The 56,937-nt window shown below is 72.4% G+C and carries 51 protein-coding genes, 1 tRNA gene and 2 pseudogenes (1 of these 54 only partly in view); 19 read left to right on the forward strand and 35 right to left on the reverse strand.

The window, feature by feature from the left end:
• The 4 genes from C5507_RS11260 to C5507_RS11275 form a co-directional block, all read left to right on the forward strand.
• Nucleotides 1-1,233: CopD family protein (locus C5507_RS11260; protein WP_104528622.1), on the forward strand; the 1,233-nt coding region annotated here is incomplete at its 5' end.
• Nucleotides 1,234-1,275: 42 nt separating this feature from the next.
• Nucleotides 1,276-2,007, forward strand: a complete 732-nt coding sequence (locus tag C5507_RS11265; protein WP_104528623.1) for a YcnI family protein — start codon at nucleotides 1,276-1,278, stop codon at nucleotides 2,005-2,007.
• Nucleotides 2,004-2,672: an SCO family protein gene (locus C5507_RS11270; RefSeq protein WP_104528624.1), complete on the forward strand. Its 669-nt coding sequence runs from the start codon at nucleotides 2,004-2,006 to the stop codon at nucleotides 2,670-2,672. Before C5507_RS11265 ends, C5507_RS11270 begins: the two co-directional genes overlap by 4 nt.
• Nucleotides 2,669-3,745, forward strand: coding sequence for a hypothetical protein (locus C5507_RS11275; RefSeq protein ID WP_104528625.1), 1,077 nt, complete (start codon nucleotides 2,669-2,671; stop codon nucleotides 3,743-3,745). The genes C5507_RS11270 and C5507_RS11275 overlap by 4 nt, the downstream gene beginning before the upstream one ends.
• Before the next feature lie 21 nt (nucleotides 3,746-3,766).
• Here C5507_RS11275 and C5507_RS11280 read toward each other — a convergent pair whose 3' ends face one another.
• From C5507_RS11280 to C5507_RS11295, 4 genes are read right to left on the reverse strand one after another with little or no spacing between them, the layout of a single operon-like run.
• Nucleotides 3,767-4,582: a phosphocholine cytidylyltransferase family protein gene (locus C5507_RS11280; protein WP_242610905.1), complete on the reverse strand. Its 816-nt coding sequence runs from the start codon at nucleotides 4,580-4,582 to the stop codon at nucleotides 3,767-3,769.
• On the reverse strand, nucleotides 4,569-5,702 hold the full coding sequence (locus C5507_RS11285; RefSeq protein ID WP_104528627.1) for a CDP-glycerol glycerophosphotransferase family protein: 1,134 nt from the start codon (nucleotides 5,700-5,702) through the stop codon (nucleotides 4,569-4,571). The genes C5507_RS11280 and C5507_RS11285 overlap by 14 nt, the downstream gene beginning before the upstream one ends.
• A complete protein-coding gene (locus C5507_RS11290; RefSeq protein ID WP_104528628.1) occupies nucleotides 5,699-6,481 on the reverse strand; it encodes an HAD family hydrolase in 783 nt (260 codons plus the stop codon). Before C5507_RS11290 ends, C5507_RS11285 begins: the two co-directional genes overlap by 4 nt.
• Before the next feature lie 47 nt (nucleotides 6,482-6,528).
• Nucleotides 6,529-8,133 carry a mannitol dehydrogenase family protein gene (locus tag C5507_RS11295; RefSeq protein ID WP_104528629.1) on the reverse strand — a complete coding sequence of 535 codons (1,605 nt, stop codon included), beginning with the start codon at nucleotides 8,131-8,133 and terminating at the stop codon, nucleotides 6,529-6,531.
• Nucleotides 8,134-8,548: 415 nt separating this feature from the next.
• On the opposite strand from C5507_RS11295, the gene C5507_RS11300 reads away from it, so the two are divergent.
• Nucleotides 8,549-9,331: a M23 family metallopeptidase gene (locus tag C5507_RS11300; RefSeq protein ID WP_104528630.1), complete on the forward strand. Its 783-nt coding sequence runs from the start codon at nucleotides 8,549-8,551 to the stop codon at nucleotides 9,329-9,331.
• A gap of 139 nt (nucleotides 9,332-9,470) precedes the next feature.
• Nucleotides 9,471-9,543: transfer RNA gene (locus tag C5507_RS11305), tRNA-Ala, on the forward strand.
• 152 nt (nucleotides 9,544-9,695) lie between these two features.
• Here C5507_RS11305 and C5507_RS23495 read toward each other — a convergent pair.
• Nucleotides 9,696-10,769: pseudogene (locus C5507_RS23495) on the reverse strand (tyrosine-type recombinase/integrase); the annotation flags it as partial.
• Nucleotides 10,770-10,842: 73 nt separating this feature from the next.
• The gene (locus C5507_RS11325; protein WP_104528633.1) at nucleotides 10,843-11,142 is read right to left on the reverse strand and encodes a helix-turn-helix domain-containing protein; all 300 of its coding nucleotides are present in this window, start codon (nucleotides 11,140-11,142) and stop codon (nucleotides 10,843-10,845) included.
• Between the two features lie 340 nt (nucleotides 11,143-11,482).
• Between C5507_RS11325 and C5507_RS23145 the strand changes: the two are divergent.
• Nucleotides 11,483-11,719 (forward strand): annotated as a pseudogene (locus C5507_RS23145) (DUF433 domain-containing protein).
• Between the two features lie 568 nt (nucleotides 11,720-12,287).
• Here the strand turns inward: C5507_RS23145 and C5507_RS11340 are convergent.
• Complete coding sequence (locus tag C5507_RS11340) at nucleotides 12,288-12,497, reverse strand: hypothetical protein (protein WP_242610906.1); 210 nt, start codon at nucleotides 12,495-12,497, stop codon at nucleotides 12,288-12,290.
• 1,411 nt (nucleotides 12,498-13,908) lie between these two features.
• Nucleotides 13,909-14,649, reverse strand: coding sequence for a hypothetical protein (locus C5507_RS11345; protein WP_158657579.1), 741 nt, complete (start codon nucleotides 14,647-14,649; stop codon nucleotides 13,909-13,911).
• A gap of 22 nt (nucleotides 14,650-14,671) precedes the next feature.
• On the opposite strand from C5507_RS11345, the gene C5507_RS11350 reads away from it, so the two are divergent.
• Complete coding sequence (locus tag C5507_RS11350; RefSeq protein WP_158657580.1) at nucleotides 14,672-15,481, forward strand: glycosyltransferase family 2 protein; 810 nt, start codon at nucleotides 14,672-14,674, stop codon at nucleotides 15,479-15,481.
• A gap of 446 nt (nucleotides 15,482-15,927) precedes the next feature.
• Here C5507_RS11350 and C5507_RS11355 read toward each other — a convergent pair whose 3' ends face one another.
• A complete protein-coding gene (locus C5507_RS11355) occupies nucleotides 15,928-16,740 on the reverse strand; it encodes a hypothetical protein (RefSeq protein WP_104528638.1) in 813 nt (270 codons plus the stop codon).
• 257 nt (nucleotides 16,741-16,997) lie between these two features.
• Between C5507_RS11355 and C5507_RS11360 the strand changes: the two genes are divergently transcribed.
• A complete protein-coding gene (locus C5507_RS11360; RefSeq protein WP_104528639.1) occupies nucleotides 16,998-20,810 on the forward strand; it encodes a P-loop NTPase in 3,813 nt (1,270 codons plus the stop codon).
• Nucleotides 20,811-20,966: 156 nt separating this feature from the next.
• Here C5507_RS11360 and C5507_RS11365 read toward each other — a convergent pair whose 3' ends face one another.
• The 3 genes from C5507_RS11365 to C5507_RS11370 all read right to left on the reverse strand — a co-directional run bounded on the left by C5507_RS11365 (nucleotide 20,967) and on the right by C5507_RS11370 (nucleotide 25,294).
• The gene (locus C5507_RS11365; RefSeq protein ID WP_130504121.1) at nucleotides 20,967-21,608 is read right to left on the reverse strand and encodes a hypothetical protein; all 642 of its coding nucleotides are present in this window, start codon (nucleotides 21,606-21,608) and stop codon (nucleotides 20,967-20,969) included.
• 110 nt (nucleotides 21,609-21,718) lie between these two features.
• Nucleotides 21,719-21,919: a hypothetical protein gene (locus C5507_RS22290; protein WP_130504122.1), complete on the reverse strand. Its 201-nt coding sequence runs from the start codon at nucleotides 21,917-21,919 to the stop codon at nucleotides 21,719-21,721.
• 1,311 nt (nucleotides 21,920-23,230) lie between these two features.
• Entirely contained in the window at nucleotides 23,231-25,294 is a 2,064-nt protein-coding gene (locus C5507_RS11370) for a SpoIIE family protein phosphatase (RefSeq protein ID WP_130504123.1), read from the reverse strand.
• A gap of 86 nt (nucleotides 25,295-25,380) precedes the next feature.
• Between C5507_RS11370 and C5507_RS11375 the strand changes: the two genes are divergently transcribed.
• The 3 genes from C5507_RS11375 (at nucleotide 25,381) to C5507_RS11385 (ending at nucleotide 31,251) form a co-directional block, all read left to right on the forward strand.
• Nucleotides 25,381-29,838 (forward strand): HAMP domain-containing protein, encoded by a 4,458-nt coding sequence (locus C5507_RS11375; RefSeq protein WP_170107058.1) that lies wholly within the window; start codon nucleotides 25,381-25,383, stop codon nucleotides 29,836-29,838.
• A complete protein-coding gene (locus C5507_RS11380; protein ID WP_104528642.1) occupies nucleotides 29,835-30,386 on the forward strand; it encodes a response regulator in 552 nt (183 codons plus the stop codon). Before C5507_RS11375 ends, C5507_RS11380 begins: the two co-directional genes overlap by 4 nt.
• A gap of 181 nt (nucleotides 30,387-30,567) precedes the next feature.
• The gene (locus C5507_RS11385; RefSeq protein WP_104528643.1) at nucleotides 30,568-31,251 is read left to right on the forward strand and encodes a ScbR family autoregulator-binding transcription factor; all 684 of its coding nucleotides are present in this window, start codon (nucleotides 30,568-30,570) and stop codon (nucleotides 31,249-31,251) included.
• Here C5507_RS11385 and C5507_RS11390 read toward each other — a convergent pair.
• The 5 genes from C5507_RS11390 to C5507_RS11410 all read right to left on the reverse strand — a co-directional run bounded on the left by C5507_RS11390 (nucleotide 31,194) and on the right by C5507_RS11410 (nucleotide 36,237).
• Entirely contained in the window at nucleotides 31,194-32,093 is a 900-nt protein-coding gene (locus C5507_RS11390; RefSeq protein WP_158657581.1) for a ScbA/BarX family gamma-butyrolactone biosynthesis protein, read from the reverse strand. The two genes, C5507_RS11385 and C5507_RS11390, sit on opposite strands and share 58 nt — an antisense overlap.
• 116 nt (nucleotides 32,094-32,209) lie before the next feature.
• Nucleotides 32,210-32,485: a flagellar FlbD family protein gene (locus C5507_RS11395; RefSeq protein WP_158657582.1), complete on the reverse strand. Its 276-nt coding sequence runs from the start codon at nucleotides 32,483-32,485 to the stop codon at nucleotides 32,210-32,212.
• A 137-nt stretch (nucleotides 32,486-32,622) separates the two neighbouring features.
• Nucleotides 32,623-33,927, reverse strand: a complete 1,305-nt coding sequence (locus C5507_RS11400) for a hypothetical protein (protein ID WP_104528645.1) — start codon at nucleotides 33,925-33,927, stop codon at nucleotides 32,623-32,625.
• 49 nt (nucleotides 33,928-33,976) lie between these two features.
• A complete protein-coding gene (locus tag C5507_RS11405) occupies nucleotides 33,977-34,408 on the reverse strand; it encodes a cupredoxin domain-containing protein (RefSeq protein ID WP_104528646.1) in 432 nt (143 codons plus the stop codon).
• Complete coding sequence (locus C5507_RS11410) at nucleotides 34,405-36,237, reverse strand: hypothetical protein (RefSeq protein WP_104528647.1); 1,833 nt, start codon at nucleotides 36,235-36,237, stop codon at nucleotides 34,405-34,407. Before C5507_RS11410 ends, C5507_RS11405 begins: the two co-directional genes overlap by 4 nt.
• 108 nt (nucleotides 36,238-36,345) lie before the next feature.
• Between C5507_RS11410 and C5507_RS11415 the strand changes: the two genes are divergently transcribed.
• Complete coding sequence (locus C5507_RS11415) at nucleotides 36,346-37,113, forward strand: MerR family transcriptional regulator (protein WP_207225625.1); 768 nt, start codon at nucleotides 36,346-36,348, stop codon at nucleotides 37,111-37,113.
• Here the strand turns inward: C5507_RS11415 and C5507_RS11420 are convergent.
• Nucleotides 37,091-37,309, reverse strand: coding sequence for a hypothetical protein (locus tag C5507_RS11420; protein WP_104528648.1), 219 nt, complete (start codon nucleotides 37,307-37,309; stop codon nucleotides 37,091-37,093). The two genes, C5507_RS11415 and C5507_RS11420, sit on opposite strands and share 23 nt — an antisense overlap.
• A gap of 60 nt (nucleotides 37,310-37,369) precedes the next feature.
• Nucleotides 37,370-38,305, reverse strand: coding sequence for a siderophore-interacting protein (locus tag C5507_RS11425; protein ID WP_104528649.1), 936 nt, complete (start codon nucleotides 38,303-38,305; stop codon nucleotides 37,370-37,372).
• Between the two features lie 203 nt (nucleotides 38,306-38,508).
• Between C5507_RS11425 and C5507_RS11430 the strand changes: the two genes are divergently transcribed.
• Entirely contained in the window at nucleotides 38,509-39,399 is an 891-nt protein-coding gene (locus tag C5507_RS11430; protein ID WP_207225626.1) for an ABC transporter substrate-binding protein, read from the forward strand.
• 60 nt (nucleotides 39,400-39,459) lie between these two features.
• Here the strand turns inward: C5507_RS11430 and bfr are convergent, their stop codons facing one another.
• Both bfr and C5507_RS23500 read right to left on the reverse strand, forming a co-directional pair.
• Nucleotides 39,460-39,945, reverse strand: coding sequence for a bacterioferritin (bfr, locus tag C5507_RS11435; protein ID WP_104528650.1), 486 nt, complete (start codon nucleotides 39,943-39,945; stop codon nucleotides 39,460-39,462).
• The gene (locus C5507_RS23500; RefSeq protein ID WP_104528651.1) at nucleotides 39,932-40,162 is read right to left on the reverse strand and encodes a (2Fe-2S)-binding protein; all 231 of its coding nucleotides are present in this window, start codon (nucleotides 40,160-40,162) and stop codon (nucleotides 39,932-39,934) included. The genes bfr and C5507_RS23500 overlap by 14 nt, the downstream gene beginning before the upstream one ends.
• Nucleotides 40,163-40,755: 593 nt before the next feature.
• On the opposite strand from C5507_RS23500, the gene C5507_RS11450 reads away from it, so the two are divergent.
• Nucleotides 40,756-41,466 (forward strand): response regulator transcription factor, encoded by a 711-nt coding sequence (locus C5507_RS11450; RefSeq protein ID WP_104528653.1) that lies wholly within the window; start codon nucleotides 40,756-40,758, stop codon nucleotides 41,464-41,466.
• Between the two features lie 55 nt (nucleotides 41,467-41,521).
• Here the strand turns inward: C5507_RS11450 and C5507_RS11455 are convergent, their stop codons facing one another.
• The 11 genes from C5507_RS11455 to ypfJ form a co-directional block, all read right to left on the reverse strand.
• Nucleotides 41,522-42,196 (reverse strand): response regulator, encoded by a 675-nt coding sequence (locus C5507_RS11455; RefSeq protein ID WP_104528654.1) that lies wholly within the window; start codon nucleotides 42,194-42,196, stop codon nucleotides 41,522-41,524.
• The gene (locus tag C5507_RS11460) at nucleotides 42,190-42,615 is read right to left on the reverse strand and encodes a hypothetical protein (RefSeq protein ID WP_104528655.1); all 426 of its coding nucleotides are present in this window, start codon (nucleotides 42,613-42,615) and stop codon (nucleotides 42,190-42,192) included. Before C5507_RS11460 ends, C5507_RS11455 begins: the two co-directional genes overlap by 7 nt.
• Nucleotides 42,612-43,259, reverse strand: coding sequence for a signal peptidase I (locus tag C5507_RS11465; RefSeq protein ID WP_104528656.1), 648 nt, complete (start codon nucleotides 43,257-43,259; stop codon nucleotides 42,612-42,614). The genes C5507_RS11460 and C5507_RS11465 overlap by 4 nt, the downstream gene beginning before the upstream one ends.
• Nucleotides 43,260-43,291: 32 nt before the next feature.
• Nucleotides 43,292-43,894 (reverse strand): TasA family protein, encoded by a 603-nt coding sequence (locus C5507_RS11470; RefSeq protein ID WP_104528657.1) that lies wholly within the window; start codon nucleotides 43,892-43,894, stop codon nucleotides 43,292-43,294.
• Between the two features lie 244 nt (nucleotides 43,895-44,138).
• Nucleotides 44,139-45,923: a sensor histidine kinase gene (locus C5507_RS11475; RefSeq protein WP_104528658.1), complete on the reverse strand. Its 1,785-nt coding sequence runs from the start codon at nucleotides 45,921-45,923 to the stop codon at nucleotides 44,139-44,141.
• Nucleotides 45,920-46,324: a response regulator transcription factor gene (locus C5507_RS11480; RefSeq protein WP_242610907.1), complete on the reverse strand. Its 405-nt coding sequence runs from the start codon at nucleotides 46,322-46,324 to the stop codon at nucleotides 45,920-45,922. Before C5507_RS11480 ends, C5507_RS11475 begins: the two co-directional genes overlap by 4 nt.
• 209 nt (nucleotides 46,325-46,533) lie before the next feature.
• Entirely contained in the window at nucleotides 46,534-47,199 is a 666-nt protein-coding gene (locus C5507_RS11485) for a DUF3618 domain-containing protein (protein WP_104528659.1), read from the reverse strand.
• Nucleotides 47,200-47,243: 44 nt separating this feature from the next.
• The gene (locus C5507_RS11490; RefSeq protein ID WP_104528660.1) at nucleotides 47,244-47,765 is read right to left on the reverse strand and encodes a phage holin family protein; all 522 of its coding nucleotides are present in this window, start codon (nucleotides 47,763-47,765) and stop codon (nucleotides 47,244-47,246) included.
• 1 nt (nucleotide 47,766) lies between these two features.
• Nucleotides 47,767-48,561, reverse strand: a complete 795-nt coding sequence (locus C5507_RS11495; RefSeq protein ID WP_104528661.1) for a hypothetical protein — start codon at nucleotides 48,559-48,561, stop codon at nucleotides 47,767-47,769.
• 301 nt (nucleotides 48,562-48,862) lie between these two features.
• Nucleotides 48,863-49,684 (reverse strand): enoyl-CoA hydratase/isomerase family protein, encoded by an 822-nt coding sequence (locus tag C5507_RS11500; protein ID WP_104528662.1) that lies wholly within the window; start codon nucleotides 49,682-49,684, stop codon nucleotides 48,863-48,865.
• A gap of 13 nt (nucleotides 49,685-49,697) precedes the next feature.
• A complete protein-coding gene (gene ypfJ, locus C5507_RS11505) occupies nucleotides 49,698-50,615 on the reverse strand; it encodes a KPN_02809 family neutral zinc metallopeptidase (protein ID WP_104528663.1) in 918 nt (305 codons plus the stop codon).
• Between the two features lie 108 nt (nucleotides 50,616-50,723).
• On the opposite strand from ypfJ, the gene C5507_RS11510 reads away from it, so the two are divergent.
• Nucleotides 50,724-51,170 carry a nitroreductase family deazaflavin-dependent oxidoreductase gene (locus tag C5507_RS11510; protein WP_104528664.1) on the forward strand — a complete coding sequence of 149 codons (447 nt, stop codon included), beginning with the start codon at nucleotides 50,724-50,726 and terminating at the stop codon, nucleotides 51,168-51,170.
• A gap of 7 nt (nucleotides 51,171-51,177) precedes the next feature.
• Here C5507_RS11510 and C5507_RS11515 read toward each other — a convergent pair whose 3' ends face one another.
• Nucleotides 51,178-52,239, reverse strand: coding sequence for a winged helix DNA-binding domain-containing protein (locus C5507_RS11515; protein ID WP_104528665.1), 1,062 nt, complete (start codon nucleotides 52,237-52,239; stop codon nucleotides 51,178-51,180).
• A gap of 317 nt (nucleotides 52,240-52,556) precedes the next feature.
• Here C5507_RS11515 and C5507_RS23315 point away from each other — a divergent pair, with 317 nt between their 5' ends.
• The 3 genes from C5507_RS23315 (at nucleotide 52,557) to C5507_RS11530 (ending at nucleotide 54,720) form a co-directional block, all read left to right on the forward strand.
• The gene (locus C5507_RS23315; protein ID WP_278044309.1) at nucleotides 52,557-52,679 is read left to right on the forward strand and encodes a hypothetical protein; all 123 of its coding nucleotides are present in this window, start codon (nucleotides 52,557-52,559) and stop codon (nucleotides 52,677-52,679) included.
• 123 nt (nucleotides 52,680-52,802) lie between these two features.
• Nucleotides 52,803-53,063, forward strand: a complete 261-nt coding sequence (locus tag C5507_RS11525; protein WP_104528666.1) for a three-helix bundle dimerization domain-containing protein — start codon at nucleotides 52,803-52,805, stop codon at nucleotides 53,061-53,063.
• A 37-nt stretch (nucleotides 53,064-53,100) separates the two neighbouring features.
• Entirely contained in the window at nucleotides 53,101-54,720 is a 1,620-nt protein-coding gene (locus tag C5507_RS11530; protein WP_104528667.1) for an ABC-F family ATP-binding cassette domain-containing protein, read from the forward strand.
• Between the two features lie 173 nt (nucleotides 54,721-54,893).
• Here the strand turns inward: C5507_RS11530 and C5507_RS11535 are convergent, their stop codons facing one another.
• A complete protein-coding gene (locus C5507_RS11535; RefSeq protein WP_104528668.1) occupies nucleotides 54,894-55,787 on the reverse strand; it encodes an oxidoreductase in 894 nt (297 codons plus the stop codon).
• A 73-nt stretch (nucleotides 55,788-55,860) separates the two neighbouring features.
• On the reverse strand, nucleotides 55,861-56,937 hold the 3' portion of the coding sequence (locus tag C5507_RS11540; RefSeq protein WP_104528669.1) for a zinc-dependent alcohol dehydrogenase. Its footprint extends 105 nt past the window's final position; the window shows 1,077 of its 1,182 coding nt (coding positions 106-1,182); the start codon falls outside the window, past its right edge; the stop codon is at nucleotides 55,861-55,863.

The raw sequence follows: 56,937 nt of genomic DNA on the forward strand, positions 1-56,937 counted from the left end.
GCCGAGGGCGGGGCGGTCGCCGTCGCGGTGGCCGCGCTGGCGGGGTTCGCGTTGCAGGGCCCCTACGCGGCGGGCGCCGGGCTCGGCTCGCTCGCCGATCCCGCGCTGATCGCGGCCACGGCCGGCTCCGGCGCCGGCTGGGCCGCCCTCGCGCGGGCCGTGCTCGCAGTCGCCCTCCTGCTCGTCCTGCGCCGGTCCTGGCGGCGGACCACGCCGCCGGGCCGGCCCGTTCTCGCAGCCGCGGCAGCGGTGGCCGGTGCGCTCGTCGTCGCCACCGCCGCCACCGGGCACCCGGTCGCCGGTCCGTGGCCCGGGCTGGCCGTGGCCGTGGCCGTCGTGCACGCGGCAGCGATGTGCGTGTGGCTCGGTGGTCTGGTCGGGCTGCTGGTCGCGGTCCTGCGGCCGGGCACCTCCGCGGCGGACGTGTCCACCGCGCTGCCGGCCTGGTCCCGGCTGGCGTTCGCGGCCGTCGTCGCCCTGGTCGTGTCCGGGGTCGTCCAGTCGGTGCGCGAGGTGGGCTCGCCGGCCGCGCTGGCGCAGACCGGCTACGGGCAGCTGCTCGTGGCCAAGCTGCTGCTGGTGGTCCTGGTCCTGGCGGCTGCCGGCGTCTCCCGGGTGTGGGTCCAGCAGCGGCTGGGCGTCCGCCGGCCCCGCCGGCGCCGGACGGTCACCGCGCACGCCTTCTCCGCCACGGCCCCCGGCGAGCGGACGGAGCCGGCAGCCGAGTCGCTCGCGGCCGCGGCCGAGCGGGACCGGGCGCAGGCGGCCAACGCCGCCGAGCACCTGCCCTCGCTGCGCCGCTCGGTGCTGGTCGAGGTGGTGCTGGCAGCGGTGGTCCTCGCCCTCTCCGCGGTGCTGGTCGGCACGCCGCCCGCCCGGTCGGCCGTGGCCCAGCCGGTGGACGCCGTGCTGCCGCTGCAGGGCGCCGCGGGCGCGTCGGCGGGCAGCGTGCAGGTCTCGGTCGACCCCGCGCGCCCGGGGGAGAACGCCCTGCACGTCTACCTCTTCGACGACGCCGGCCGGCTCGCCCAGCCGGCCGAGATCCGGGTGACCCTCACCGAGCGCAGCCAGGAGATCGGTCCGCTCGACGTCGCCCTCCAGCCGGCCGGGCCCGGCCACTTCGTCGGCGACGGCATGACGATCCCGGGCGCCGGCACGTGGGCGCTGACCGTCAGCGTCCGCCTCGACGAGTTCACCGCCCTCAGCGCGACCACCGACTTCCCGGTGCGCTGACCGCCAGCTGTGCACCACCCCCGTCCCCCGAACAGGAGTTCCGTGTCCCTGCCCCGCCCGCTCGCCCGACCCGCCGTCCTGCTGCTGGCCGTCCTGACCGCACTGGCCGCATCGGTGGCGGCTGCGACGTCGGCCGCCGCCCACGTCACCGTGTCCTCGGCCGACGCCGCTCCCGGCGGGTACGGGAAGCTGACCTTCCGCGTGCCCAACGAGAGCGACACCGCCAGCACCGTGGCGCTGCGGATCCAGATCCCCGAGGCCTCGGCGATGGGGTCGCTGCGGGCCCAGCCGGTGCCCGGCTGGACCGTGTCACTGACCACCGCCGACCTCGCCGAGCCCGGCGAGGTGCACGGCCGGGAGATCACCTCCTACGTGTCGGTCGTCGAGTACCGCGCGGTCGACGGCGGCGGGATCGCGCCCGGCCAGTTCCAGGAGTTCGCCCTGTCCGGCGGCCCCATCCCCGAGGTCGAGGAGCTGAGCTTCCCGGCGGTGCAGAGCTACAGCGACGGCAGCGAGTCGGCGTGGATCGAGCCCACCGTGGCCGGCCAGGAGGAGCCCGAGCGCCCCGCGCCCGTGCTGTCGCTGACCTCGGAGGGGTCCGGCACCGCCACGGACACCGCGGCGAGCGGCCCGGCCGCCACCGGGCACGACGCCGGCGGTCACACCGACGACCCGGGCGCCCCGGCGCTGTTCGTCGCCATCCTCGCGCTGCTCACCGCGCTCGCCGGTGTCGTCCTCGGCGTGCGCGCCCACCGACGTACCGTGTCCTCGTGAGTTCCGCCGCCCGCCGTCGTCCCCGCCGGTCGCTGCCGGCGCTGCTCCTCACCGCCGGGCTGCTCGCCGCCGGGTGCGGGACCTCGGCGGAGGGCGCCACCGACGGTCACGACCACACGGCCGGCGCGCCGGCGGTGGTCGAGGGCCCCGAGGACCGGTACGCCGGCATCGACCTCCCCGAGTCCTACCGCAAGCCGACCTTCACGCTCACCGACACCACCGGTGCGCCGTACGACTTCCGCGCCGAGACGGCCGGCCGGCCGACGCTGCTCTTCTTCGGCTACACCAACTGCCCTGACATCTGCCCGAGCACCATGGCCGACGTGGCAGTGGCGCTGCGCAAGCTGGACCGGTCGCTGGTCGAGCAGATGCAGGTCGTGTTCGTCTCCACCGACCCGGCCACCGACACCCCCGAGGTGCTGGGGGAGTACCTGGGCCGGTTCGACGCCGACCTGGCCACGTCCTTCGTCGGTCTGACCGGCGACCAGGGCGCGATCGAGCAGGCGCAGCTGTCCGCCGGCGTCGTGATGGCCGAGGACGAGGGGCGGCTGCACTCCACGCTGCTGCTGCTGTACGGCACCGACGACGAGGCGCACGTCGCGTTCGACGCGGGAAACACCGCCGACGACATCGTCGAGGACCTGCGGCTGGTGACCGGCGCGTGAACCGGACAGCGGGCCGGCTGCTGACCGTCCTGGCCGGTGTGCTGGCGCTGCTCGGCCTGGCGGGACCGGCGTCCGCGCACGTCGGGGGAGAGGCCGCCGGCAGCGACTTCGATGGCCGGGTGACGTCGGTGAGCCCGGCACTGCCCGGGGTCTCCGTCCGGATCCTGCAGTTCGGCGACGAGCTGGAGCTGGTGAACGAGTCGGACGCCGAGGTGCTGGTGCCCGGGTATTCCGGCGAGCCCTACCTGCGCATCGGGCCCGACGGCGTGTGGCGCAACTCCCAGAGCCCGGCCACCTACATCAACCTCGACCGCTACGGCCGGACGTCGCTGCCCGAGCACGCCGATGCCCTTGCCGAGCCGGAGTGGCAGCAGGTCTCCACCGAGCCGGCGTACGTGTGGCACGACCACCGCACGCACTGGATGAGCGAGCACGTGCTGCCGCCGCAGGTCGCCGCCGACCCGACCCGCGCGCACGTCGTCTCGGAGTGGACCGTCCCGTTGCGCCAGGGCAGCACCGACGCCGAGGTCGCCGGGGTGCTCACCTGGTCCCCGCCGCCGTCGCCGTGGGTGGTGTGGCCGGTGGTGGCCGCGCTCCTGCTGACCGCCGTCGCCGCGGGCCTCGTCGCGCGCACGCCGCGGCTGCTGGCCGCCAGCATGGCCGTGGGGGCCGTCGCGGCCCTGTGGCACGCGGTGGCGACCCCCGAGCCGTCGGTGAGCGCCGGATCGCACGTGGGGGCCGTCGTGTCCGCCCTCATGCCCGCCGGCGCCGCCCTGCTGTGCGCGGTGCTCGGGGTGCGGGCGGCCTACCGCGGCCGGGGCGCCATGACCGGGCTGCTGGCGGTCGTGACCGGCTGGCTGCTGCTGGTGCAGGGACTGCCCGACGTCGACGTCCTCTGGACGGCCACCATCGCCTCGGCCGGCCCGCAGCTGCTCGCGCGGATCGCCGTCACGCTGCTGGTCACCCTGGGCACCGGCCTGGTGCTGGGCGGCATCGCCGCCGCGCGCCGGTTCCGCGAGGCCGACGCGCCGGCCGCGGGGGCCGGTGCCGGACGGGCCCTGCCCGTCTCCTGACACCGGCCCCGCGGCCTCGGCTCAGCTGATGTCGGCGACGATGTTCGGGGCGTTCCGGCCGAACATCGAATTGGCCCGCTGCAGGTCGCCGTCGAAGTCGACCTCGACCGCGGCGTACTGCGAGATGTCCACCGGGAGCACGCGCATCCCCCGCTCGGCGATCGCCGTCTCGATGCCGCGCTCGAAGTAGTCCTCGTGGGAGCACCCCTCGAGATACTCGATGAGCGTCGCCTTGTCGGCCGAGGAGATGTAGTTGATGCCGACCGCCTCGCCGAGCCCGCCGCGGACGATCTTCGACAGCTCGCGGATGCAGCCGTCGCCGTCGAGGGTGTACTTGACCTCCTCCTCGGCGACCGTGCTCGTGTCGACGCAGACGAAGCTCTGGTCCGCGGCGATGTAGGGCTGGGCGACCTCGAGCACCGCCGGGTCGAAGACGACGTCGCCGTTGAGCCACAGCACGCCGCCCTCGCGGGTGGTGCGCAGCCCGCGCAGCAGGCTCTTGGACGTGTTGGTCACGGCGAAGTCGGGGTTGTACGTGAACAGCAGGTCGGGGGCGGCCTTCATGATCCGCTTGCTGCGGTAGCCCACGACCGCGGTCACCGACACGTCGGCGCCCAGGACCGAGCGCAGCCCGTCGAGCTGGCGCTGCAGGATGCTGTGGCCGTCGTCGAGCCGGGTCAGCGGCTTGGGGTCCTTGCGGCCCAGCCGGGTGCCCATCCCGGCGGCCAGGATGACGACCTGGACCGACTGGATGTGCTGTCGTCGGCTCGCCGTGCGGGCCGGCAGGGGGGATCCACCCCGACGGACGGGGTTGAGGACGTGGTCACCGGTCCGCACGGACATCATCTCCTTCAGTGGTCGTGCTCGTGGAGGCCCCGGACGCGGCTGCGGTCGGGATGATCAGGTCGAGGACGCGCTCGGTGGCGTGACCGTCCTCGAGGTGGCAGAACGTCTCCTGGAACCGGGCGTAGGGCTGCACGTACTCCGACCGGATCCGCTCGACGTCGGAGATGGCGGAGACCAGCTCCCGGCTGTCGCGGACCAGCGGGCCGGGCGCGACGTCCTCCAGGTCGAAGTAGAACCCGCGCAGCTCGTCGCGGTAGCTCTCCAGGTCGTAGGTGTAGAAGACCAGCGGACGCCCGGTGATCGCGAAGTCGAACATCGTCGACGAGTAGTCGGTCACCATCAGGTCCGCGGCGAGGTACAGGTCCCGGATGTCCGGGTGGCTGCACACGTCGCGGACGGCGGAGCCGTCGACGATCTCCAGCCGGTCCATGACCATGTTGTGCAGCCGCAGGAGGAGGACGTGGTCCTCGCCCAGGCGGGCCGAGAAGTCCTCGAGGTCGATCGCGAACTCGAAGTCCTTGTCCCCGGCACCAGCGAACACCAGGTCGTCCCGCCAGGTCGGGGTGTAGAGCACCGCCGTCTGCTCCGGTCCGATGCCCAGGTCGGCGCGCACCTGGGCCCGCAGCTCGTCCCGCCGGGGGCTGGACAGCAGGTCGTTGCGCGGCAGACCGGTCTCGTGGACGGGCCCGGTGTAGCCGAAGGCCTTGCGCAGCCGCTCGGTGGTGATCGAGTTCGGCGAGAGCAGCAGGTCCCACCGGGCGATGTCCTGGTCGAGGTAGGCCAGCCGGCCCTCCGGCGCCCACAGCACGTCGTAGTGGATGCGCTTGAGCATCGTGCCGTGCCAGGTCTGCAGGTAGGTCGTCCCCGGCCGCTTCTCCCAGTCCAGCGGGATGTGGTCGTTGCTGATGACCAGGTCGGCGGCCTCGAGCGCGGTGATGCACTCGGGGGAGCCGAAGGGCACCGTCGTCACGTCCGGGGGGAAGGTGGCCTGGGTGTGCGGGGCCGCCAGCCAGGTGTGCTCGGCGTCGACGCCCCGCTCGAGCAGCGCCTCGTAGAGGGCGCGCGGGCTGTCGGAGAAGTGGCCGCGGAAGGCGACGTAGACGATCTTCACCGGGCAGCTCCGCTCAGGGCCTCGCCGGCGCCGGGACGACCGGCAACGGTTGGCAGGACGAGGTCGGCCAGCTCCTGCCAGGACTCGACGACGGCCAGCGCACCGGCCGCCAGCAGGGCCTCCGCCCGCGCCGCCCGCTCCTCGGGGAGCACGAACAGCAGGTTGCCGATGGTCGGGCAGCCCGCGACCACGGCCGACCGCACGCCGGCGACCGCGTCCTCGACGGCCAGCCCCTGCTCCGGCTCGATGCCGAGGTCGGCGCAGGCGTGCCGGTAGACCGCCGGGTCCGGCTTGCTCGTCGGCGTGGGGAGCGAGTCCTCCGCGCTGTAGCGCCGCACCGGCGGGATCAGCTCGTCCAGGCCGGTCGCGGTGAAGCAGGCGGCCAGCCGCGACAGCGCGCTGGAGCTCACCCCGGCCAGCTCGAGGGAGCCGGCCAGCGTGGTCAGCGCCGCGAGGGTGGGCGCGTGCGGGCGCAGCGTCGCCCCCAGGTGGGCGGTGACCGCCCGGCGCTCCTCGACCACCCACGGCTCGACGTCGACGTCGGGAACGCCGGCCGCGGCGGCCAGGGAGAGGGCCGTGGACCGGAAGTTCATCCCGGTGGCGGCCGCGCGGAGCTCGTCGGCGGTGTACCGGCGGTCGACGCCGATGGAGGCGAGGAAGGCGTTGGTCACCTCGGCGGAGGCGTCGAACGCCGGCTCCTCGGAGGGGAAGAGGTTGCCGTCGGCGTCGCAGAGCAGGTACTGCACCCGCTCGATGAGCGTCGGCGGAACGGTCGGCACCGGGTGGGCTCCCTTCGGGGTCGGGCTGTCTGGGGTGGGACGGGCGCTCACCGACGCAGCGCCGCGGGAGCGGGGGTCCGTGCGGCGACGGTGGCGCGGACCCCGTCGCGGTCCAGCGCCTCCACCGCCTCGTGCAGCTCGGCGGCGAACCCCGGGACGGAGCCGAGGTCACCGAAGACCGACGTCTCGCCCAGCAGCGGCCGGGGATCGTTGCCTCCCGCACGGGCGAGGGTGCGCAGCCGGTCGGCGAGCACGTCCTCCAGCGGCAGGCGGCGTCCGGCCTCGTCGGTGCCGCGCAGGTACCGGACCCAGCCGGCGACGGCGAGGGTGAGCAGTGCGTGCGGCCGCTCCTCCTCGAGCGCCTGGCGCAGCGAGGGCAGCAGGTGGTGCGGCAGCTTGGTGGACCCGCGCCGGCACAGGCGGGGCAGCCCGTCGGCGATCGCCGGGTTGGCGAACCGCTGGAGCAGGTTCTGCTTGTAGTCGGCGAGGTCGAAGCCGTCCGGCGGGGGCAGCAGCGGCGTGACCTCGACGTCCATGAGCCGCGCCACGTACCCGGCGAAGACCGGGTCGGCCATGACCTCGTCCAGGCTGCTGAGCCCGGCGAGCGAGCCGAGGTAGCCCAGGGCGCAGTGGCTGGCGTTGAGCAGCCGTGTCTTCATCAGCTCGTAGTGGCCGACGTCGTGCACGAAGCGCACGCCCACCGCGTCCAGCGGCGGCCGGCCGTGGGAGAACGAGTCCTCGATGACCCACTGGGAGAACGGTTCGGTGATGACCGGCCAGCGGTCGTCGACGCCGTACCGGCGCGCGACCGCCTCGCGCTCCTCCGGCGTCGTGTGCGGGGTGATGCGGTCGACCATGCTGCTCGGGAAGGCGACGCGGTCGGCGATCCAGCGCGCGAGCACCTCGTCCCGCAGCCGGGCGAAGCCGACGACCGCGGCGCGGGCGGCGTCGCCGTTGCGGTGCATGTTGTCGCAGGAGACGACGGAGAACGGCGGCAGCCCGGCGCGGCGGCGGCGGTCGAGCGCCTCGACGATGAATCCGAAGACGGTGCGGGGGCTGCCCGGCTCTCGGACGTCCCACCGGATGTCGGGGTCGTCGGCGTCGAAGAGGCCGGTGGAGCCCAGCCGGTAGCCGCTGTCGGTGATGGTCAGCGACACCATCCGCGTGCGCTGGTCGCTGAGCAGGTCGAGCACGGTGGCGGGGTCGTCGGGGGCGAAGTGGTAGTCGACCATGACGCCGACGACCCGGGCGCGCTCGCCGTCGGGGCTGCGCTCCACCACCGTGTAGAGGTGGTCCTGGGGGGTCAGTGCGTTCCTCATGGCGGGGCTGTGCAGCCCCACGCCCACGACGCCCCAGCCGGTGCTGATGCCGCGCTCGGCGACCTCGTCGAAGTACAGCAGCTGGTGGGCGCGGTGGAAGCCCCCGACGCTGAAGTGCACGACCGCCGGGGTCAGGGCCGAGCGGTCGTAGGTCGGCACGCTGAGCTGATGGCCGTGCAGGGAGAGGGTGGCGTCGTTCAGCGGATGGATGTCGGCGGCGCCGGCGACGTTCGCGCCCAGGGAGGGCAGCGGGCTGGTCGGCTCGGTGTCGGCCGGAAGAACGGCTGCGGTGGCGCCGGTCGAGGCTGGGGCAGGCAGGAAGGCCTGTGACATCGCATCCCTCCTTCTCTGTTCTGGACACGGCGCATCGAGCCCCACCCGTTCCGGGGTGCGGAGAGATGAGCAGTACACGGGTGAGCTCGGGTGCCGCGCAATACGGTCCGGCGCAGTGACGCACAAGCGTGATGCGGCGGGCCGGCGCGGATGTTTCACGCCGGAGAAGACTGCTGCCCCGGGCGGTCCGCACGCAAACCTCGGACGGGTGGCAGCGGGGGTGCGCTCGGTCACTGCCGCCTGACCTGCGAAAGCACATCGGTGTCAGTTGCGTGTGCGACTCGTGGGACGTGTGAGGCGGTTCACGGCGGCGTGTCGCGAGAGACGCGCCGTACACGGGGTCACGAACGGGTCACGGAATGTTTCGATGGCACCGGCCCGGATCGGGTCACCCGGACGTGAGACGGACAGGTGCATGGACGCGAGGAACGGCGAGCCCCGCACGGAGCTGCTCGGTGCGGTCGGCTCTCCCTCCGGACGGGCCGCCGCTCGGCAGGCGCGCCGCGCGGCACCGGTGGCCGCCCGCCGGCGCCCGGCCCTCCTGCTCGCCGCCCTGCTGACCGGCGGTGTGGCGGCCGCGGGGCTCGGTCTGCCGGGCGCCCCGGCGGCGTCGGCCGACGCGACCTCGGTCGCCGACGCGCAGGCGATGCTGCTCACTGCGGACGAGGGCGTCGAGATGCTGCCGCAGGCCTCGATCACCGTGGCCGAGGCGGAGGAGCGACTGCGCGAGGTGGCCGCCTCCCGGGCCGAGCGCGACGAGCGCGAGGCGGCCGCGGCGGCCGCTGCGGCGGAGGCCGCCCGGCCCAAGGCGGTGCTGCCGGTCGCCGGCGCGCGCCTCACGAGCGGCTACGGCGGGCGCTGGGGCACCTTCCACTACGGCATCGATCTCGCCGCGCCGATGCGCACCCCGGAGTACGCGGCCATGGACGGCGTCGTCCTCCGGGCCGGCTCGGCCAGCGGGTTCGGCCTGGCCGTCTACATCCTGCACGAGAACGGGGATGTGACCGTCTACGGCCACATGGACAAGATCCTTGTGAAGCCGGGGCAGTACGTGGAGGCGGGGGAGACCATCGCGCTCGTGGGCAACCGCGGTCAGTCGACCGGCCCGCACCTGCACTTCGAGGTGCACCAGGGCGGCCTGGACGGCAAGAGGATCGACCCCATCCCGTGGCTGGCCGCCCGCGGCGTCCGGATCTGAGGCGGTCGCCGGACGCGGGACGGGGCCGGGCCGGGCACTCCGCCCGGGTGCCGCCACGCCCCGGCCCCCCTGCGTCGGCCGTGCCGACCGGGCCTGTATTGTTCTCCCCGGCTCGAACGCACCAGATCGAGTCGGCTTCGGGGCTGTGGCGCAGCTGGTAGCGCACCACACTGGCAGTGTGGGGGTCAGGGGTTCGAGTCCCCTCAGCTCCACCCCGATGACCAGGCCGTTCTCCTTCTGGAGGACGGCCTGAGTCGTCTCTGGTTGCAGTTCTGGTTGCAGTTTGCCCACCCTTACCTGGCAGCAGCAGGGCGCTCATCCGGTCGGCGGCCTCTCTGGCGAGGGCCGGCATCACGTGGCTGTAGATGTCCATCGTGGTGCGCATCTGGCTGTGGCCGAGCAGCTCCATGACCACCCGCGGGTGGACGTTCTCGCTCAGCAGGAGCGTCGCGGCGGTGTGTCGTCCGTCGTGCAGCCGCACGTGCCGGACGCCGGCGGTCTGGAGCAGCCGGGTCCAGTCGTCGTAGTCGGTCTTCTTGTCGATCGGCCGGCCGTTGGGCTGGGCGAAGACCAGGTCCTCGTCGTGCCACTCGGACCCGGCCAGCATCCGCTCGCCGAGTTGGGCGGCCTTGTGCTCTCTGAGTGCGTCAAGCAGGGGTAGCGGCAGCGCCAGCGTGCGCTGGCTGCGGCGGGTCTTGGGTTCCTCGTAGATGAGCCCGCCGCCGCGGACCCGGTGGATGCTGCGCCGCACGGTGAGGGTGCCGGCTAGCGGGTCGATGTCCTTCCACTGCAGCGCCAGGGCCTCGGACTGCCGCAGGCCGAGGGCGAGGGCGACGGTCCAGCGGGCGGAGTTGCGCGCGTGCGCAGCCGCCTGCAAGACGGCGCGGGCCTCGCCGAGGTCGAGGGCGGTGGCGATGTCGCTCTGCTTCTGTGCGGGTGGGTCGACGAGGCTGGCCACGTTGCGGGGAACGTGCCCGCGCTGGACGGCGATGGTGAGCGCCCGGGACAGGATGCGGTGGTGGCGCAGCACGGTGGCGGGGGAGTAGCCGGCATCGAGGAGCGCGGTGTAGAGCTGGTCGAGGTGCTCGGGGCGCAGCCGGTCGAGGCGGTGCCGTCCGAGTCCGGGGACCAGGTGCTTGCGGACGGCGGACTCGTAACTCTCCAGGGTCCGCTGGCGCACGCGGCGCGGGGCGATGGTGGTGAGCCAGTGCTCGAGCCACTCGGCGACCGTCGGGGTCGATGTCTCGGTGATCGTTCCGGCGTCCCGCGAGCGCTCCAGGTCGCGGACCTTGGCGACCACGACGCCGCGGCTCTTGCTGCTGACGTGCCGGCGGTCGGGCTTGCCGGTGAGCGTGAAGCCGACGGAGACGTAGCCGTGCCAGCGTCCGTCGGCGCCCTTGTAGATCGTCGACTCGCCGTTCGAGGCGCGTCCCGCCATCGGTCACCCCTGGGTCGTGGGCTGGAGTGTCAGTCTCGCCGAGCGATCCGACACCGGCGGAGCGGTTGTGGACTCACGCCGCATCGGGCGGTGTCGGGCCCAGTTCGAGGAGTCCGCGCTGGTCCGTGGTGGTCTGGGCTCGGCGCAGCGCACGAGGAGCGGTGCGGGGAGCTTCCAGGCCGCGAACGTAACGTTCGAGCTCCCTGCGGGAGAGGCGACAGCTCCGGCCGATGTGGACGGGGTGCAGGTCGCCGGCTTTCATCAGCGCGTAGACCGTCGTGCGCCCGAGGCGGAGCACCGTGGCCGCCTCCTCGGGTGTGAACAACAGCGGGTCGCCGGAGACCGACTCCCTAGGTTGCTCCGCGTCGCCCATCTCGCCCTCCTCGTCGCGTGGCCTCGTGCGCCGGCGTCCGGCGCCGCACGCCCACCTGGAGAAGGCGCCATTCCCGGCCAGTTGATGACAGTGCCCGGCGAGGTTCCTGTTTTTCTCCAGTCCTGGCTGTCCGACTTCCTGATCACCTCGGGCCGACGTCCGTCGAGCTGCTCGGTCTCCTGGCCTGCTCCGGCGCGTCTCCGGTTTTCCTCCCGTACGTCGAGCGGTTCGGGCGGTGTCATGCGGTCGCAGCGCAGGCATCGAGGGTCCCGCTCGACGAGGTCCGCACGGTCCTCGCTGGCGTGCTGGGCGTAGATCGCGGGCGCGGGGCACCGGGCGCATGAGTTCCGACCACCTGGCGTTGATCACTACTGATCGGGCCGTGCTGAGCGGTCAGGCGGTGATCGCTGGCACCCGCGTGCCGGTCAGCGTGGTGCTCTAGTGCCTTACCGCAGGGATGAGTGCCGAAGAGATCGTTGCGGAGCTTCCGACTCTGACCTCGGAAGGCGTGCAGGCGGTCGCCGCCTACGGGGCGTTGCTGGCCCGTGAGCAACTGGTGCCGCGACCGCCTGAGTGAGGGTCCAACCGCACGTCCTCGGCAGGGTCGCCGAAGCGTGCGGCGCCACGTCACCCCGTCAGCGGCCCTCCGCACCGTCGACCCGATCAGCTACGTACCCGTGTCCTCGCCCGCGCGCTCTCCGCGGCCATCTCGACTTTCGAACCGGACAAGATCACGAGCCGACACACCTTATGCATCCAGGAGTGCGCAATCCGTTGTGACGAGTAGCCGACGACGGGGTGACATAAGTGCGGTCAGCCGCCCTAACGGCATGCCGCGCGGGCGACAGCGGCGCACGCAACCTCTCGCACAGGATCGGTGCGCCTCTCGGCGGGGCGTGCTGCGCGGCCACAGGGCCCTGCCGTCCAGCAGGGCCGGGATTCACGTGGCCAGCGAGGGCCAGTGGCGCGCCGGTTGGGGTGACGTCGGGCCGGTCGGGTCGTCACCGCCCCCGCCACCTACGTCACCCCCCCGCCGACCTCCCGCTTCACGACAACTCTCCCAACGTCACCGTCGACGCCGGTGCCCTACAGGAGCAATAAGGGAGCTCCGCCTCCCGGCACTTAGGGGAGGTGCCTGCGGGCACTCAGGGGAGGTCAGGTGCGCCGCTCCAGCGCGCCCGCCGCCGGTAAGACCGCAGCACCGGGTCCAGTGCCCGGCCGAGGGCGGGCATGTCCCGGTCGTAGACGCGGCCGTCATCCAGTTGACCGGCGAGCTCGCCGAGCAACCGCGGCCAGTCCCGGCGGGTCGGCTCGAGGGGTACACGAATCTCGACCCGCCGCTCGACCACCTGCACTGCCGTCCGACCGGAGTTCGCGGCGCGGCTCTGCTCCCAGGCTCGATGCCGGCAGGCGGCCGAGCACCACTTCGGGATGGGGCCGCGGCTGCGCGGGGTGATCGGTCCGCCGCACCATCCGCAGATCGTCGCGGCGGTGCGTCGTTCAGACCCGTCCGCCGCTGGGGCGCCCCGGTCCGGACGGGGGCGTTCCACCGAGGCGTGCTGGCGTTGTTGGCGGTGTTGTTGCTCGCGCGCCCGCCGTCGAGCCCGGTACTCGGGGGTGCCGCTGGTTCCCATGGCCTGAAGTCTGCTGGCAGTTCTCCTGTAACCCGTCACCACGAGTCTTCGACCCGGAAGACGTGTGATGCCTTGTGATCTTGGCGTCTCCAGTGTGTGCTCGGCCCCGGGGCGGTTGCTCCCTGTACGCGGGTGGCAAGCGATCCTTGGTTGGAGGGCCGGCTCAGGCCTCGAGCCTCCTGGCGTCCCGGAAGGCGGCCTGGGCAGACCCCTCGACTCGTCTCGTCAGCCGCGGCGGCGGGCTGGTCCCGGTTGTGCGTCGAGACGGGAGCGCCTGGCACCATCGAACTTCAAGCGCACGGGTTGCATAGGCGGCCTCTTAGCAAGGACCTGTCGCCGGGTGGCTCGCCTGGCGACAGTGTGCCCCGTGCTCGGAGAGGCTGAAAAGGTGCCGGATTTCGCCACGATCACCAGCTTGATCGGCGCCCTCGGCTTGGGCTCCGTGCTAGGCCAGTGGATCAATTCGGCCAGGGACCGGCGGTCAAGCCGCGCAAACGCGCTTCTCGCCCTGGGTCGAGTTGAGACTGCTCGGTGGGCGCCTGTCCCTGCAGGAGGAATCAGTTTCCAAGATGCGGCTCGCGCACTTATGACCGCAGCGCTACTGGCACGCATCCCGAACGCCGCGGTCCGGGAGTATCTGACGCTGGCTCAGGCCGCCGCGTGGCTCAGCGCGACGTCCTGGGAGGAAGACCCCGACCAAGAAATTGGAGGCGGCGCGATCGACAGCGAGTTCTCCCAGATCGTCCGCGATGCTGCCCATCACCTCGCGGGGATCATATGGGCGCCTGCACCTCTGCGTCGGCTTACCCTTTCGCGACGGCTGCGGGAGCTTCAGAGCCGAGCCGAAGCACTGACGCGCCTAGAAACCAGCGAAGCGCTGAAGCGATCTCGCTCCTACGGAGTTGCCTGATTGTTGGATCCATGCGCATCAGGCGTGGCAGTGCTCAACAGGTTGCCGCCGGCCTGCAGCAGCGACTTCGTTCGGGAAACTCATCGGGCGGTGAACCAGCCGCTGGCTGCGGCGTGATCGATGCCGCTAAGTGGGCTGCCCCGGGGACAAGAGCGCCGACGCGCCTCACAGGGCGGCCTCACAGACAGCGCCGATGCGAAAGCTCAGCGGCTCAGTGAGGCGTCATGTTAGCCGCCGACGCCGCAGACTCCAGGCGAGGCCGAGCAGAAGGAACAGGGCGACGACTGTTGAGGCGGTGCCACCAAGCGATACCCAAAAGAAGAAGGGAGACCTTCTGTCAAGGTTCCAGAGGACCCACTCACCGACTGCGTTAGCTCCCAAAATCAGCGAGGTGTACATGCCTATAACGGCGATATACCCGAGATCAGCCTTCCCCTTCCACGCTGCCGAGGATTCAAGCAAGGATTCCCAGACGAGAGGCAGGTTCGCGAAGTAATCCCCTTCCGACTTTGGCCAGCCCCCAAGACTGTCGGCGAAGGCGTTCTCGCGCGCCCGAAGGTACTGTGCAGCGCGGAGCATTCGAGACACCTCGCTCAACCACACAGCAAGGGCGCAGAGCAAGATGAGAGGGACGGCCGTGCACATGACGAACGCCACGGCGAGTCGGTATTCCTCGGAGTTGTCTCGGGCGCCTGTTATGACCCCGGCGACGACAATGCCCGCGACCGCAAGGCTCCATTGCATGATCGTCTGCTGGTTATTTCTTGCCTCCGCCGACTTAGCGCGGATCGCCTTATACTCCTCGACAAGGAGACTTCGTCGGATTTCCGGGTCGGCATTCACCGCCACAGCCTGAGGCGCCACAGCATCGGACTCTCCAGCCCCGGCCAGCAAGAGGGTGATGTCGACATGGAGTGGCTGCTCAGGCTCCGTCCGTGCAGGTCGCGGCAAGCCCCAGGGCACTTGCGCAGGATACGGTGAATCCGTGCCCAACGCCCACGCCAGCAGGGGGAGGCCCGAGGTGCTCGAGGCGCAAGGCGCTCCCTGTAAGTGCCGTGTCGCAGTCCTGGTTCCCGCCCGCAACGAGGCGGCGACCATCCAGGACGTGGTCAGGCGCGCAACTCTGGCTTTGCGTGGGATGGGGCTGGGCCCGAAGGATGCCGTCATCTTCGTCATCGCCGACCGTTGCGATGACGGGACACCGGAGCTCGCAGCAGCCGCCGGTGCAGTCGTGGTTCAAACACCTCCCCGGGAAGCGGGGCTTGGCAACGCATATAGACGTGGCGTCACCGCCGCCTTGGATTGGGGCGCTGAGTTCATAGTTCATATCGACGGGGACGGGCAATACTGCGCCGACGATATCGGCAGATTGCTTCGGACGGTGCTTGCAGGTCGCGCAGACATCGTCATCGGTGACCGACTTGGCGATCGCCCGGACTGGATGCCGCCATCTAGGTTCTTTGCCAATAAGGTCGCGTCACGGATAGTGCTAGCGGGGCTGAAGTGCGCCCGAGTGGACGCACAGTCGGGTTTTCGAGTTTTCACGGCAGACGTGGCGGCAAATTGCCATGTCAGAGGCTCGTATACCTATACCCATGAGCAACTGCTCGCCGCCGTGGGTAAAGGGTACAGGGTCAAGTCAATACCAGTCAGCTTCCTGGTGCGCTCACATGGACAGAGCCGACTTGCCTCATCGATCCTCAAGTACTCCGTACTGACGGCCTCCACGATCGTCAGAGTGAGGCTCGCAAGACTATTCATGGTGTCTCGTCGATTCGTCGACCAGCTGTGCTGACGTCAAGCCCAGTCGCCCATCCTCCTGCGGCGTCCCCCAACGCGGACCCAGTCGGGCTGAGGGGGTGGTTGCGGGCGGTAGAACATCGCGCCTGCATCGAGGCTAGCGAACGCCCCACGTCCATAGTGGCCGCTGGGGGTAGTTAAAATCGACTTATTCTCGAGCCGGTAGCGCGTCAGCTTGGCCATTCGTCACAACGAGTCCCGACACCGTGGATGCAAGACGTGTGTCCTTCTTGATCTTGCAAGTCTCCGGTGCTTCCGGGCGGGTTCGAGGTCGCTGTCTCGGCAGCCAGCGCGTCGTCGGTTCTCGGATGCGCGAGCTCGGGGCCGGGCTCGCGCATCCGCCGGAGACCGGCCGCGCCGTGTGCGCACAAGGGATCCGTCGCGGTGGCAAGTCGCTGCCCACCAATCCCGCGTGGCCTTGGAGCCCAGATGCCAGGAAGGTCAGCGCCTCTGCAGAAGGGCAGCGACGCAGGCGATGATCGCCGTGGCGTCCTGGCGGGTATAGCGGAAGTTGGCGGTGACGGTGTCGTCATGGTGGGCGCCGCTGGCGAGCGAGAACAGCGTCGTACGTAGCGCTGCAAACCTTTGGTCCAGGTCACGTTGCCGGGGGGCGCCCTGGGGGTCGTACGTAGAGGTTGGGTCGAGTTGGTCGTACAGATCGAGGGCCAGTCGCGCGTCCCGCACCGCGTCCTCGGCGCGCCCGTCGGTCTGCGCCCGCATCGCCGATTGAAGCCGACGACCGGCCCGCGCACGCAGGCTGTCGGGATCGCCAAGGGGCAGCGGAACCAGCAGCGGCACGCTGACCAAGGCGCCGAGCCGCTCGGCGTGGACGGCCCAGATCGGACCGGGAACGCGGACCCAGTCCTGGGCGTCTCCGGCCGGGTAGTCCAGCGGTGGCGCATTAGCGAGAGTCACGTTGAGATCGACGAGCAGTTCCAGGTCACTTCCCTGGCGCGCCGTTTCGATGCCGGCCAACTGCGCGTCGCTGATCGTGGTGGTCAGGAGTACCGAGCGCGGATAGGCGGCCGTGCCGCTGATTGGAAGCTGCTGCGCAGCATGCAGCACCCCCACCCAGCTCATCGTGCTCTGCAACCGCAGTGCGCCGGAGATAAACGCGACCGATCCAGGCGGCAGCCCGACCGGGGTCGCCTTGTAACGGAGCGCGAGTCGGTGGCCGCCAAAGCCCGCTTCGGCTGCGATCTCGTCAAAGGCAAGCCGAAGTTCCGCACCCGGGCCTAGATAGATGCTTGTCACGCCGATCATCGTCCCGAATTCCGAGGCCCCGTGGTGGATGGGTCACGCGGCAGCGAAGTGGGAGAAAGGACGACGACCGTCGGGCCTGGCTGAACGCCGGCCGTGCGCTCGACCGGCGGCACGGGGTCCGCGGCGGCAGCGGACGGCTACGTGGGCTGGTCTCTTCGGGTTAGCGTCGGCGTGTGGGAAGGGGGTCACAGTCGCGGAAGCTGACGCGGCAGCGGAGGGTGCCCACGGAGCCGCCGCAGGAGCTATGGGTGTCGCGACGGGCGGGTGCGCGGAACGTCGCCGGGGTCAGGTACCAGTTGCGGTTGACGGCGGCGCTTCTCGTCCGGGCGGCGCAAGGAGTGTTCCCGGCAACTGCGCTAACCCCGGAGGGGCTGGAGGACGTCGACACGGTCCCCACGCCGGGCGCCGAGAGGCGGTACGTGCAGGCGAAGGAACAGGCGTCGGCGGACGCGTTCCTGGGTCTGGGAGACCTGGCCGACTTCCTAGCTCATGTCGCGCCGATGCTCCGGGATGATCCTGACGCCACGGGGTGCCTGGTAACAAACGGCGGGTTCGGTGGCGGCCTTGCGGCCACGGGGTGGGAGCAGTGCCTGGAGCCGGCGCCGAATGTAGTGGCGAACATCGCCGCGGTAGTGGATGGGGTGGGCGAGGCCGAGGTGGGGTCGCTGCTGCGTCGAGTTCGCTTGGTCAAGGACGCAGCCGACCTCACGGGAGCGGCGATGGATCTCGCTGATCTTCGCGACATCGATCCTGCGGTAGCGCAACTTGCGCTCGACCGGTGCCTGATGGTGGCGGCGGACGCGTCCGCAGAGCAAGCCAGCCGGCCAGCGGGGCGGCCGGTAACGCTCGCGCTGGGCGAGCTGGATGTGGCCGTAGACGCTGCCATGCGGGCAGTCGCGACGGCCGCGGTGCCGATGGACCGGCTGCGTCGTGTCGTCGCACCGTTGACGTTCCGGGTGGAGTCTGCGCTGCCGGTGGAGGATTTCCTCAGCGGCGTCGACGTACGGCCTGAGCACATCGCGGCCGGGCTCGACGTGGCGCGGCGAGACGAGTTGGACGCGATCGCGAACGGGCTGGCAAGCGATCGTCTGGCGCTGATCGTGGGACCTAGCGGGACTGGGAAGTCGGCGCTGCTGTGGCGGGCCGCGGCCGAGCATGCGCAGCGGATGCGTGTCTGGCGAGTGCACGCAATTGCGGAGGCGAACGTGGACATGGTGGTCGCGGCGATCGAGCAGCAGCGTCCCTCAGAGTCGTATCCGCTCCTGGTCTGTGTGGACGACATCGGCAGGGCCAGCCGTGCGGGGTGGCGTCGGGCCGGGGAGGCGTTGCTCGAGATGTCAGGGGTCTACATCGTGGGAGCGGCGCGCGAGGAGGACTTCGCCGTCGCGGACGCGCTGCGGCGAGCGGTGATCGTGCGCCCGACCCTGACGCGGCAGGCCGCAAAGGAAATCGGGCGGCTCCTGCGGGAGCGCGGGGTCCGTCCGGTGATGGCAGTCGATGAGGCATGGGGCCAGGCGCGCGGTCTGTTGATGGAGTTCCTGCATCTGGTGGTGGCGGGGCGTCGGCTGTCGACAGTGCTGGCGGAGCAGGCGGCCGGGCTTGAAGATCCTGCGCGGGCGACGGAGCTGGCGGTGGCGCGCTATGTGACGGCGGCGCATAGCGTCGGCCTGGATGTGGATCCCGGCACGCTCCTGCGGCGGGGCGGCGGCCCGGATCTCGCGGCAGCGCTGAGCCGGCTGAACCGGGAGCATCTGATCGTCGAATCAAAAGCCGGCACCTGGTCGGGACTGCACGAGCTGCGGTCGGCGAAGCTGCGCGCACTGCTGCACGAACGCCCCCCGCCGCGCATCGCGGACACTCTCGCAGCAGTCGTGGAGGACGCTCCGGCTGCAGCTGTCGCGGCCCGACTGCCAGTCATCGTCAGAGAAGCAGGCGACTCTATGACGATCGCGGACGCCGTGACACGGCGGGTCGCCTCGGCGGGCACGGATTCGGCACAGTGGCTGGAAGCGGCGCGGTTGGCCGATGTGGCCGAGCATGCACGCGCGTGCGTGCGCGTCGCCCGGACGCTGCCGCTGTCGATGAATCTTGGCCAATGGCTGATGCTCGCAGTTGGAGCGCGGTTCGCTGGGGTTGACCTGTCGGTTCTGCCCGAGACATTCCACCAGCAGGCGGCCGCACTGCCCGCCCCCGACCCCGCTTTGTTCAGGCGAGCGGCCGCCGCAGTCGACGAGGACGAATGGCTGCGGCGGATCACTGCGGCCACGCCTGTAGACGGTGCCCGCCTGCTGGAGGCGTTAGAGACCGGCGTGGCCTGGACGACCACCGCCTCGGCGCGCCTCGCGGGCGCGGCCCCGTCCGGGGACGTACGGGTAGCCGCGCGATGGATCGCTAGCGCGCATCGCGCATGCGCAGACGACGCTGCTCGAGCTGCGCTGCTCACAGCGCTGCCGCCGCCAGCCGCCCGGCTCGACGCCCTACGGGACGAATGGCCGCTGCTCATCGACGCCGAACTCGACCACGCGAACGGGACCGCGCGGACCAGGTTCATCCACCCCATCGACGGGGCCCAGTCGCCGGAGGCGCGCGCCGCCGAGCTCGCGTCGACGGTGCTCGACCTGCTGCCGGAAGCACACGTGGCAGAGGTGACCGTGGCGCGCTACGACGGCGCCGACCTGCCGATTCTCGGCCGGACCGGGCCACACAAGGCAATACCGCGCGAGAACATGCCGCCGCAGGTCGTGACCCGATGGAACCGCGGGTTCAACGACTGGGTGGAGCGCGAGCTCTCCTCCACGTCGCTGACCGCGCGGCTGCGGCAGCAGGCCGCGGCCGTCACGCTGGCCCGCGACGTAGTGCTGACAATGGTCGAACGCCTGGTGCGGCCGGGCGACGCCGACCGGAAAAGCTTGAGGCGATGGGAGCAACGTCGTCAGCAGCTGCAGCGCGACGCCGCTGCGCTCGGTGCCATGCCGGCGACCGAACCGGTCCTCCTCGCGCCTCTCGGCTCGCCGCCCAGCAAGCGCGGAGACGACGCCGCACAAGCATTGGATACGGCGGCCTCGGCTGCGCAGCAGTTCGCAGAAGCCGCCGCGGACCCCGACGCGGCCGCGAGTCGTCAACGGATGCGGCTCGTCGGCTCGCAGTTACGAGACGCCGGTGAGCACTTCCGCGCCGCGACCGCTACCGGGGCTGCGCGGCTGGCGGGAGAGCCGGATCCGCTCGACCCGACCCTTACCGCCGTCCTCGGCGACGCTGCGACCGTTCTGATCGGGTTCGCCGACGGCGCCACGATCGACCCTCCGCCGGAGCGGCTGACGGCGGCCGCCCTTCGGGACGTGGCAGCCGCCATTCGCGACCGGCAGCTGCGCGACGAGCGAGAGCTGCTCCGCCAGGCGCTCGCCGAAGTCCCCGGCGCCTCCGTCGACGCCGCTCGCCCCGTCAGGTCCGGCGCGAAGCCGAGCATGGTCGCGGAGCCCCGCCGGTGGCTGCTGCCGGTTGCGCCGGCGGCTCATGCCGCCGCCGTCGAAGCGCTACTGCGGCTGGTGCGAGCTGCGCCAAGCGCGCACCCTCTCGCATTCCGCGTCATCGCCGCCCCCGCGGAGGCGGGCGTCCTGTACAGCTACACCGCGACCGTGATCGGAGCCCGCGACCCCTTCCCGGTCATCGACATCGACGAGCTGCACGAGCTCGCACAACAAGCCGGGCTGCCCGTGCGACCCGGCCGGTTCGTCGCGGAGACCGCCGAGATTATCGGGGCACTCGGGCGCGCATCGCGGGCGGCGGTGGCCGCGGCTCTGCTCTCCGGGACGCGGCAGGAGCCCGAGCTCAGGCAGCAAGCCAGTGATGAGCTCCAGCGGGCCCAAGGACTGCTCAGAACCATCGACATTCCCGACGTCGCCGACCCGCTGCGACGCATCGCCGACGCCGTGGCGGCCGAGACCACCGACGTCAGCCCCGGCACCCTTGCGCTCGAGATCGACGACATGCACACGCACGGCACGGTCGGCCCTTGCGTAACGACGCTCGAGGTGGCCGTCCAGGCCGCCGCCACCGCTTGATCCGACCAAGCTGTCGGCCGAGAGGCCGTCGAAGCATGGCGCGCAGGTCTGGACATCCAAGCGACTAAAGCTATGCCGCAACCTGGCCGTATAGACGACTGGACCACCGGACGGCACGTGTCCGGGCCCGCCATGCAGTGAAAGCGGCCGGGCCGACTACTTCAGAGTCGTGTCAAGGGACCAGGAGAAGGCTAGCTCGCCAGGCGCGGTGGGTCGTCGCCCGACGGTTTCACTGAACTGGATGTCCTCGCTGGCTACTTCGGGCGGCATCAAGGCCGCAACCAGCGCGAGGGCCCCACCAGGGGGCCAGGTGATGTTGGGAGGCATGGTTATGCCGACCCAACCTTCTTCGAGGGAGCCGTCGGTCTCGAAGACGAGATCGACCGTGATCGTTGCCGTGCCGACTGCGTCGTGCGCCGCGACGAAATCCTGCCGAATCTCCTGCCCGTTGACTGCGCGGGCCTTCTGAAGGAGCTCGGGTGCCATGCGCCGGAGGGATCTGATCAGCTCCTCCGGCGTGATCGTCTGGAGCTTCTCGTAGTCGTCGGCGGTCGGAGTGAGTAGTCCGTCGTCCTGGAGGCCGGCGAAGTAGTTGTAGACATCCTTGCGATCCCCGTCGGCGTGGTATTCGCCGTATGCCACGAGCCAACAGGTATCGAAGTCGGGGTCCCACAGGGTCGCGCCGCGCGGGCGGCCAACGTGAAGGCTGCGGAAGGCGCCGCGCGGTCTGAGCGCCTGGATCGGTTCGCCGCCGTCGGGGGCCTGAGCACGACGATCAACGAAAGCGCGGACCACCATATGGCGGTCCGCGAAGTCGCGAGCGTCCCGGTCTGCATACAGCTCCGGCAGGCTTAGATCATCTTGCAGGCAGCGCAGAGTGACCCTGAGATGCGGGGAGGGCACTCCTGTCAGACGGCGAAGCGAGCGGCAGCTCGCTCAGCGCGCTGACGGCGTTCGCGCTTCTGACGTTCGACGATCTGGGCGGGGGAGGAGTTGCGAGCTTCCTCGATGCGAGCTGCAAGCTCGGCAGGCGACATCTGGCGGACCTCATCGACGAGTCGGGCGGCAGGAGCGCCATGGTCTGGCTGGATGCGCTGGAGCGTTGCCATGCTGTTCCTTCCTGTCGTCGCCCTTTGCGGGGGCGGCGAGGACCCCACGCTCCTTTACAACGGCGCGTGGGTCAAGTTCTTCCTAGCGTAGACGGCAACCTCACCCTAAGGGGGGACGCGGCTCCAGGCAGATCGGAAGCTCGGATGCGAGGGATAGTGCTGACATCCCAGTTAGGCTTCCCGCGCCCGTTGGGCCGGCGGTTGCGAAGCAACGCGGGAAGCCTAACTGGGATGTCAGGGGCATGGCGAGAAGCTCGCGCGCGCCGTTCGCTAGACTCCGGCGACTGTAAGGAGAGGCAACGATCCGGAGTCTAGCGAACGGGTCAAGCGATACGGCGTTTATGCAGGTCAGCACGGCGTTTCGCGTCACAGCTGGTAAGGGCCGTCTCGTCGATCGACGTCCGCCATTGAATCTTCCGCCCGCCGGCCACGAGACCGGAAGGGCCCGGATCGACCAAGTGATGCAGACCCGCGAGAGTCAGGCGGCCATCGGGTGATGGTGGCAGCGTCCACCGGTGTTGGCCCGGGCCCCGCAAGGCGCACCGGCCTTTGTTCGGCCGCCGCTCTCCCCGCAACGAGCTGGTGACGCAAGGACCGGGCGAGCGAAGGGCAGGACGACCGCGTCGTGGTCCGGGATCGGCGAAACCGCGGGATGGGCTGTGGTGGTGACGGTCGGCACCACGGGAGGGCGATGGCCGGCACGCCGGCGCAGAGTCGCCGCGGCGGTGAGGCCAGCGGTGAAGGCAGCGAGCGCGGTGACGGCCTGGCTGATCCGCATGCCTGGTTCATCGGCAGTCCGGGGGTCCTCCCGCACTCCCTGAGTTCAGGGGTCCGAGGTCGGCCCGACGCGGGACTGGCCTGGGAAGCGTGGGCGTCCTCATAGGTGTCCTACTGAGGCTGCCTAAAGAACTGGATTTATGGTTGCAGTTGCTGTTGCAGTTAACGGTGTTCGCGGTTGTACGTGCACGTTCGCGGCTGTTCAAAGCAGCAGGTGAAGTGGCTTACGGGACCGTAGCGAACCGCTACGAACCTGATCAACTCGGCCTGGCAGTGTGGGGGTCAGGGGTTCGAGTCCCCTCAGCTCCACCCCGATGACCATGCCGTTCTCCTTCCGGGGAGCGGCCTGAGTCGTCTCTGGTGCCAGCGTGGTTGCCACCTGCGCCAGCAGGGTGCCCCTGTCCGTCGTGCTGCGCATCTGTGCGTGGGCGAGCACCCCCATGACGACTCCCGGGTGCGTCCAGCCGGGCAACAGCAGAGGCGCATGAGTGTGCCGGCCCCTCGCGGCGTCGGACCGTGGCGACGCCGGCCGGTTCAGCTCGGTCCGCGCTCAGCGCGGACGGCGAGCAGGGCCATGTCGTCGTCGAGGGCGAGGGTGAAGCGCTGCACGGCGTCGCGCACGGTCGCGACCAGCTGTGCGGCACTGCTCCCGGCTCCGCCCGCCGCGTCGAGCAGCCGCTGGTCCCCGAACTGCTCGGGGCCCCGCCGGCTCTCGGTGATGCCGTCGGTGTAGAGCAGCAGCGTCTCACCGGGCGCGAGCAGGTGCCGGGTGCCGTGCAGGTCGACGGCGTCCATGAGGCCGAGGGCGGTGCCGAAACGGCCGATGAGCTCCGTGCTGCCGTCGGCTCGGACCACGACCGGTTGCGCGTGGCCGGCCAGCACGAGGTCCACCGCGACCCCGCCCCGCCCGTCGGGTCCCTCCCGGCTCAGCATCGCCGCAGCCAGCGTGCAGAACTGCTGCGGGTCGGCCGCCTCCAGCATGACGTCGTTGAGCAGCTCGATCGCCTGCACGAGCGGACGCCCCTCCCGCACCAGCGTGCGGAGCACGTCGCGGACCAGGCCGGTGCGGGCTGCGGCCCGGGCGCCCTTCCCACACACGTCGCCGATGGTGAGCAGCCACCGATCCGAGCCGACGGCGACCACGTCGTAGAAGTCGCCGCCCACGTCGGCTCCGGTGCTCGCGGGCAGGTACTCCGCAGCGAAGTCGACGCCCGGGACGCGCGGCAGCGCGCGGGGCAGCAGGGCCGCCTGCAGCATCTGCGAGACCTGCACGTGCTCCTCGACACTCCGGGCGTTCTGGACCGCGAGGGCGGCGCGACGGGCGATGTCCTCGATCAGGAGGAGGTCCTCGGGCGTGTGCGCGCGGCCCGCGGGTCGGCCGACGAGCAGCACCCCGACCGAGGTCCCGCGGGCCTGCAGCCCGATCGCGACACCGTCGGTCGGGTCGGAGAACCACGAGGGGGCAGCGGCCCGGTGAGCGGCCGCGAGCAGTGCGCTCAGCTCGGGTGGAGGACCGGGTACGCCGTCGGGGTCGAGCACCGTGGTCAGCTCGGGCAGGCGGTCCTCGTCGGCGTGGGTCAGCCCGGCCAGGCGCAGCCGACGTACCGGACCCGGGAGGAGGACCGCGCACCACTCGCCGAGACGGGGCACCACGAGCTGGGGCACGAGCGCGGCCGTGAGGTCGAGATCCAGGGACTGGCCGAGCAGCTCGCTCGCCTCGGCCAGGTAGCTCATCCACGCCCGTCGGCGCTGGTCCACTTCGCGCAGCCAGTGCGCTTCGGCCGTGAGGGCGATCCGGTCGGCGATCAGTTCGGTCAGCTCACGGGCGTGCGGGCTGTCCTCGGCCTCGCGGAGGACGAGCCGGATGCTGCCGCGCAGTCCGGTCGTGGTCGGCAGCGGCACGGTGAGCACGTGCCCGGGACCGGTGTCGTCGGACGCGCCGGCGCGCGCGAGGTCGCGGACCCCCGAACCGTCGCCGGGGTCGACCTCGACGACGATCGCGGTGGCGTCGACCAGGTCGAACAGCCGGGTGGTCAGCTCCTGGACCAGCTCGACCGGTGACAGCCGGCGCGCCAGGGACGCCGGCACGTGCACCAGCCAGCGGGTCTGCTCGGCCGTGGACCAGGCGCGCTCGGGGGCGGGTGCGGACGCCGCCGGCTGCTCCTCACCGGCCACCGGGCGACGGGCCATGGTGAACCAGACGGTGTGCCGGCCGTCGGCGGTGTGCCGGGTGCCCCACGTCGTGGACAGCCGGGCCACCAGGGCCAGCCCGCGACCGTGGGTGGCCGCCCGCCCGTAGCGCTGTCGCGGCTCGGCCAGGTGCAGCTCCAGCGCGCCCGGTCCCTGGTCGGTGACGGACACCGTCACCTCGTCCGCGCCGGCTGCGACGGCGAGGTCGAACGTGGTGCCGGCGTGGATCACGGCGTTCTCCGACAGCTCGCTGGCCAGCAGCACGACGTCGTCGACGAATTCCGACCCGCCTCCGGCAGCGCCGGCGTCCGCCACTTCGGCCAGGGCGTCGTGGATCATCATGCGCACACGTCTGATCGATCGGATGTCGGGCGGGAACCGCATCCGCCGCTCGAGCTGAACGGGCACGCGTGCAGCATGCCTCAGTGGTCACGGGGAACCGGACCAGACCTGCCGACGCCGGCCGGACTGGACGAAGCAAGGGGGAGGCGGCCATGACGGCGACGCAGCACAAGGATCCTGCGGTCCCTGCCGACCCCGGGATGCCCGGGGCGCCGGCCGGGGATGCCGCCGGAGAGGACGTGCCCCTCCTGGAGGAGCTGGCGCAGGCGCTGGCGCAGGTGCGCCGGGGCCGGTTCGACGTCCGGCTGGCCCGGCGCGACGGGCCGGCGAGCGAGGTGGTGGAGCAGTTCAACGAACTGGTGGCCGTGCAGGAGCGGCACAGCCGCGACCTGCTGCGGATCAGCCGGGTCGTCGGCCGCGACGGGCGCATGTCGGAGCGACTGGACGAGGAGTCCTACGACGGCGCGTGGGCGGCCGGCGTCCAGGCCGTGAACGCCCTGATCGACGACCTCGCCGCCCCCACCGCCGAGATCGCCCGGGTGCTCGATGCGGTCGCCGAAGGCGACCTCTCCCAGCACATGGCCCTGGAGATCGAGGGCCGCAGGCTGCGCGGCGAGTTCCGCCGCATCGGCAGCACGGTGAACAGGATGGTCGACCAGCTGTCCTCGTTCGCCGACGAGGTGACCCGGGTGGCCCGGGAGGTGGGCACCGAGGGGAAGCTCGGCGGTCAGGCCGACGTGCGCGGCGTCGCCGGCACCTGGCGGGCGCTCACCGACTCGGTCAACACCATGGCGAGCAACCTGACCAACCAGGTGCGCTCCATCTCCTCGGCGGCCACCGCCATCGCCGAGGGCGACCTCTCCCGCAAGATCACCGTGTCGGCGCGGGGTGAGGTCGCCGAGCTGGCGGAGACGATCAACTCGCTGACCGACACCCTGCGGCTGTTCGCCGACGAGGTGACCCGGGTGGCCCGCGAGGTGGGCACGGAGGGCCGGCTGGGCGGGCAGGCCGTGGTGCCGGACGTGGCCGGCACGTGGAAGAACCTCACCGACGCGGTGAACCTCATGGCCGCCAACCTCACCGGGCAGGTGCGCGGCATCGCACAGGTGGCCACTGCGGTGGCGCGGGGCGACCTGAGCCAGAAGATCGCCGTGGACGCGCGCGGGGAGATCCTGGAGCTGAAGTCGACGGTCAACACGATGGTCGACCAGCTGTCGTCCTTCGCCGACGAGGTCACCCGGGTGGCCCGCGAGGTCGGCATCGAGGGCCAGCTCGGCGGGCAGGCGCAGGTGCCCAACGTCTCGGGCACCTGGCGGGACCTCACCGAGAACGTCAACCAGCTCGCGTCGAACCTGACCGGGCAGGTGCGCAACATCGCCCAGGTGACCACGGCGGTGGCGCGCGGTGACCTGAGCCAGAAGATCACCGTGGACGCGCGCGGGGAGATCCTGGAGCTGAAGTCGACGGTCAACACGATGGTCGACCAGCTGTCCTCGTTCGCCGACGAGGTGACGCGCGTGGCCCGCGAGGTGGGCACGGAGGGCAAACTCGGCGGTCAGGCGCAGGTGCCGAACGTCTCAGGCACCTGGCGCAACCTCACGGACAACGTCAACTACATGGCGTCGAACCTGACCGGCCAGGTGCGCAACATCGCCCAGGTGACGACGGCGGTGGCCCGCGGTGACCTGAGCCAGAAGATCACCGTGGACGCGCGCGGGGAGATCCTGGAACTGAAGTCGACGGTCAACACCATGGTCGACCAGCTGTCGTCCTTCGCCGACGAGGTGACCCGGGTGGCCCGCGAGGTGGGCACCGACGGCAAGCTCGGCGGCCAGGCGCAGGTGCGCGGCGTCGCCGGCACCTGGCGGGACCTCACCGAGAGCGTCAACCAGCTGGCGTTCAACCTGACCGGGCAGGTGCGCAACATCGCCCAGGTGACGACGGCGGTGGCCCGGGGTGACCTGAGCCAGAAGATCACCGTGGACGCCCGCGGGGAGATCCTGGAGCTGAAGTCGACGGTCAACACGATGGTCGACCAGCTGTCCTCGTTCGCCGACGAGGTCACCCGCGTGGCCCGCGAGGTCGGCACCGACGGCAAGCTCGGTGGGCAGGCGAGGGTCAAGGGAGCGGCCGGCACCTGGCGGGACCTCACCGACAGCGTCAACCAGCTCGCGTCGAACCTGACCGGCCAGGTGCGCAACATCGCGCACGTGACGACGGCGGTGGCCCGGGGTGACCTGAGCCAGAAGATCACCGTGGACGCCCGCGGGGAGATCCTGGAACTGAAGTCGACGGTCAACACGATGGTCGACCAGCTGTCCTCCTTCGCCGACGAGGTCACCCGGGTGGCCCGCGAGGTGGGCACCGAGGGCAAGCTCGGCGGCCAGGCGCAGGTGCGGGGTGTCTCGGGCACCTGGCGGGACCTCACCGAGAGCGTCAACCAGCTCGCCGGCACCCTCACCACGCAGCTGCGCGCGATCTCCGCGGTGTCGACCGCGGTCGCGCGCGGTGACCTCACCGAGCAGATCCAGGTCGCCGCCTTCGGCGAGGTGGCGCAGCTCAAGGACACGATCAACCAGATGATCGCGACGTTGCGCGAGACCACCGCGGAGAACGCCGAGCAGGGCTGGCTGGACTCCAACCTCGCCCGCGTCGGGGGGCTGCTGCAGGGCCAGCGCGACCTCGCTGACGTCGGCCGGATGATCATGGAGGAGGTCGCCCCGCTGGTCGGGGCGCAGGTCGGCACCTTCTTCCTGGCGGCCGATCCCGGCGACCTCGTGGAGGCGAGCGCCCCGGCCCGCTGGGTCATGTGCGGCGGCTACGCCGTCCCGGTCGGGGAGTCCGCGCGGGAGTTCCGCTCCGGGGAGGGGCTGGTCGGCCAGGCCGCGCTGAGCAAGCAGAGCATCGTCGTCACCGATCTCCCGGCGGGCTACCTGGACGTGCACTCGGGCACCGGGGCCGTCACACCCGCCGCGGTCGTCGTGCTGCCCATCCTGTTCGAGGGCGAGTCGCTGGGGGTGATCGAGCTGGGCTCCACCACGCCGTTCTCCGGGCTCCACCTCACCTTCCTGGAGCGGCTGGTGGCCACGATCGGCGTGGCGCTGGCGACCATCCAGGCCGGCCGGCGCACCGAGCAGCTGCTCGCGCAGTCCCAGCGGCTGGCCACCGAGCTGCAGGACCAGTCGGCCGAGCTGCAGCGCACCAACGCCGAGCTGGAGGAGAAGGCGCTCCAGCTCTCGGAGCAGAACCGCAACGTCGAGCTCAAGAACATGGAGATCGACGCGGCGCGGCGCGGCGTCGAGGAGAAGGCGCAGCAGCTCACGCTGGCCAACCAGTACAAGTCCGAGTTCCTGGCCAACATGAGCCACGAGCTCCGCACGCCGCTGAACTCGCTGCTGCTGCTGTCCCGGCTGCTCGCGGACAACCAGGACTCGACCCTCACCCCGAAGCAGATCGAGTTCGCCAGCACCATCCACGCGTCCGCGTCGGACCTGCTGCACCTGATCGAGGACATCCTCGACCTCTCCAAGATCGAGGCCGGCCGGGTGGACATCGACCCGGACCCCGTGCTGCTCGCCGAGGTGTGTGCCGACGTGGAGCAGGCTTTCCGTGTGCAGGCCGAGGAGAAGGGCCTCGACCTGCGTGTCGAGGTGGCAGCGGACCTGCCGGCGTCGATCACCACCGATGCCCAGCGGCTGCGGCAGATCCTGCGCAACCTCCTGGCCAACGCCATCAAGTTCACCGCCGCCGGCAGCGTCTGCCTGGAGGTCGGCCCGGCGCCGTCGCGCACGGTCCACGGCGTCCCGTCGCTCGACGGCGCCCGCTCGGTCATCTCCTTCGCGGTGCACGACACCGGCATCGGGATCCCCGGTGACAAGCTGGCGATGATCTTCGAGGCGTTCCAGCAGGCCGACGGCACGACCAGCCGCAAGTACGGCGGCACCGGACTGGGCCTGTCGATCTCCAAGGAGCTGGCCCGGCTCCTGGGCGGCAAGATCGAGGTGTCCTCCGAGCCGGGTGCCGGTTCGGTGTTCACCCTGCTGCTCCCCGATCACGGCCCGGTGGCCACCGCGCCGGCTCCGGCGCAGACCTCCGCCGTCCCGGCCAGGCGCCCGGTCGAGGCGACGCAGGAGGGCGCTGACCGCGGGGCGCCCATCCTGCGGACGACGCCGCGAGCGGCGGTCAGGTCGGCGCCGGAGCTGTCCGGGGCCACGGTGCTCATCGTCGACGACGACGTGCGCAACGTCTTCGCCCTCACCAGCGCGCTCGAGCTGCACGGGCTCGAGGTCCTCTACGCGGACAACGGCCTCGACGGCATCGCCCTGCTGACCGAGCACCCGGAGGTCGCGATCGTGCTGATGGACGCGATGATGCCCGAGCTCGACGGCAACGCGACCACCCGCCGGATCCGTGAACACCCGCAGTGGCAGGACCTGCCGATCGTGTTCCTGACGGCGAAGGCGATGCGCGGTGACCGCGAGTCCAGCCTCGCCGCGGGCGCCACCGACTACGTCACCAAGCCCGTCGACCTCGACGAGCTGCTCGCGATCATGGCGTCGTGGGTGAGCGGCGCCGGGAAGGCGGCCCCCGTGGCCGGGGATCCCGAGTGACCGCGCCGGTCCGGGTCCTGGCGGTCGACGACCGCCGGGAGAACCTGCTGGCTCTGCAGGCGATCCTCGAGGGACTGCCCATCGAGGTCGTGGCCGTGACGAGCGGCGAGGAAGCGCTCAAGCGACTGCTGGTCCACGACTACGCGGTCATCCTCCTCGACGCCCGCATGCCCGGGATGGACGGTTTCGAGACCGCCCGGCACGTCAAGCAGCGGGAGCGGACCCGCCACATCCCGATCCTGTTCCTCACCGCGGCGGACTACGACCCCCACCTGGCCTTCCGCAGCTACCAGGCGGGTGCGGTGGACTACATCACCAAGCCCTTCGATCCGTGGGTGTTGCGCTCGAAGGTCGCGGTGTTCGTCGACCTCCACCTGCTGCACCGCGAACTCGCCGAGCGCGCCGCGGAGCGTGACGCGCTCCGGAAGACCGTGGACCAGGCGATGCAGATCCTCGACGGCGCCGAGCCTGCGGACGCCGCCACCTCTGCACTCGTGGACCGCCTGCACGGTGTTCTCGGCTCGGTGCGCCGCGACCCGCCCTGGTAGCCGTTGCCCGAGGAGGTCCTCCGGCTCGGCCGAGCTCGCGCCGCCACCGCTCGGCGCCCGTCCCGCGTGCCGGGATGAGCGCCGCGGCGACTCACTCCACCAGAGGAGAAGGTCACGCCGATCCACAGGTGATCCCGCTAGGCTCGCCCATCGCGACGGCGCCGGATGGTGGAGGCAAGTGATGGTCGAGCCGGTGGAGACGGCACAGCCCGCTGCCGCGGCTGTCCGTCGGCCGCGCGGACGCGCCAGCGACAGCGCCGCCACCCGCCGGCTGATCGTCGAGGCCGCCGCCGCGCTGTTCAGCGAGCGGGGCTACGCGACCGCCTCGCTGAGCGACATCGTCTCCGGCACGGGCATGACCAAGGGCGCGGTCTACTGGCACTTCCCGTCCAAGGAGGAGATCGCCCTCGACATCGTCCGCACCATGTACGCCAGCTGGCCGCCCATGCTCGGTGCGGTCATGGCCGCCCACGACGACGCGCTGGACGCGCTCGTGGCCGTCACCTACAAGGCCGCGGACCAGTTCACCAACGACCTCACGACGCAGGCGGCCAAGCGGCTGCTGGCCGAGCTGCCCCCCGACGCCCTGGCCAAGCTCCCGCAGCCCTACGTCGGGTGGCAGGGGGCGCTGCAGGCGCTGATCACCCAGGGGCAGCAGCGCGGCCAGATCAACGCCGCGGTCGACCCCGAGGGGACGGCCCAGGCCATCGTGGCCAGCTTCTTCGGCATGCAGCAGGTCTCCTGGGAGCTGACCGGGCGCCGGGACCTGCTCAACCGGCTGGAGAACTTCTGGAAGCTGGTGCTCCCTCAGCTGCGCCCGGCCGCCCGCACCGCGCTGGGCACGGACGAGGAGACGTCGGCGTAGGACCGCACGGTTCCGCGGGCCACCGCGCCGGCCGGCTGGGCCAGCACGACCTCGATACCGCCGTCCGCCACGCGCCGGGTCGCCACCGTGGTGTCGTGCCCGAGTTCGGCGAACCGGTCGAAGCGGAGGTCGAAGCCCCACGGGAAGGCCTCCTCGCCGAGCAGCGGGCGAGCGGCCCGCAGCGCACCGTCGATGAGCAGCATGCCGGGCAGGTGGTCGACCGCGTGGTCGAAGAACGTGGGATGCCGGGAGTCGACGGGAAGCAGTGCGGCGGGGTCGGGGGGCTCGGCAGACGTCCGGGGCAGGGGGATGGCCGGGGCGGCAGCCGCCGGAGGCCGCACCCGGGCGTACACCTCCGGCGGGAGGCAGCGGTAGGCCGCGCGGGCGGTGGCGATCCGCACCGCTCCGGACCACGCCTCGATGTCCAGCGAGGCCCCGGCCACGGCGCCGGCACGGCGCCCGGCGTCGATCCGGACCACCAGGACGACGGTGCCGTCCTGGTCCGGGCCGGGGCGGGGACCGGGGTGCAGGTACTCGGCCGAGATGCTCTCGAACACGAAGTGCGAGCCGAGCGGAACGCCGAGGTGCTCGTGGCTGAGGTAGATGCCGCCCTGGCGCAGCGTCTCGACGAAGAGCAGGGGATCGGGGTCCCGGTCCGGCTCCGGCTGGAAGAGCGGGTGGCGGCGCGGCCACTGGGCGGCCAGCGCCACCAGGTCGTCGGCGAGCGGCCGGAGGTCGGTGATCAGCACCTCGGCCAGGGCCGCCTTGTGCACCAGGCGCCGGTCGACGGTGCGCCAGGTGCTCAGCAGCCCGGCCAGCGCGGCCGCGTCGTCGGCGGACACCAGGCCGCCCCGCGGGCGGCCAGCGTCCGGTGCGGGCGAGGCCGGCACGGGTCACCTCCACGTCGAAGCCGCCGCACCGCCGGGGCGACGGGAGGCGTCGCGACCGATGGTGCCGGTCAGTCCTTCGCGGAGGCGGTGACCACGCCGTGCCGGCGTGCCGTCCGTGCCGCCGTGGGCGCTGCCGCGTACCCGTTGCGCAGCCGGGAGCGGGCGGCGAGCGCACCGGCGCGGTCCATGGTGATCGAGCGCAGCACGTCGTCGAAGGGCGTCTCCACCACGTAGTGGGTGCCGTCGACGAGGTGCAGCACGGTGTCGCCGTGGTGCTCGATGCGCTCGATGTGGTCGGGATCGACGGAGAAGTGCTCACCGTTGCGGCAGGTCACAGCGATCACGGGAGCCCTCCTTTCTCCCTCGGCGGGGCAGTGGGCCGGCGATGGTGCCGGTCCGGCTCCTCGGTCATCGGCGCGCGGCCGTGCGAGCTGTAGCACCGCGCGCCCTTTCGGGTGACGCGGCCGCCCGGCTCCCCGCGTCAGAACCCGAAGAGGAGCCCGAGCCCGCCCACGGTGAACAGCACCATGACGACGACCAGGGGGAGCTGGTCGGACGCGCGGGCGTGCCGTTCGGAGCGCAGCGCCCGCTCGTGCGCGAGCGTCACGCCGGCCACGTGGCCGGCCACCACCCCGCCGACCTGCACGTAGGCGATGGTGTCCGGGTCGACCGCCCTCAGGTCGACGACGTCGTCGTACGTGCCGAACAGGTCGACGCCGGCAACACCGAAGGGGTTGCTGGCGAGGATCCACGTCGTCTGGCCGTCGAGCACCAGCAGGCTGAAGTAGTGGGCGATCGTGTAGCCCAGCGCGATCGGGACGACCGTGGCGGCGTAGCGGCGCGGCTGCACCCGGAGCGGCTGACCCGCCAGACGGCCGGAGAGCCACGTGCCCAGCAGGTACAGCACGGCCACCAGGGCCACCATCGCGACCAGGCCGAGAGTGCCCGACAGGGCGTCGTTCGCCGCGCCGGGACCGGTCTGCCACCAGGCGGTGCGCGACAGCCCGTCGAACGCCGTGGAACCCAGCAGCACGACGACGACGGCCGCCAGCCCCGGCGTCTCCGGCGTCGCGGTGGCGGTCGCCAGCGGGTTGCGGAGCACCAGCCGGCCGTCGGCACGCCGCGCCCAGAGGGAGAGGCGGGCGATGAGCGTGGAGTAGACCTCGAAGCCGTCGCCGCGGGCGAACCAGCCCTCCCCGAACCACAGCGCGAGGCCGGTGTGCACGACCGCCCAGCCGATCAGGAACGCGGCGACGGTGCCCGGTTCGGCCCGGTCGGGGTAGACGAGCTCGAACCAGAGGAAGACCAGCAGCGACGCGGCCGCGGGCCACAGCCCCAGCGCCGGCAGCCGGGCCGCACCCGGGGCCGCGGGAGCCGCTGCCCGCAGAAGGCGGTGCAGCAGCCGCAGCGGGTTCGCCACCCGCCAGACCGGACCGAGCAGGAGGCCGGCCGGCACCAGGCCGACCCAGAACGTCACGTACAGCGCCCAGGGGGCGAGGTTCCGCGAGGTCTCCCCGGGCCCGGCGAGCGCCGCCGCGGTCACCAGGACGAGCAGCGCCAGGGCCACCGCCTGCAGTGCCCGGCGGAGGACGGGGCTGTCCACCGTCGCCTGCACCGCGGCCGGCAGCGGTCTGCCCGAGCCCGGCCCGCCGAGCTTCGGTGTGCGCCAGAACAGCAGGAGCGCCGCGAAGCTGATCAGGATCGCCGCGCCGGCGCCGTAGAGCGCCAGGCCGAGCGGGATCGGCAGGTCGGTCCGTGACCCGACCCCGTGGGCGAGCAGGTTCACGGGGCGGTGCCGCGGGGTGCTCCGCCGTCGCGGAACGCCGCGAGCCCGATCACGAGACCTGCAGCGTCAGCAGCACCGTCCCGGCGTCGTGCAGCTCCAGCTCGAACACCCCGGGGACGGTGGCGTCGAACCGGACCTCCGCCGGTTGCCCGGGGGGCAGGTCGGCGGTGAGGTCGTAGCCGTGCAGGTGCAGCTCGTCGGGGGCGTCGCTGGTGACGACCAGGGTGACCGGCTCGCCGAGCGGGACGGGCACCCGGCCGGTGTCCCCGGTGACCTGGCCAGCGGCGACCTGCACCTCGATCCGCTGCCCGGCCTCCTCCGCCGGCGCCGCGGGGCTCGCGGTCGCCGCGTCCTCGGCGGGCTGCGAGCGATCGGCCGGCGTCGAGGCCGCGGTGCTCTCCGCCGCGGGGGCGTCGGTGCCCGCGCAGCCGGCCAGGGCGAGGGGGACCAGGGCGGCCACGAGCAGCCGTCGGGCGGTCACCGGCCCACCGCGCTGCTGGTGGCCCCCTCGCGCCTGTCCGCTGCCCCGTCGGCGAACGGGTCCGCTGCGCCCGCCCGGCGGGCGTACCGGCCGACCCCCCACGAGATGGCGGCGATCAGGGCCAGCGTGCAGGCCAGGACCACGAGGTTGGAGATCGTCCACAGGCTGCCCTCGGCGTCCTTGAGCTCGCGCTGGAGGATGTCGACCTCCGGGATGGCCGAGCGGGTCATCCCGTCCTCGGCCGGGACCTCGTCCTCGCCGATCGCCTCGTCCTGCGGCAGGTAGATCGGCACCGCGGTGAGCACGCGGCCGTCGTGGACCCGCAGCAGCGTCTTCCACGTGCCGTGCAGCGGCACCGGCTCGGTGGTCCGGTAGGCGCCCTCGCCGGTCTGCTCCAGCTGGGTGACGACCAGGCCGTCGCCCTGCCACGAGGTGATCTGGACCCACGCCGGGTCGTCGGCGAAGTCGGCGGGGTCGAGCTGGACGGTGACGTTCGCGGTGCGCGGGTCGGCCTGCACGTCCTCGATGCCGAAGGTGGCCTCGAGGTCGTCGGGCACGGTCGCCGTCAGCCCGTTCGCGGCAGCGGCGGCCAGGACGACCAGCGAGCCGACGACGACGGTCCGCGCGATCGCGGGACGGGGCAGCCGACGGCGCAGCCCGGAGGCGAGCAGCGCGCCCAGCAGACCGCCGGCGACGCCGCCGGCGATGGCCATGAGCGTGCCCTCGACCAGGATGTCGCTGTTCCAGGACAGCGTCTGGGTGAACTGGGTCCAGCCCCACTCGGCGGCGTGCCCGACCGTGCCGATCAGCACCCCGGCGACCGCACCGAAGACCAGCGGACGGCGGGTGAGCGGCACCGCGAAGGCCAGCAGCTCGATGATGATCGCCGAGCCCAGGTAGAGCGGGAACGACGGCGTGATCTCGCCGAAGGCCGGGCCGACGATCAGCGCGATGCCCCCGCGGATGACGAGGAAGAAGGCGACCGCGGCGAGCGCGCCGCCGCGGCCCATGAACAGGCGGGCGGACACGAGCGCGATGCCGGCGGCGGCGGCGATCATCAGCGGCTCGAGCACCAGGCGGAACTGCGGGACGTCGAAGTCGTACTCGCCCTGGAACACCGACATGCCCAGCAGCAGGCCGCCCATCGCCGAGGCCTGGCGGAGAAAGCGGGCGGTGCGGCCGACCTTCCGGTCGCCGTCGTCGGTGGAGAGGCCGCCGTGGCCCTCCTGCTCCAGGAGCAGCAGGCCGACGATGGACAGGCCGGCGCCGCCGATGAGCATCAGGTGGGTGGGGCCCCAGAGGGTGACGTCCTGGCCGAACATCCGGTGCCAGACGTCGTCGAGCGGGAAGCCGAGCAGGGCGTAGAAGCCGGCGGCGGTCAGGATGATGCCGCCCACCGGGACGTCCCAGCCGCGCAGGAACCGGACCGCCGACGGGCCCGGCTTCTCGTCCAGGGGCATCGAGCAGGCGAGCACGCCGCCGGCGAAGACGCCGAAGAGGCCGAAGAGGATGAGGAAGTGCGCGGGGTTGGCCAGCGGCCCCTCGTCGCGGCCGACGCCGATGTGCAGCGCGATGTCCCAGAGCATGCCGAGCAGCGCGGTCAGCAGCGAGACCGTCGTCAGGACGGTCGGCAGCGCCACCCAGGCCGGGACGCCGGTGGCCGACCCGAGCCGGTCGCCGATCCGCGTCAGGACCGTCGAGCGCCGGCTGCGGTGCAGGTACACGAGGGCGAGCAGGGCCACGGTGAGCCCGAGGCCGATCGCGGTGGCGAGGAGGACCTCGCCGATGGCGGCGCCCCCAGCGGGGCGGGTGTCTGCGGCCAGTGGCATGGCACTCCCTCGGGGCATGGGGCTATGGAACACCCAGCACGGTGACATCGACAACTGATACATAGAACGAGCGGCTTACCGTGTGGTGACGACGGGAAGGAGGAGTGGGTGAGCGCACCGGAGATGGACCCCCCAGGCGCGACGGCCGATCGGCAGCTGACCGTCGACGAGCTCGCGGCCCGGGTCGGCGTCACCGTCCGCAACGTGCGCGCCTACTCGGCGCGGGGCCTGCTCCCGCCGCCGCGCATGGTCGGCCGCACCGGCTACTACGGCCGGCAGCACGTCGCCCGGCTGCTGCTCGTCCGGGAGATGCTGGCCGAGGGCTACTCGCTGGCGATGATCGAGCGGACGCTGGCCAGCGCTCCGCCCACGGCCAGCTCGGCCACCCTGGCGCTGCACCGTGCGCTGCTGGCGCCGTGGCTGCCGCCCGAGCCGGAGATCACCACCGGGGCGGAGCTGGCCGCGCGGGCCGGGGTGCCCGAGCAGCCGGAGGTGGTCGACCAGCTGGTCGAGCTCGGCCTGGTGGAGCGGCTCGACGACGGCCGGCTGCGGGTGATCGACCCGGCCCTGCTCATGGCCGGGCTGCAGGTGGTCGGGCTCGGGGTGCCCCCCGCCGCGCTGATCACCGCGCAGGCGGAGGTCAACGAGCACGTGCGGGCCATCGCCCGCACCTACGTGCAGATGTTCGTCGACACCGGCTGGCGGGACTTCGTCGAGGCAGGAGCACCGCGCGAGCGGCTCGACGAGATCCTGGCCACGGTCACCCGGCTGCAGCCGGTGGCTGCCCAGGCGATGCTCGCGGCGTTCCGCACCGAGATGGCGGGCGAGGTGGAGGCGGCGGTGGAGACCGCGCTCAGTCAGCTCGAGGAGGAGTAGGCGGGTCGCCGTCCGGCAGCGCCTCCCGCTCCTTGCCCTGGCGGGCGGCCTCCTCGCCGGCCTCCCGCGCGCTGAGCCGCCGGTCCCGCACCACCGCCCCGGCGACGAGGGCGACGAGGATCGCGGCGGGCACGAAGAAGCCGACGGTCCCGATGAGGCTCAGGCCGTCCATGGCGGCGACGTCGTAGCCAGGCATCCGTCCATGTGACACCGCCCGATGACACGGTGTCAAACCGACGGACGTGCGCCGGGCGCCTCAGTCGCTGTCGCGGCCCTCGCGCCAGTAGCCCATGAAGGCCACCGACCGCCGGTCCACGCCGACGTCCTGCACGAGGTGCCGGCGCAGCCCCTTGACCACGCCGGCCTCGCCCGCGAGCCAGGCATAGACGCCCGAGGAGCCGGGCACGGTGGCGCCGTCGGGCACCTCCCAGAGGATCTCCGAGTCGACGTCGACGTCCGCGAGGTCGGCGGCGGGGGAGGGGGCGAGCCGGTCCCCGAGGTCGTCCACCGCGGCGACGACCGCGGCGGTGAGCAGCGCGCCACGGCGGGCGGGGGCCACGCCGTCGCCGGCCGACCGCGGCAGCCAGGTGATCCGGACCCCCCGGGGCGCGGCCACGTTCAGGGCGTCGGCGGCGGTCGGCACCTCGAGCAGGACGCGGGCCTGCGTCCCCTCGGGCAGGCTCTCGACGATCGCGCAGACGGCCGGGACGGCGGTCTCGTCCCCCGCCACGAGCAGGCAGGAGGCGTCGGCGGGCGGGTGCCACTCGAACCCGCCCGTGGGGCCGGCGAAGCGGGCGTTCGGCCCGACGAGCACGACCTCGTCCCCGGCAGCGGCGCTCTCGGCCCATGCCGACGCCGGTCCCGTCGCGCCGTGCAGGACGAAGTCGACGTCGACCTCGAGCTGCTCGGGCCGGACCGCGCGGACGGTGTAGGTGCGGATGGGCATCTGCCGCTCCGGCGGGAGTGCCCGCCAGGCGCCGTACCAGTCGTCGCCCGCCGGGCAGTCGACGATGCCGCGCCCGGCCAGCGGCAACATCACCTTGATCCGCTGGTCCCAGCCGTTGGAGGCGAAGACGTCCAGCTCGGGGCCGGTGAAGGTGACCCGCAGGAAGCTCGGGCTCAGCCGCTGCACGCGCGCCACCCGCACCGGGAAGGTGCGGTACGCGGGGATCTGCGCGGTCTCGACGGTCACGGCTGCTCCCGGCTCGGGCAGGTGCAGACCGTCTCTCGACTTAGGCTAGCCTCACCTGGCTTCCGGCAGTCTTGCACACGACTGCCGCATGCATCCAGCCCTCCGTGCCACCGATGTGCGCCCACCCTCGAAGGAGAACGGATGACGACGCGCGTCCTGCGGTCGGCCGCTCTGGCCCTCGCCGCCACCCTGTCCCTGACGGCATGCGGGGGAGCGACGAGCCGGAGGGGTCGGCCCAGACCTCCGCCGCGGCCGACGCGGCGTTCCCCCGCACCGTGGAGCACGCCATGGGGAGCACCGAGATCCCGGCGGAGCCCGAGCGCGTCGTCGTCCTCGACACCGGTGAGCTCGACTCGGCCCTCGCCCTCGGCGTGACGCCGGTGGGCGCGGTCACCACGGACGTCTCCGAGCAGTTCCTCAGCTACCTCGCCGAGGACGCCGAGGGCATCGACGTCGTCGGCACCATCGCCGAGCCCGACCTCGAGGCGATCGCCGCGCTGCAGCCGGACCTCATCCTGTCGAACTCGGTCCGGCACGAGGACATCTACGACCAGCTGGCGCAGATCGCGCCGACGGTGTTCGCCGCGGACCTCGGCGACACCTGGAAGGAGAACTTCCTGCTCGACGCCGAGGCGCTCGGCAAGGAGGAGGAGGCCGAGGAGCTGCTCGGCGACTACGAGCAGCAGGCCGCCGAGCTGGGGGAGGCGATCGGCGACGCCGGGGCGACGACGATCAGCCCGCTGCGCTTCGTCGGTGGCCCCATCCGCGCCTACCAGCCGCAGTCCTTCATCGGCACGGTGCTGGCCGACATCGGGCTGGACCTGGTCGAGCTGCCCGGGGGAGAGGGGGCCACCTTCGCCGAGCTCGGCGAGGAGCAGCTCACCCAGGCGAACGGCGACGTCGTCCTGTACTCGTCCTACGGATCGGCCGACGAGTCCGGCGAGGCCGCCGTGGTCGCCGGCCCGCTGTGGTCGCGACTCCCCGCCGTGCAGAACGGGCGCGCCTACGCCGTCGACGACGACGTCTTCTACACCGGGATCGGGCTGCGCGCGGCCACCCTCCAGCTGGAGCAGCTGCGCGACCTGCTGCTCTGAGCCACGGGACGTGCGAGGCCCCCTCTCCCGACGGCGGGAGAGGGGTCCTCGTACGTCAGGTCAGGCGGGCGTCTCGGTGGAGATCTGCGCGGCCAGGTACTGCGGCGCACCCACGCGCTCGATCGCGGCCAGCTGGGCCTCGAACCAGTCGGCGTGCTTCTCCTCGTCGAGGACCATCTCCTCGAAGACCGAGGCGGTGCCGTGGTCGCCCAGCTCGTGGCACTCCTTGGCAGAGGCGTTGAACTGCGCGACGGCGGCCTTCTCGCTGTCGAGGGCGAGCACCAGCATCTCCTCGGCGCTCTCGCCGACGCGGATGGCGCCCAGGCGCTGCACGTTCGGGTGCCCGTCGAAGAGCAGCACCCGCTGGATCAGGGCGTCGGCGTCTCGCATCTCATCGATGGAGAGGTCGTAGAAGACCTTGCCGAGCTTCGGCAGCCCCCACGCGTCGAGCATGCGCGCGTTCAGGAAGTAGGTGTTGGTGACGGTGAGCTCGAAGGTCAGCGCGTCATTGAGTAGTTCGACCACACGGGGGCTAACGGGCTGCACCTGCGACTCCCAGTTCTCGCTCGGCCGGGCGCTCGGTGGTGCGCTCGACGCGGACCGGGCAATGCTTGCACACAAGGTCGCGCAGCGAGCTGATGCAGTTGCCGCACGTACGGCCGGCACCCGTCTCGCGCGCCACGTCGGCGACGCATCTCGCCCCGTTGGCGATGGACTCGAGGATGTCGCGGTCGGTCACCACGTTGCAGTGGCACACGTACACGGTCGCTCGCCTAACGCCGGGGCCGGGGGTCGTGCTGCCTCGGCCGGTGCCGGAGCAACAGGCGGAGGTTAGCCTGGCCTAACCGTTTGCGCCAGCAGTGCAGGTCAGGGCCGCGCCCGCAGCCTCACGCGGCCCGTGTCCTCCCGACGGTCACCCCTGATCGGCGCCCGGCTGTTCCTGGAGGACCTCGGGGACACCCGCATCAGCCCGATGGACCCGACGGTGTCGATCATCGAGCGGGTCGTGAACGAGGTGCGGGCCACGATCGTCCACACCCACTCGCGAAGAGTGCGGTGTCGGGATCGTCGTCGACGACCAGGACGTGCAGAGCACCGTCCACGGATCCGGCTCCCGTCGATCGGGTCCCCCGGTGGAGCCGGGGCGGGGACGGGTGTCCCCGCGGTGGTCGACGGCCGGACGGACCGCAGTCATGAGCCGGGGTGCCGGCGTCTCACCTCTCCGGGTGGTACCGCACGTCCGGGCGACACCACGGGGGCTCAAGCTGTGCTTTCCCCGTGCCGATCACCCGCTCAGGTGACGGAGGACCCCGGTTCCGCTGCGCCGACCAGATCGCATCGTGAGGAGGAGACGCCGTGCCGGAACAGTCCGTGCTCGTCGTCGAGGACACCGAGGAGATCCGCGAGCTCGTGACCACGGTCCTCGAGCGCGCAGGGTTCGCCGTCCGTGCCGTCGGGACCGGTGGCGAGGCGCTCGAGGAGGTGCGGCGCGACCCGCCGGACCTCATCGTGCTCGATCTCGGTCTCCCGGACGCCGACGGCACCGAGGTGTGCCGCCAGATCCGCGCGGAGACGGCCTGCTACGTCCTGATGCTCACCGCCCGCGCGGAGGAGGTCGACCTGCTGATCGGCCTGGCGGTCGGTGCCGACGGCTACATGGCCAAGCCGTTCTCCCCCCGCGAGCTGGCCGCGCGCGTCCAGGCCATGCTGCGCTTCCCCCGGGTGGCGGCACCGGCAGCGCCCGCCGCCGCGGCGGAGGCCGAGTCGGTTCGCCGGCTGGCCGAGCTCGAGGTGGACGAGGACAGCCGTGAGGTCCGGGTGGACGGCGAGGTCGTCGACCTCACCCGCACCGAGTTCGACCTGCTCGCCGCGCTCGCGTCCCGGCCGGGCCGGGTGCTGCAGCGGGAGACGCTGCTGCGCGAGGTCTGGCAGACCGACTGGGAGGGCAACCTCCGCCTGGTCGAGGCGCACATGTCCAACCTGCGCCGCAAGCTGGTCGCCGCGGGCCTGAACTCGCCGGAGATCAAGACCGTGCGCGGGGTCGGCTACCGCCTGGTCGCCGCCTGACGGACGACCCCGGAACGACGGTGGGCCTCCGCATCCGCGGGGGCCCTTCGCCGTGTCAGGCGCCGGCCAGCGCCCGCAGTTCCTGGACCCGGTGGTGGGCGACGATGCCGCGGCGGGCGTCGGCGGCGATGGCCTGGCAGACGGAGGCGACGTCGGGGTGCCCCAGCTGACCGCTCGTGCCGGCCAGCACGTCCGCCGCCGCGACGACGGCCCGGGCGTTGCCGAACCGGGTCGCGCCCTCGATGGCCCCTAACCGGGCGGGCAGCGCCTGGACGTACATGTCGCGCAGCCGGTCGGCGAGGTCGGCCTCGACGTCTGCGTCGTGCAGGTCGTCGACCTCGAGAACCGGCGCGGGCCGTCCCTGCACACCGGCCCCCGTGGCGCGGTCGTGCAGGAAGTTCAGCAGGACCTGAGGACCGACGGGCTTGATCAGGCAGGCCTCGACGCCGGCGGCCGCGCATTCCTCGCGGACCTCGGCGGAGCTGTCCTGGGTGATGACGACGAAGCGGGCGCGGCTTCCGCGGCGGCGCATCCGGTGGAGCATCGCCGTGCCGCTGCAGTCCGGCATCGCCACGTCGGTGACCACCAGGTCGGGGTCGCTCGAGACGCTCTGCCGGAGGGCCTCGGCGGCGCCGGCGGCCTCGCGCACCTCCCAGCCCCCGAGGCGGAGGAGGCCGGCGATCTGGGTACGGGCCTCGGTCTCGTCGTCGACGACCAGCGCGGTCAGCATTTCGGGCCCTCGTAGCCGACGGATCGGGCCGTCCAGCCGTAGCTGGTCAGCGTGGTGACGGTGAAGGCCGGCGAGGACGCCAGCGTGGCGGCGTCGAGGGTGACGAGCACCTCCTTGGTCGAGGCGCCGACCTTCGCGACGACCGACGACGACCCATCGGAGAGGTGGACGCGCACGTGGTAGCCGGACACCCCACGCGAGCCGCTGTACTGCCACTCGACGACCACGGTGTCCTCCGCCGGCATGCAGGAGACCAGGAGCGCCTCAACCTGGGTCGGCGGCTGCACCGTCAGGGTGTCGAGGGTCACCGTGGGCAGTGCGGCGGTGTCGGAGAAGCTGGCGGAGGCGGAGATGCCGCTGCCCACCACCACGGTCACCGCCAGGCCGAGCACGGTGAGGAGGCGCCGGCTGCTGTTCATGCCTGGTCCTCCGTCTTCTCGTCGCTGCCGGCCGCGTCGTCCTCGCGAGGACGCCAGATGGTCATGAGCAGCCAGGTGGCCAGCAGGAACGGTGCTCCGTAGACCAGGAGGTGGCTGAGCCCGGGGGTGCGGAGCAGGGTCACGAGGTGGCCGAGCTCGGGGACCACCATGCGCACCTGGTAGGCGGTGTCGCCCTCCAGCTGGGCCGTCCAGGGGTCGAGCGCCTCGTTGGCGTCGCCCTTGGTGCGCACCTGCACGCGGCCCTCCGGCGTGTGCTCCACCGAGATGACGCGGTGGGTCACGAGGCTGCCGTCGCCGATGGGCATGTGGTAGGCGAGGACCATGCCCTCGGTGACGTCCTCGACGGCGATCGCGGTGACGACGGTGATGTCACCGGACTCGATGTCCGGAGCCATGCTGTCGGTCAGCATGGTCATGGTGCGGTAGCCGAGTACGTGCGGTCCGACGGCCAGCAGGAGGAACACCAGGACGGCGGCTCCCATGACTCCGCGGACCAGCCACGGGGCCGTGCGGCCCAGGATCTGGCGGGCCCGGTCGGCGCGGCGGCCGGCCGTGGAGCGCTCGTCCCCGGCCGGGGGCAGCGGAGCTGCCCCCGGGCGGCGGACGGGGAGGACGGTGGTCATGGGGTTGTCTCCGGGTGGTCGTCAGGCCGCGATCAGCGAGCGGTGCCGGTGCGCTGGGTGCCGGTGAAGGTGAGCGACAGCGCGGCGGACTTCCCCTGGAAGGTGTTGTCGGCCGTGGTGGGCAGGGAGATCGTGTAGGCCAGGTGGTCGGTGCCCTGGGCGGCGAGGGCGGCCGAGCCGGCGAGGTCCACGTTGGCCAGCACCGGGCCGGAGCCGAGGAGCTTCTCGCCGCTGGCACAGGTGTAGGTGTTGCCGGACTGGGTCCAGGCGACGGCGCAGGAGCGGAGGCTCTTCTGCAGGCCGTTGACGGCGTCGGTGGTCAGGACGCTGGAGGCGGTGACGCTGGCGCCCATGGTGATGCTGCCGAAGGACAGGTCGCCGTCGTTGGCGAGGGTGACGGCGCGGGTCATGCTGTCGCCGGGGACGAAGCCGGAGACGGTCAGCGGGAGGGTGCCGACCTGGGTGGCGGTGATGGAGAGCGTGCCGCTGTCGATGGTGGCGTTCACCGGGGTGGTGCTGTCGGTGAAGGTGCCGAAGGTGGCCAGGCCGGCGACGGCGGCTGCGGCGCCGATGACGCCGAGGGAGCCGATGACCTTGCGGGCGGTGGTGCGGTTCTCGGTGGTCGTGGTGCTCATGTCCGGTCGCTCCTGTGTCCGTGGGTGGCACCGGCGTCTCCGGTGGCACCTAGGACTGTGGAGGGGTAACCGCAGGTCACCCGCCAGCGATCCGCAAGGAATCCGCAAGGAATCAAGCCCCTTCCCGCAGCGCGGGTGCCCCGCACCGTGTGCGGGCCTGCTCCCGCGCGGGACACGCCGCGCTCCCGCCCCGTGACCGGGGTGGCGGTCGCGTTGCGCAGGGGCGGCATCCGGGCGGTCCGGCTCAGGACACCGCGGGCAGCGGCAGGGTCATGGTGAAGGTGGTGCCCTCACCCTCGGCACTGACGAGGTCCAGCGAGCCGCCGTGGGCGGTGGTGATCGCCTTCGTGATCGTCAGCCCGAGGCCGACGCCCGGCACGGCGTTGCGCCGGGCGGTCGAGGACCGGAAGAACCGGGTGAAGAGTTCGCCCTGCTCGCCGGCGGGGATGCCCATGCCGGTGTCGGCCACCGACAGCAGCGCGACGGGGACGGCGCCGGGGCGCTCGGCGTCCACCACGGTGCGGTCCTCGGCCTGCCAGGCCCGGCGCACGGTGAGCCGCACCTGGCCGCCGCCCGGCGTGAACTTGACCGCGTTGGAAACCAGGTTGTCGCACGCCTGGCCGAGCCGGACGGCGTCGCCGGAGACGACGAGCCCGTCGGCCGGCACGTCCACGACGATGTCCACCCCGGCGTTGGCGGCGGACACGCGAGCGGTCTCCTCCGCGGCCCACACCACGGCGGCGAGGTCGACGTCGGCGGGCTGCAGCGTGAACCGGCCGCTCTCCACCTGGGCCGTGAACAGCAGGTCGCCGACCAGACGGAGCAGTCGCTGGGCGTTGCGCTCCACGGTGGACAGGTACTGACGCTGCTCGTCGGTCAGCGGCTGGTCCTCGTCGTCCATGACCAGCTCGAGGTAGCCCAGGATCGAGCTGAGCGGCGTCCGCAGCTCGTGGCTGATGAGGCTCACGAACTGGTCCTTCATGCGTTCGGTGGCCCGGGTCTCGGTCATGTCGGTGCCGACGAAGTTCCAGCCGGCGTGCACCCCGCGGTCGTCCGACCGCGGGGTGACGGCGACGGAGACGGTGCGCTCGGTGCCGTCGGCGGCCACGTAGGTCCAGTCACGGACGTCGCTGCCGGACTCGCCCGCGACCTGCACCAGGGCGGCCAGCGGCGTGGGGGCACCGCTGGTCTCGGCGGCGACCGCCAGTTCCTCGGGCTGGTGGAAGTCGAGGATCGAGCGCTTGCGCACCACGTCGGGCCGCAGCAGCCCGAGCATCCGTTCGGCACCGGGGTTCCAGACCCGGATGGTGCCGTCGCGGTCGGTGCCGATGATGGACTGCTGGGTGACCGCGTCGATGACGCTGGTCATGGTCTGGGCGCGCGCGGCCAGGATGCGGGAGGCGGTGTCGAGCTCGTCGGCCCGGCTGCGGACCTGTTCCAGCAGCGCCGCCTGCTCCCGCTGCAGCCGGGTGATGTCGCCGGCCTGGGCGCGGAGGCGGCGGTGGTTCTCGTGCACCGCGAGGCTGCCGACCGCGACGACCAGCGGGGCGAGGGCCAGGGCCGCGGGCAGCGGCGCCGCGCCGCCGAAGGTGTCGCCCACCACGGCCGGGACGAGGAGCACCGCTTGGGCGCCGGCCACCGCGACGGGCACGCCGGCGCGGGTGCGGTGGGTGGCGAGCGCCCACGACGGGCCGGCGAGCAGGAGCAGCACCGACGCCGACGCCGTGCCGGCGTAGAGGGCGGCGACGCCGGCCAGTTGGGCGATCGGCAGGCCGAGAGCGGCCACGGTCGAGGCCGACCGCCGGGCGAACCAGGCGCCCGCCGTGGCCGCGAGGGCGGCGGTCAGGCCGGCGTAGGCGAGCGGAGCGTCCACGACCGGGACGACGCCGAGCAGGAGCAGGGCCGCGCCGGCCGCGAAGCCGACGGTGCTGGGGACCGGCCCGGAGGCGGCGGCCTGCCACGTGCGGTCGTCGGGGAGTCGTCGCCGGATCGGCTCGGTGGCGGGGCGGTCCAGGACGGCGAGGCTCACGCCGGCACCCCGACGGTCAGCGCCTTCACCTGGTGCACCAGGCCGGCGACGGTGAACGGCTTGGCCAGGTAGGCGTCGGCGCCGGCGGACAGCCCGCGGGCGACCTCGTCGAGGGAGGCACCCGCCGACAGCAGGAGGATGCGGATGCCGGCGGTCCCGGGGTGTGCACGCAGTTCGGCGCAGACCTCCAGCCCGGTCGAACCCGGCATCGACACGTCGAGCACCGCCAGGTCGGGCAACTCGTCGCGAGCGGCGGCCAGCGCGAGCGCGCCGTCCGGGACGGAGGCGATCACGTCGCATCCGGCCTTGCGCACGGCCAGGCACACCAGAGCGCGGATGTCGTCCTCGTCGTCGGCCACCAGGACCCGGAAGGCACCGGGGGAGGGCAGGGGCGAGTCCACGAGGGGCTCCCGTCGCTCGTGGCGCGACCGCGGGGGCGGTCACGGCCGGCTGGCTTCGTCCCCAGCAGGAACGGCGCGCCGGGACGGACCCTGCAGCCCGCGTCGGGAGGGCTCACCCGTCGGGGGGAGGCCCCCGGACAGCACTGCGCCCCGCCGGGCGGACCGGCGGGGCGCAGTGGCTGTGCAGCGGGTGTGCAGACCCGCGGATGTCAACTGGAGGACTGGCTCTGCACGGTCTCCTTGGACTGCTGGGCCTGGCCCTGCACGTCCTGGGCCGCGGACTGGCCCTCCTGCTTCACGGTCTCGGCCGCGTCCTGTGCGGTGGCCTTCACCTCTTCCACCGCCTGCTGGGCGGCCGGCTTGAGCTGGTCGCCGATCTCCTGGGCGGCCTGCTTGGCCGGCGCGAGCAGCGTGTCCTTGTTCTCCCGCAGGGCCGTCTCGGCCTGCTGGGCGAGCTGCTGCTCCTTCTGCGAAGCGGGCAGCAGGCTGGACACGAGCCAGCCGACCCCGAAGGCGATCATCCCGGCCGCGAGGGGGTTGCCCTGGGTCTGGCGGATCACCTGGTCGGGCGCCTGCTGGACGGCGCCCACGGCGTTGTTCGCCGCGGACTGCACGCTGTCGGCCGCGTTGGAGGCGGCACCCTGCACGGAACCGGCCGCGTTGGAGGCCATGCCGTGCGCCTGGGACGAGGTGCCGTGGGCGGTGCCCATCACCTTGTCCTTGAGGCCACCGATCCGGCCCTTGGCCGCGGTCACCCGCCGGTCCATGACGCGGGACGGGTTGACCTTCTCGTTGAGGGCGTCGACGTCGTAGCTGAGCTCGCGCCGCGTGTCCTCGATCTGTCGCCGGATGACGTCCGGGTCACTGCTGGTCATGTCTATCGGCTCCTGCCGTGTCGAGATAAGTCAGCGGTCGGGGGTCAGTGGGGCTTGAGGGCGCCGGGCACCTGCTGCAGCGTGTCGACGGTCCGCTCGGGCTTCGGGTTCACCTGCTGGAACTTCTTCTTCCCCATCAGGCCGGCGACTGCGCCGACGACGCCCCAGAGGACGGCGACGATCAGGCTGGCCCACCCGGTGGGGATGGCGCTGGCCAGCGCCCACATCAGGGCGAGGGAGAGGAACAGCGCCACCATGTAGCCGGCGAACCCGGCCAGACCGAACAGCCCGGCGCCCGTGCCGGCCTTCTTCGCCTCGGCCTTCATCTCGACCTTGGCGAGCTCGAGCTCCTGGCGCATCAGCGTGGACAGGTCCTTGCTGACCTCGCCGATCAGCTGGCCGACCGAGGTGCCCTCGACGTCGGGCCGGCCGGAGGCGGTCGTCGGCGTGCCCAGGTCACCGCTGTGCTGGCCCTGGGAGTAGTCGGCCGCGTAGTTCTGCGCAGCCGGCTCGCCGTACTCCTGCGATGTCCCCGCGGCGGTGGCCCCGGTGTACGGAGAGCTCATGTCAGCCCACCTCACCAGGCCGGCGAGCCGGGTCGTCCCAGCCCGCGGGCGTGGTCGGCGGGACCATGCTGCCGCTCGGCGGAACCGTGCCGTACGGCGGCGGGGGCAGCGGTGCGCCGGTGCCCGTCGTCGTGCCGGTGGTGGCGCTCGAGTAGTCGGAGTAGGTGGGGGTCGGGTCCACGTAGTTCGTGGTGCCCCCGTAGGTGCCGGTGGTCCCGTAGGTACCGGTGCCCGTGGTGCCGGAGTCGTTGTGCGCGGCCTTGACGCCGCTGGTCAGCCGACCGGCGAGCACACCCGCGGCGGCGGCACCGAGCAGGAACAGCCCGGGCTTGCGGCGGGCGAAGGAACGAACCTCGTCCAGCAGCTGGGCCGGCTCGCGGTTCTGCAGCTTGTCGGCGAAGCCCTCGACCATGCCCGAGGCCTGCTGGAGCAGGTCGCGAGCGGGGCCAGGAGCACCTTCGCTGGTGCCGTCGGCGAGGCTGCGGAGCTCCTGGGCCAGCGAGGTCAGCCCGGTCGCAGCCTTCTGCTGCTGGCTGACCGCCTGGTCCTTGAGCTGGGCGCGACCCTGGTCGAGCAGGTCCTTGGCCTGGCGCTGGGTCTCGCCCACCACCTGCTTGGCCTGGTCGCCGGCGGTCGCAGCCACCTGGCTGCCGGCCTGCGCCGCGGTCTGCCCGACGTTGCGGGCCTCGTCCTTGGCCGTGTCGGCCTTCGTCTGGCCGGACGTGGAACTGGGGGAGTGGGCGCCCGTGTCGGCGGGAGCCGGCGGGGGGAACGGGGTGTCGATGGAGTGAGTCATCGGTCCTCCTCGGCATGCATCGTGGTCGGTGGAGGCGCTACCCCAGCGGCATCGCGGCACACATCCGACCGGTTCCTGACCTGGCCGGAGAGCCGCTCTGTCAGCGGGCCAGCGCCGCTGTTCTCGGGCGGCAGAGCTGACGAAGTCCACCCGGCGCATCCGTGCGGTCCGGGGCGGGATCGGGGGGGGGACAGGGAAGTGCAGCGCCGTGCGCTGCGCCGTCCTTCTGCCGCTCGGCTAGAGCGCCGTTCCTCGCGGAGGGTCAGGTACCCCGCCAACAGGTGGTGCGAAACCGGAATGATCAGTTCGGCCAGGAAAAGCGCGGCACGCGGCGCTCGGTGAATGCCCGCACGCCCTCGGCCAGCTCGCCTGCGGCGATGGTCTCCCGGTACCGGGACGCGGCGACCGCCTCGCCGTCGTCACCGAGGGTGAGTGCGGCGACGACCTCCTTGGTGGCCCGCTGGGTGAGGGCCGAACGGGAGGCCAGCACGTCGGCGAAGCGCCGCACCTCCTCCTCCAGGCCGTCGGCCTCCACCACCTGGTCGACCAGCCCGGTGCGCAGTGCCGTCGGGGCGTCCAGCAGTTCCCCGCTGTAGAGCAGGTACTTGGTCGTGGCCGGACCGACGAGGTCGAGCAGTGCCCGGGTGGAGGACGGCGTGTAGACGATGCCGACCTTCGCCGGCGTCACCCCGAACACCGCCGTCGGGTCGGCGAACCGCAGGTCGCAGCAGGTGGCCAGCTCGACGCCGCCGCCGATGCAGTGCCCCCGCACCATCGCCAGCGTCGGCTTGGGGAAGTCGCGCAGCGCCGCCTGGGCGGCGAGGTTGTGCCGTCGGACGTCGGCCATCGGGTCGGCCGGGTCGTCACCGCGCAGCAGGTCGGTGATGTCGGCGCCGGCGCAGAAGCTGGGTCCCTCGCCGGTGACGACGAGCACGCGGACGGAGGCGTCGGCGGCCAGCGGTGCGAGCACGCCGGGCAGGGCGGCCCACATGCCGACGGTCATCGCGTTGCGCTTCTCCGGGCGGTCGATGGTCAGCGTGGCCACCTGCCCGTCCCGGGTGACCCGGAGGTTGGTGGCCCCCGTGCAGGGGCCCGACGCGAGCGTGCGAGTGGTGGGGGGCATGGGGGTCCTTCTGTCAGCCGAGGTCGTCCGTGGCGAAGGTGTCGCAGGCACGCGGGTCACCGGTCTCGTACCCGGTCCGGAACCAGAGCTGGCGCTGCTCGGAGGAGCCGTGGGTGAAGGCGTCCTGATCGACGGTCCCACCGCCCAGGTTCTCCTGGATGAAGTCGTCGCCGATGCGGCCGGCGGCGTCGAGGGCCCGGTTGATGTCGTCCTCGGTGATCTCGGCGATCAGCGGCTGACCGGAGTCGTCGGGCACGGTCTCGGCGTGGTCGGCCCACGCCCCGGCGTAGCAGTCGGCCTGCAGCTCCAGGCGCACCGTGCCGCTGGCCGGACCGGTCTCGCCCGGGGTGACCTGCCGGTTGGTGCCCAGCAGGTTCTGGACGTGGTGGGCGTACTCGTGGGCGATGATGTAGGCGTTGACGAACAGCCCGCCCTGCGCGCCGAACTGCTGCTCCAGCTGGTCGAAGAAGCTGAGGTCGATGTACACGAGCTGGTCCGCAGGGCAGTAGAACGGGCCCGACCCGCTGGTCGCACCGCCGCAGCTGGTCTGCACCGAACCGGAGAAGAACACCGTCTGCGTGGGGACGTACCGCTCCCCGAGCGTGCGGCTCCAGAAGTCCTGGACCGACTCGATGTCGGCCACGACGGCGCACTCGACGGACTCGTTGGCGTCCGCCCCCGTGCGGCAGTTCTGCTCGAGCCGCGCGTTGTCGGTGGTCTGCCCCTCGCCGAGCCCGGACAGGGTGCCGAGCCCCGGGCCCGCGCCCTCGCCGCCGCCCCCCAGCACCTGGATGAGCACCACCACGACGAGCCCGACGAGACCGAGCCCGCCACCGCCGACCGCCACGCCACGGCGGCCCCCGAACCCGCCGCCGCCCCGCACGTCCCGCACGTTGGACGTGTCGAGGCTGCCGCCCTCGCTGTACCGCATGCCCGGTGTTCCTCCCGTCGATCAGCCGCCCGAACCGTGCCACCGGTCCCGGGGGGCCGCGACTCGGGTCGTCGAGCCGGGCGGCCGCCGCCGTCCTAGATTCGGGGCATGCCGCTGGAGGGTGAGTACGAGCCGAGTCCGCAGCAGTGGGTCCGCGACCAGGTGGAGCGCTACGAGGCCACGGGCGGCCGGGAGGCCAACACCCTGCGGGACACCGGCCTGCCGGTCGTCATCTTCAGCACCCGCGGCGCGAAGAGCGGGAAGGTGCGCAAGCAGCCGCTGATGCGGGTCGAGCACGAGGGCGTCTACGCCATGGTCGGCTCCCAGGGCGGTGCGCCGACGGACCCGGCCTGGGTGGCCAACCTGCGCGCCCGTCCCGACCAGGTCACCGTGCAGGACGGGCCGGAGCCGTGGGACGGCGTCGCCAGGGAGATCTCCGGCGAGGAGCGCGCCCGGTGGTGGGAGCGCGCAGTGGCGGCCTACCCGCCCTACGCCGAGTACCAGCAGAAGACCGACCGGCGGATCCCGGTCTTCCTCGTCGAGCGGCGCGGCTGACGGCTAGCTAGGGCAGCGCCGCGGCCAACGAGGGGACGGCGGCGGCGAGCCCGTCGTCCCCCGGCTCGAAGAGCTCCGCGACGGCGGTGCGCCGGCGGCCCGTGCCGGTCCACCGCCAGGTGCCCACGATCCGTCCGTCCCTGACCACGGTCGGCCGGAAGACGCCGTTGCGCCCCGGCGCGATCCGCTCGGCGAAACGTGGGTCGAGGACCGCGCCGCGGTCGGCGTAACCCAGCACGAACTCGTCGAAACCGGGCAGCAGTCGAACGGCCCGGGCCGCGTCGCGGTGGACCCGGAGCAGGTCGGGCAGCCCCGGGTCGAGGAGGTGCTCGGTGCCGTCCACCTCCAGCCGGGCCAGCCGGTCCCCGGCGGCCGCCACCCCGGTCCGGACGTCGCGCACGGTGCTGCCGGCCCAGCGGACGAGGTCGGCCACGGTGGCCGGGCCGTGCCCGCGGAAGAAGCGCAGCGCGAGCTCGGCCAGGGCCTCCTCGCCCTGCAGCCGCCGGGGGGCACGCACCCACTCGTCGAGCAGGACGAACTGCTGCTCGCCGTCGTCGGTGGGCCCGAGGCAGAGCGTCCCCGTCTGGGCCAGGAACCACAGCAGGTGGTAGCCCCGCTGACCGGTGGTGGAGACGCCCCCGGCGTCGATGGCCGCGAGCAGGCCGGTGCGGGAGAGCCGCCGGCCCCCGGAGAGGACGGCGACCGCGATGTCGCGGGCGCGCTCGGCCTGCTCCTCGGTGAGCTCCAGTGCGGCCCGGCGCCTCGCCAGACCGGTGAGGGCCCGCGGACCGAGCAGCTCCAGCAGCCACGGGAGGTCCTCGGCGAGCAGCAGGTGCAGCGTTCCCCGCATCGGCCACGACCGCACGACCGTGCCCCCGTCCAGCGCCGCCAGCACGTCCTCGCGCCGGTGGCCCGCGGCACGCAGGGCCACGGAGGTCACCGCGCCGGGGAAGTCCTGCCCCTGCACGGCGGCGAGCCGGCGCACGGCGGCCGCCGGGTCCTCCGCCGGGGGGCCTGCCAGCTGCTGGGCCACCAGACGCATCAGGGCGAGGTCGCGCAGGCTGGTCACGCGCCCACGGTCGCAGGCGGGTACGACGTCGCGGAAGCGACTTCCCGGCGGACGTTCCCGGTAGCCTCCGGACCGTGATGGGGATGGGTGGAGCCGGAGGACGCGACGCGGAGCGACGGCGCAGGTTGATCGCCTCGCTCGTCGTCCTGGCGATGGTCCTCGCGGCCGGCGCGACGGTGCTGTCGATCGCTCTGGGCTGAGGGCTGCGCGGCGCCGGAGATCGACGGTCATGGTCGGCCACGGACTGGTGCCCCACCGGCCGAGGTCGACGGGCCGTACCTGCCCGAGGCCAGGGCGGGGCGGCCGGGCAAGGTCTCGTGCGGGAAGGGCTGCATCCGGTTCCCGTCCCTGACACCGTCGACACCGTCGAGCTGGGCGCCCTGCTGCGCGACGCGGTGGCCGCCACGCACGCCGGCGCCGACGCCTTTCCCGCGTCCTGAGGTGAGACCGGCGGGTTCCCGCGGTGACCTAGGTCCCTGGTCTCCGGCGATGCGGTACGGCACCGTATGGGAATCGCCGGGCCGACCGGCCGGCGATCCCCTCGAAAGACGTGAGGACCGTCCATGACCCTGGCTGTTCCGCCCGGCGCCTCCGGTCCGACGCCGGAGCGTTCCGACGGCTGCCGGCCCGCGGAGGTCACCGACTCCTCGGTCGACCAGGCCGTGGACCGGTTGCACGTGGAGTACGCCGGTCGGCTGCGTCCGCAGCTGGTCGTCCGTGTCGTGCGGGACTGCCGCAAGGATCTGGGCGGGTCCCCGGTCGGGGCGCTGCCCGAGCTGGTCGAGCGGCTGGCCCGCTACCGGCTGGACCGGCACATCGCCTGACCGCGAAAGCGGTTGCCGGGCACGGGAGGATGTCGGCGTGGGCTACGTCGACGTCAGTGCGGTCCGGCACACCCTCTCCGACGGGCGGCTGCTGCTGGACGACGTGAACTTCCGCGTCGGGGAGGGCGCCCGCGCCGCGCTGGTGGGTGAGAACGGCGCCGGGAAGACGACGCTGCTGCGGATCATCGCCGGGGACCTGGTCCCGGAGGCGGGTTCGATCGCACGCACGGGCGGGCTGGGCGTCATGCGGCAGTTCATCGGCTCCGTGAGGGACGGCACCACCGTCCAGCGGCTCCTCGTCGATCTCTCGCCGCCCGCCGTGCGAGCGGCCTGGGACGCGCTCGAGGCCAGCGAGCTGACGCTGATGGAGACCGACGACGAGCGCTCGCAGATGGCCTACGCGGACGCGCTGGCCCAGTGGGGCGACGCCGGTGGGTACGACGCCGAGGTCACCTGGGACACCGTCACCGTCGCCGCCCTGGGCGTGCCCTACGACCGCTGCAAGTACCGCGAGCTGAACACGCTGTCCGGGGGCGAGCAGAAGCGGCTGGCCCTGGAGGCGCTGCTGCGCGGCCCCGACGAGGTGCTGCTGCTCGACGAGCCGGACAACTACCTCGACGTCCCCGGCAAGCGGTGGCTGGAGGACCGGCTGCTCGAGACGCGGAAGACGGTGCTGTTCGTCAGCCACGACCGGGAGCTGCTGGCCCGGGTCGCCGACCGCGTGGTGACCGTCGAGGGCGGGACGGCCTGGGTCCACGGCGGTGGCTTCGCCAGCTACCACGACGCGCGGGCTGCGCGGCACGAACGCCTGGCGGAGCTCCGCCGGCGGTGGGACGAGGAGCACCAGCGGCTGGTGGACCTGGTGCGCACCCTGCAGCAGCAGGCGGCGAACTCGCCGGACATGGCCAACCGCTACCACGCCATGCAGACCCGGCTGGCCAAGTTCGAGGCGGCCGGGCCGCCGCCGGAGCGCCCGCCGGAGCAGAAGGTGGCGATGCGGCTGCGGGGTGGCCGCACCGGGGTGCGGGCCGTCATGGCCGAGCAGCTGGAGCTGACCGGTCTGATGCAGCCCTTCGACCTGGAGGTCTGGTACGGCGACCGGGTCGGCGTCCTCGGCGCGAACGGTGCCGGCAAGTCGCACTTCCTCCGGCTGCTGGCCGGGCAGGACGTGGCGCACACCGGCGGTTGCCGGCTCGGCGCGCGCGTCGTCCCCGGTTTCTTCGCCCAGACGCACGCCCACCCGGAGTGGCAGGACCGGACCCCGGTCGACCTGCTCTGGCACGGTGAGCCGGACCGGCCGGGTGTGGACCGCGGGCGGGCCATGGCCGCGCTGCGCCGCTACGGGCTGGCCGAGGCCGGCGACCAGGTGTTCCGGTCCCTCTCCGGTGGGCAGCAGGCCCGCTTCCAGATCCTGCTGCTCGAGTTGTCCGGGGCGACGCTGCTGCTGCTCGACGAGCCGACGGACAACCTGGACGTGCTGTCGGCCGAGGCGCTGGAGGAGGCGCTGGCCGCGTTCGACGGCACGGTGCTGGCGGTCACCCACGACCGCTGGTTCGCCCGCTCCTTCGACCGCTTCCTCGTCTTCGGGTCCGACGGCCGGGTCTACGAGTCGACCGAGCCGGTGTTCGACGAGACCCGGGTCGCCCGCGCCCGCTGAGCCGCGCCACCGGCGGTCAGCCGGAGGCGCGGCCCTCGCCGCGGTAGGTGGGGGACGGGCCGGCGGGGTTCGTCGCCCTCCGCACGCGGCTGGACCCGACGGGTGCTGGGCAACGACCACCTCGACCGCGTGCGGGGCCGGTCGGGGCGGGATGAGCTCCCCGCCCCGGGGTGTCAGAGGTCGACGTCGGGCTCGCCGGTGCCGCCGATGCGGTCCAGCTCCTCGAGCTCCGCGGGGCCGAGGACCCGGGCCGCCGCCTGCAGGTTCTCCTCCAGATGGGCGACCGACGACGTCCCGGGGATGAGCAGCAGGTTGGGGGAGCGGGCGAGCAGCCAGGCGAGGGCCACCTGCAGCGGCGTCGTCTCCAGCCGGCGGGCCACCGTGTTGAGGGCCGCGGACTGCAGCCGGCTGAAGCCACCGAGCGGGAAGAACGGCGTGTACGCGACGCCGTCGCGGGCGAGCGCGTCGATCAGCGGGTCGTCGGCGCGGTGCACCAGGTTGTAGTGGTTCTGCACGCAGACGACCGGAGCGATGGCTCGGGCCTCGGCGTACATCTGCGGCGTCACGTTGCTGACGCCCAGGTGCCGGACCAGCCCTTCCTGCCGCAGCGCCGCCAGCGCCTCGAACGGCTCGGCCAGCGAGCGCTCGACCGGCTCGGCGAACCCGGGCATGCGGAGGTTCACGACGTCGAGCGACTCGACGCCCAGGTGCTCCAGGTTCTCGTGCACCGCGCGGCGCAGATCGTCCGGGTCGAGCGCCTCCGGCCAGCCGCCGTCCTCGGTCCGGCGGGCCCCGACCTTGGTGACGACGACCAGGCCCTCGGGATAGGGGTGGAGGGCTTCCCGGATCAGCTCGTTCACGACCGTCGGGCCGTAGTAGTCGCTGGTGTCGATGTGGTCGACCCCGAGCTCGACGGCGCGCCGCAGCACGGCGATCGCGGCGTCCCGGTCGGCGGGCGGGCCCATGACGTGGGGGCCGGCGAGCTGCATGGCGCCGTAACCGAGCCGGTGCACCTCCCGGTCGCCGAGGCGGTAGCTGCCGGACTTCTCCGCGGTGGTGGTCGTCATGGTGGCCCCGTACCCGTCGGCGGGTGGGCATGTGCGGCGGGGCCGGCGGATTCCACCGGCCCCGCCGGCACGGTCAGGGCTGCAGGAGGACCTTGACGGTGCCTTCCTTCTTCTCGCGGAAGTTGGCGTAGGCCTCGGGCGCCTGCTCCAGCGGCACCCGGTGGGTGGCGAACTCGTCGACGCCCAGCGGGTCCCCGTCGATCAGCAGCGGGAGGATGTCGGGCACCCAGCGCCAGACGTTGGCCTGCCCCATGCGCAGCTGGATCTGCTTGTCGAACATGCGCATCAGCGGCATCGGGTCGGTCGCGCCCCCGTAGACGCCGGACAGCGAGATGGTGCCGCCGCGGCGGACCGCCTCGATGGCCGTGTTCAGCGCGGCGAGCCGGTCGACGCCGGCGACCTGCATGACCTTCTCCATGATCGCGTCGGGGACGATCGCCGTCGCCTTCTGCAGTGCGGAGGCCACCGGCGAGCCGTGCGCCTCCATGCCGACGGCGTCGATGACCGAGTCCGGTCCGCGTCCGTCGGTGAGGTCGCGCACGCGGGCGACGACCTCGGCCTGGTCGGTGGAGTCGATGACCGTGATGCCGTTGCGCCGCGCGCGGGCCAACCGCTCGGGGACGACGTCGGAGGCGATGACCTGGCCGGCGCCGAGGTGCTTGGCGATGCGGGTGCACATGTCGCCGATCGGGCCGAGCCCCAGCACCAGCACGGTGCCGCCGTCGGGGATGCCGGCGTACTGGACCGCCTGCCACGCGGTGGGCAGGACGTCGGAGAGGTAGACGAACCGGTCGTCGAGCGGGGCGTCGGGCACCTTGATCGGCAACGTGTTGCCGAACGGGACCCGCAGGTACTCCGCCTGGCCGCCGGGGACCTGGCCGTAGAGCTTCGTGTAGCCGAAGAGGGAGGCGCCGAAGCCCTGCTCGCGGTTCTGCGTCGTCTCGCACTGCGACTGGAGCCCCTGCGAGCACATCCAGCAGGTGTTGCAGGAGATGTTGAACGGCACGACGACGCGGTCGCCGGCCTTCACCGCAGTCACGTCCCGGCCGACCTCGCGGACGATCCCCATGGGCTCGTGCCCCATCACGTCACCCACCGACATGAACGGCGCCATGACCTCGATCAGGTGCAGGTCGGAGCCGCAGACACC

This window comes from Blastococcus saxobsidens, assembly GCF_002938435.1.
GTDB classification, from domain to species: Bacteria; Actinomycetota; Actinomycetes; order Mycobacteriales; family Geodermatophilaceae; genus Blastococcus; species Blastococcus saxobsidens.

Excerpts from the sequence above, each read along its gene's own strand:
- C5507_RS11490 (WP_104528660.1), bottom strand. The coding sequence starts at position 47,765 with ATGAGCTCTCCGTACACCGGGGCCACCGCCGCGGGGACATCGCAGGAG.
- C5507_RS11325 (WP_104528633.1), bottom strand. The coding sequence starts at position 11,142 with ATGGGCGACGCGGAGCAACCTAGGGAGTCGGTCTCCGGCGACCCGCTG.
- C5507_RS11535 (WP_104528668.1), bottom strand. The coding sequence starts at position 55,787 with ATGACGACCACCACCGCGGAGAAGTCCGGCAGCTACCGCCTCGGCGAC.
- C5507_RS11485 (WP_104528659.1), bottom strand. The coding sequence starts at position 47,199 with ATGACCAGCAGTGACCCGGACGTCATCCGGCGACAGATCGAGGACACG.
- C5507_RS11430 (WP_207225626.1), top strand. The coding sequence starts at position 38,509 with ATGCGGGGGAGCGACGAGCCGGAGGGGTCGGCCCAGACCTCCGCCGCG.
- C5507_RS22290 (WP_130504122.1), bottom strand. The coding sequence starts at position 21,919 with ATGGCAACGCTCCAGCGCATCCAGCCAGACCATGGCGCTCCTGCCGCC.
- C5507_RS11510 (WP_104528664.1), top strand. The coding sequence starts at position 50,724 with ATGCCGCTGGAGGGTGAGTACGAGCCGAGTCCGCAGCAGTGGGTCCGC.
- ypfJ (WP_104528663.1), bottom strand. The coding sequence starts at position 50,615 with ATGCGGTACAGCGAGGGCGGCAGCCTCGACACGTCCAACGTGCGGGAC.
- C5507_RS11375 (WP_170107058.1), top strand. The coding sequence starts at position 25,381 with ATGACGGCGACGCAGCACAAGGATCCTGCGGTCCCTGCCGACCCCGGG.
- C5507_RS11465 (WP_104528656.1), bottom strand. The coding sequence starts at position 43,259 with ATGACCACCGTCCTCCCCGTCCGCCGCCCGGGGGCAGCTCCGCTGCCC.
- C5507_RS11300 (WP_104528630.1), top strand. The coding sequence starts at position 8,549 with ATGGACGCGAGGAACGGCGAGCCCCGCACGGAGCTGCTCGGTGCGGTC.
- C5507_RS11410 (WP_104528647.1), bottom strand. The coding sequence starts at position 36,237 with ATGCCACTGGCCGCAGACACCCGCCCCGCTGGGGGCGCCGCCATCGGC.
- C5507_RS11460 (WP_104528655.1), bottom strand. The coding sequence starts at position 42,615 with ATGAACAGCAGCCGGCGCCTCCTCACCGTGCTCGGCCTGGCGGTGACC.
- C5507_RS11385 (WP_104528643.1), top strand. The coding sequence starts at position 30,568 with ATGGTCGAGCCGGTGGAGACGGCACAGCCCGCTGCCGCGGCTGTCCGT.
- C5507_RS11420 (WP_104528648.1), bottom strand. The coding sequence starts at position 37,309 with ATGCCTGGCTACGACGTCGCCGCCATGGACGGCCTGAGCCTCATCGGG.
- C5507_RS11365 (WP_130504121.1), bottom strand. The coding sequence starts at position 21,608 with ATGGTGGTCCGCGCTTTCGTTGATCGTCGTGCTCAGGCCCCCGACGGC.
- C5507_RS11500 (WP_104528662.1), bottom strand. The coding sequence starts at position 49,684 with ATGCCCCCCACCACTCGCACGCTCGCGTCGGGCCCCTGCACGGGGGCC.
- C5507_RS11525 (WP_104528666.1), top strand. The coding sequence starts at position 52,803 with ATGACCCTGGCTGTTCCGCCCGGCGCCTCCGGTCCGACGCCGGAGCGT.
- C5507_RS11295 (WP_104528629.1), bottom strand. The coding sequence starts at position 8,133 with ATGTCACAGGCCTTCCTGCCTGCCCCAGCCTCGACCGGCGCCACCGCA.
- C5507_RS11495 (WP_104528661.1), bottom strand. The coding sequence starts at position 48,561 with ATGACTCACTCCATCGACACCCCGTTCCCCCCGCCGGCTCCCGCCGAC.
- C5507_RS11455 (WP_104528654.1), bottom strand. The coding sequence starts at position 42,196 with ATGCTGACCGCGCTGGTCGTCGACGACGAGACCGAGGCCCGTACCCAG.
- C5507_RS11470 (WP_104528657.1), bottom strand. The coding sequence starts at position 43,894 with ATGAGCACCACGACCACCGAGAACCGCACCACCGCCCGCAAGGTCATC.